Here is a 57,671-nt window from a genome sequence, read left to right on the forward strand (position 1 = left end):
GAAAACAAATGAAAAAAGCAGTGATTAGCCTTGGATTGATAGTGGCCTTGAGTCCAGTGGCAAGTGTATTCGCCCAAGATGATGCCAATTTTTACGTTGGTGGTCGTTTAGGTGCTTCAACGCTAGAAGACGCATGTGATTTCGGACAGTGCGATGATGATGATGTAGCTGGCGGTCTTATCTTAGGTTATGACTTTGAGAACGGTTTCGCGATTGAGTCAACCTATGACTACCTTGGCCGTTTTGGTGCAGCTTCAAACACAGGTCCAGTATCAGGAAATGGCGATCTAACCGCCCTTACCTTGGCGCCTAAGTTCAACATCGGCCTTACTGACGCTACCGACATTTACGGTAAAATTGGTGCCGCTTGGTGGAACTGGAACAGCGGCGCTGGCGACGCAGACGATGTTTCTCTATTGACCGCTGTCGGTATCGACCACCGTGCAAACGATTTGGTTAACGTTCGTCTTGAGTACCAATACCTCCCAGATATCAAAGATGCATATCTTGATGCAGAAAACCACCTGATTTCTGCTGGTGTTACTTTCCACTTCGGCCGCACTACTGCACCTGAGCCACAGCCAGTGGCTGTTGTCGAAGAAGTGGTTGTTGTTGAAGAAGTGATCGAAACGAAGAAATACGTGTTCTCTGAAGCAGATGACGTAGAGCTGTTCGCATTTGGTAAATCAACGCTTTCAGACCAAGCGACTCAACAACTGAATCCAATGCTTAAACGTCTTCAAGATTTTGAAGAGTCTACTGCTATCATCATCGGTCACACTGACAGTGTTGGTTCAGAAGCATTCAACCAAACGCTTTCTGAAGAGCGCGCTCAAACCGTCGCTAACTACTTTACCAATAACGGCATCAGCGCTGACCGCTTGAGTGTTGTTGGTATGGGTGAAGGCGAACCAGTAGCGTCTAACGATACTGAAGAAGGCCGTGCGAAGAACCGTCGCGTTGAGATTGAATCTCCTGAGTTTGTTTACGAAGAGTAATCAGATTTAGTCACTCGACACGCCAAATCAAAAAGCCACGTCTAAGACGTGGCTTTTTTAGTTTCTTTGAACAACGTTCGACGTTAAGTGCTAGACGTTAGACGTTAGACGTTAAGCATTGAGTCGTAGCCGTTTAGCAGCGCATCGATGACCGGACGGTCTTCTTCTCGCACACCCGCAACACGTTGATAAAGCGGATGCAAACGATCATTCAAACGGGCAGACTGCCAACCGTGAGTGGTTGTCACAAATGTCTCGGCAAAATCAGCCGAATACCTTAAGCAACCCGCCATCACGGTATCAACGTAACTCTGCGCCACGGGCTGAACCGCACACGGCGTAATGACCTCGTCTGTCACGTAGACATAAACAGGCCCATCGATAACAAACTCATCATCCAGCACCTCTACGCGTTCGCTGTCTAACAACACCCGCGTATAACCGGCTTCACGAATATCAAAAACATCGAGCGCAGAATCGTCGATGTGTATCAAAACTCCGTTGCAATACCCACTCCCTTCACGCACAACAAGTGGCGACATTTTGGCTGAACTGACTTTGCTCCAATGACGCTGCAAACCAGACACCAGCGCAGGAACCGCTTGCCCTGTTTCACCTGTCAATTGTCGAGATTCGCCGTTAATCAAACTGCCATAACCAAAAATGTACATAAGCCCACTTCTTCCTTGTATTTCCTACAGAATACTCGATAAACGCGTGTTAATGTCAAACAAATGGGCAATATTGTTCGACATTACACATGAGTGATAATCCGCGAAAAACCAATCAATTGGCGGTTTTTCAACCGGATAACGCGTGATTTCGTCATCATCATCGAAAATTTGAAGATCATTAATAACGACTGTTGATATACCCAAGTAACCTGAAGATGCAGGATTCAGCGAGCATCTACAGATCTCTGGGTATAACGGTATTATCATCGTCAATGTGAGCCTATACCCAAGCAACCTGAAGATGCAGGATTCAGCGAGCTTTACTGACGTTATGATCAAGGCGTCACTTTGCCGATGTAGTGAGCTCCATCAAAAAGGGACAACACCGAACATGGCGTCATTTACTGCTCATGTTTGAGATACGAGATGGAATAACAATATGAAAGCGATAGAAAAACTAGAAAAGCAATTTCAAAAACTCGCAAGCTATGAACACTTAGCCGCCATTTGTGGCTGGGATCAGCTTGTGATGATGCCAGACGGCGGCAACGATGCCCGCTCTAAAGCAATGAGCGACCTCGCCGTGCTTTGTCATGAAACACTCACCGACCCGAATATGGGCCAGTGGATTGAAGAAGCCGAACATGACTTAGCCGCACTGACTGATGAGCAAGTCATTAACCTTCACGAAATTAAACGCGTATGGACTCAAGCCACACAGCTGCCTTCTGAATTGGTCGAGAAAAAATCCCTGATTGGCTTTAAATGTGAGCATGAATGGCGCAGCCAACGCGGCAACAATGATTGGGATGGGTTTGCAGAGAACCTAAAGAAAGTCGTTGAAGCAGCAAGAGAAGAAGCCAGTGCCCGCGCTCAACTCACTGGCATGCGTCCATACGACACCATGTTGAATCTGCACGAGCCCGGCATGACCACTGAAAAACTTGATGTACTTTTTGGCGAGCTTAAAACATGGCTACCTTCGCTCATTCAACAAGTGCTAGAGAAGCAAAAAAGTGTCGTGATCAATGAACCAAAAGGCCCGTTTGAAACCGATAAGCAAACTGCTCTTGGCAAGCAGTTAATGCAGATCCTCGGTTTCGATTTCAACCACGGCCGCCTTGATGTCAGCATGCACCCATTTTGCGGTGGTGTACCATCAGATGTTCGCATTACCACACGCTATGACGAGCAAGACTTCACCTCTGCCCTCATGGGCGTTGTGCACGAAACTGGTCACGCTCGTTATGAACAAGGCTTACCAAAGGCTTATCACGGGTTCCCTGCTGGCGAAGCCCGCTCAATGGGTATTCACGAAAGCCAGAGCTTGTTCTTCGAAATGCAGCTAGGCAGAAACCCACTGTTTGTTGACCACCTAGCAAAACTTTCAGCAGACGCTTTCAACAAACAAGATGACGCGGCGTTCAGCCTTGAAAACATCAACGCGCTCTACCAGCGTGTTCAACCTGGTTATATCCGAGTAGATGCCGACGAAGTCACCTATCCTGCCCACGTCATTCTTCGCTTTGAAATTGAGCGTGACTTGATGGAAGGCAAAATCGAAGTCGACGACATTCCAACCCTGTGGAATGAAAAAATGCAGGAATACTTGGGTCTATCAACCGACGGCGAATACACCAACGGTTGTATGCAAGATATTCATTGGACCGACGGAAGTTTCGGCTATTTTCCAAGCTACACATTAGGCGCCATGTATGCCGCACAATTCATGGCAGCCATGCGCAAAACCGTTGATGTAGATGCCTGTTTAAAGAACCTAGACTTGGCGCCGATCAGCGCTTGGTTGGAAGAGAATGTTTGGTCGAAAGGCTCAACGCTCTCCACCGATGAATTGGTGATTCAAGCCACGGGTGAACCGCTCAACCCTGAATACTTCAAGCAGCACTTAATGGCGCGTTACTTAAACAATTAATGAAAGCCACCAGCGCAGCCAGAGGCTGCGCTGGATGGCTTTTGGACAAGAATGTCTTAGAGTTGGTGCTCTGAGCAGCTTGATTCAGATAGGATATTTTTGGGTAAACTCGCGCTAACCCCTCCCTGTAACGTCAGCTGTTGTTTCATTGCGATATCAACTGATAGCCTAGAATGAAAGCCACTAAATAGCTTACAACCAGAATTGCTGGTTTCGAATCACTCTCTTGCGATAACACCTTAAAGCGCGACGCACAGCCGTAAAGGCGTTCGAAAACCGAATCGAAAAAGCCCGCGAACGCTTTGTAAAAAGTGTTCGCGGGCTTTTTTCGGTTGAGCTCTTTTTTCGGCTTAGCTTTTTCAGCGAAAGAAATGCAATGGTGTCATCGAGAGCGCACTCACGACAACGCTTGCTCCCCGTCGGCGTGTCTTGCAACCTTTCGACCAAAGCAAAGCGTGTATAAGCATGGAACGACAACTAACACCACAGGAAGTGAAAACAGGAGTCCGTAGCCTAATGTCAGAGACATTGGGCCCATGTATACGTCAGTTCCACCAATGCCATACGCGAGCGGTAACAAACCCACGACGGTGGTGATGGAGGTTAACAATATCGGTCGAAGGCGACTTGCCGCGGCTTGAATAACAGCGTCAATAACGTCTAATCCATCTTCCCTGAACTCGTTAATCCGATTTATCAAGACCAAGGCATTGTTTACCACTACTCCCGCCATACCTAGCACCCCAATAAGTGCAAACAAGGACAAGGGTTGCATGTGGACGAACAACGCCATCAAGGCCGCGACAACCGCAAACGGAATTACAGCCATGATCAGCAAAGGTTGGAGTAACGAGCTAAACATAATCGCGAGTACAAAGTAGATCCCAATCATGGCCGTGGGGAAAGCGACAAGAAAGCCTGACATTGTGTCGCTTGTATTTTCAGCCTCTCCGCCAATGTCTAATTGCACACTTCTACCAACGCGTGGCGCCAATGCATCTGAAAGTTGTTGGCTTAATTCACCTGAATCCATCGCTTCATCGACAATTTGCGCGCTCACCAACACCTGACGATCCCCGTTGTAATGCAGTAGCTCACGCGGCGCTTGAACCTCTTGCACCCTCGCGAGGCGATTGAGCGGCACTTTAACCCCGCTTGGTGTTGCGATCTTCGTGGTTTTGAGACGTTCAATGTTGCGATATTCCTCGTCTAATATAACCCGTAAATTCACCTCTTGATCCCCAATCCACGTGGAAGACACACTTTCGCCATCAAAGGCAATACGCAAGGTTGTGGCAAGATCCTGAACGGTTAAGTTATAACGTGCTAACCACTCATACTGCGGCAAAATCTGCAGTTGTGGGTCGGTAAGCCGCTCATTATTGGTGATTTTATCTAAGCTTGGTTGCCCTTTCATCCAAGCCATGACGAGTTCAACGGCGTGGTTTCGCTCTGCATCGTTATTGCTGATCACACGAATCTCGACGGGTTCACCCGGTGGTGGACCACCTGCATCGACCGTAAATTTCACAAAACGAATAGCAGGATTATCCTTTAGTTGGGCGTTCAAACTGTCAGCGATTTGATCCGCCGTTCTGTCACGCAGCTCGGCGTTAGTGAGTGTCAGTAAGCCGTTACTTGCTGGGCTTCCATACGTCATACGATAAGAAACCCGCTCATTCTCACTGAGTTGTGCGATTGTCTCCTCAAGCGTTGAATGGGCCAGACGAACCTGTTTGAGTGACGCGCCAGGCGTGACCTCTGTGTATATTTCTATGTATTTTGCCGTTTCGCTGGGAAATATATCGAGCTTGAGCGTCGTCAACAGTGCACCACTGCTCACAAGCGCCAAGACAGCAACCAGCAGCACGGTCTTATTCCATACTAAGCAGCGCACCAATAGAGACCGATAGCGTTTGACCACGCCGTTGAAGCGGTCTTCTTGATGTTTTTTCTTCTCGTCTTTTTTTAATGCATTCACAAGGTGCGCGGGTAAAGTAAATGTGCACTCAGCCAACGAAAACAACAGTGCAGCAATAACCGTAATCGGGATCACCATGATGGCTTTCCCCATGGCACCGGGAATGAAAAACATGGGTAGGAACACGAGGGCTGTTGTGGTTAGGCTTGCAAAAATGGGACGAATAACATTTCGAACCCCTGATTTTGCGGCTTCTAGCGGTGTTTTCCCTTTCTCTCTCTCTTGATAGATGCTCTCGGCGACGATGACGGAGTCATCAACGATGATGCCGATGACCAGCAGCATTGCCGCTAGCGTGATGCTGTCTAAATTCATGCCGAGAGCCGGCAATACCGCCATGACGCCAAGAACACAAAATGGGATAGAAACAGAAACCCAAAACGCAACCGCACGCTTTAGAATGATACTGAGCACGATAAGAACAAGAATAAGACCCACGCCGCCGTTGGTGGTGACGATGGAGAACTTGTCACTCATATCATCAGCAAGGTTCAACGAGATGGGAAAAGAGAATTGATCATTTAAACGCACACTTTCTTTTTCAAGTAGTGCTTTTATCCTGTCGATTGTTGCAATGATATCGGCGTTGGCACTCTTAGCGACGGTAAACACAACCGCCCTATCACCATTCACCATGCCTAACTCGGTCGCTTTTTCGAAGGCATCGGACACGTGCGCAACATCCCCTAACCGCACTGTTTCGCCGGAAGGAAGGACTTTAATGATGGCGTTTGATAACTCTTCTATAGAGTGAATTTGAGTGAGCGTGACAATGCGTTGTTCACTGTTCCAAGATTCAACCACGCCGCCTGACAATGATAGATTCCGCGCATTGATTGCCGATGTAATATCGGAAAAAGACAATTGATAGCGAAACGTTTTTGACGGATCCACTTCAATCCAAAACTCACGCTCAGTGAACCCTGCCATTGAAACATTACCAACACCTGCAACACTTCGGACTTTCTTTTCTAAATCGCGCGCGTAATTTTGCAGTGCGTTGTTATCAAGCGTTGTTGTTACACCGAACGTCATGACTTCAAATGACGACGTGCTTTTTTGCGCCACTAACGGCGGGTTAGCAATGTCTTTCGGTAATCCTTGAACCCGATCAACCGCTTGTTGAATATCGCGGACGGTTTTCTGAATATCGTAACCTTCGTCGAGCTCAATGTTGATGTAAGATTGTCCATCAAACGACTGCGAATAATACGTTGTAAGCCCTTGAGCTGACTTTAACTCCTTTTCGATTCGGTTGGTAATGTTCAACTCAATATCTTTCGCCGATGCTCCGGGGTATTGCGTTGTGATTTCAACTTCAGCAAAAGCAACGTCAGGCAACTCTTGGAGCTTAAGCACACTCATTGAACCCAAACCAATCAGCAATACCATCATGGTGATAACACGGGCTAAAAATTGGCGTTCTGCGAAGTAACCTAGAAAGTTTTCCATGTTCAGCCCCTATTGCGCCGTCGTTGAAATAACGTCAACACGGGTCTCAAACTCGGTGGTGGCGTGAATAGACATACCTGGTTTGAAAAGGTGTTGCGCATTGTTGATTTCAACGTCGACAAAATAGGCAAACGTTGTGGGGTCAGGTTCGACACCAATACGGATAATTTGAGCCTGAATACGCTGTACTGGCTTAGCTTCAGACCAAAGTTGAATAGGCTGACCGACGTACAGGTCTTGAAGATCAAATTCGCTCGCAAGCAAACGCACGTTCAGTTGATCAATGTTTGTGAGTGTGTAAAGCATATCCCCTTGATTAACCCATGCACCATCGTCTACAAAGCGCGCGACGACGTAGCCATTTATCGCCACATTCACACGGGTATTCGCAAGATCCAACTGCGCTTTTTCTAACTCTATTTGGGCTAAGAGTAAATTGGCTTTGGCCGCCGCAAAATCTGCTGTCGCTATATCAACCTCGTTCTGAGACACATTCCTTTTCGCGTGCAACTCTTGATAGCGCGTGTAAACAGATTGCTTGATGTCCAAGTCCGCACTGACCAAAGCAACATTGGCATTTTGTTTACGCACCGCAAGTTTGAAATCTTGATCGTTAATCGTGGCGAGTCGAAGACCTTGGGTGACGATATCCCCGGTCTGCCAACTGACTTGTTCAATCACACCACTGACTTGAGATACGACTTTTAACGGTTCTTTGCTGATGGTTTTACCGATCAAATCCACCGCATGGCTATAAGATGAAAATGCCATTGCACAAAACACGCAGGGTAATAATCTTTGCTTCATCATCGCTCTCCCAAAATCTATTAGGTCTAGCGTAACGTCTTGAATGTAGAGTTTTTGTGAAATCAGATTTTGCCGGACACTGATGGCCGTGATTGAGGTTGCAGCAAACTTAGCAAATGCAAAAGATTTCACATAATTTCGACATTGGATTGATATGATAGAAGCCAAATGATTGAACACGCAGAGAACACGCCATGCTTGAACACAGTCGAATCCTTGTTGTGGAAGACAATGAAGAACTGCAAGGAATTCTCGCTGACTTCTTAGAGGTGAAAGGCGCAGAAACCGATTATGCAGACAATGGCGAGCTAGGACTAAAACTGGCTTTAGAGAATACATTTGATGCCATCATTCTTGATGTCATGATGCCCAAAAAAGACGGGATGCAAGTCGCTAAGGAGCTCAGAGAAAACGGGTGTACGACGCCTATCCTTATGCTGACAGCATTAAACGGGCAAGAAGATTTGATTAACGGTTTCGGCAATGGTGTTGATGACTTTGTAAGTAAGCCTTTTCAGTTCCCCGAGTTAGAAGTTCGTTTGAACGCCCTGATCAAACGATTTCGCGGTCAAGTTGCGCCTGCAACGCTGTCATTTGGCCCATTAGAGATCGACGAAAAAACAAAGATCATCAAGCGCGAAGGCCGCAGTTTGGCAGCCACGCCTATTATGTATCAAATATTGGTTGAGTTAGTTAAAGCACAAGGTGAACTTGTCTCTCGAGAAACCTTGATACAGAAACTCTGGGGCGAAGACGTACCCGATAAAGACGTCCTTAGAAGTCATATCTACTTACTGCGTAACATGCTTGATAAACCCTTTAAACGGGCGATGTTAATAACCGTACCTAAATTTGGTTTCCGTTTGGAGTATTGATGATATTCAAAAACCGAAAACCAAAGGTAAATAACGTCACTGCAGTAAAAAGGCGTTTAGTTCGTACATTCGCAATGGTTGCAATTACAACCTCCTTTATTGTTTTTGTCGCTTTTTCGTTAAAACTGGTAGCGGAAGAAGACAAGCAAATCGCCCTGCACTTAATGTCCTTTGAGAGCATGGCTAAAAAATATTATCAGCTAGAGCCCAACAAAATCATCAAAATAACTCCGAACATCACTGCATATTATGATCCAGCACAACTTCCAGATAGAGCGAAGGCAGAAATGCCTTACAAAAAGAATAAAGTCACACGAGTAAAATCATATTCTGAAGATGGTTTCATGGTCTTTCACAGTGAGTTTCTTTCCAACGGAAAAGTCATCCCATTGTATTTGGATGTTGATGCTCGAGCCATTGAATTTGGTGATGATAGTTGGGACATACTTTTAGTCGTATCAACATTACTCATGCTGTTTTTAGTGAGCGTTTTAAGCGTCTCGATCAAACGCATGTTCGATGAACTCATGTCGCCGATCGTCGAATTAAGTGAGCAACTGGCAGACAAAGACAGATCGGAGTTTTTCGTTTCAGAAAGCACGATTGACGAAATTAAACACCTCACTAACCACCTCAACAGCTATACACAGATGAAAGAAAGAGTGGTTAAGCAAGAAATGATGTTCGCAAAATACGCGAGCCATGAATTAAAGACGCCAATTGCGATCATTTCTGGCGCAGCAAGCTTGCAAGCGATGAAAGAGGAAGACGTTGTGTTTCAAGAAAAGCAACGTCAGAGAATTTTAGATGCTGCCAATAGGATGCACTCGACAGTAGAAATTCTTCTTAACATCGTAAAACAAGAAAACATCGCGTCAAACGATGAATGTTGGTCAATCACAGAGAAAGACATTCCAATTTCTGAGCTAAGTAAAAAAACAGAAACAAATGTGAATATTGATTTATCGCTCGATCCAAATACGACGATTAACCTCCCACCGTCTGTGCTCAAAATGATAATAAAGAACTTAGTAAATAATTCAGCCCGTTTTACTGACCAAGGTTCAATCACAATTTGTATTTCTACCGATAACATATCGGTTAAGGACACGGGTTCAGGGTTGTCGGATAAAAATGATACTGAACATGGTTTAGGCCTTTTAATCGTTAGGCGGTTATGCCGAGTGTACGGTTGGTCTTTCGAATTGAAAAATAACACTGACACCCAAGGTTGTATTGCTGTCATATCAAAGAACCCTTTATTCTAAGTATTTGCCTTGAATTTAACACTCTAATGGCTTCTGAAATTGAGCATCTTCAGGTTACTTGGGTATATATCCATAGACATTTATTCGACACGCCCGCCGATACAATGCAGTCTCTAATTAATCAGAGATGTTTATCATGAAAAAAAACCTTCTTTCACTGTCCATACTCTCTTGCTTCTCAAGCTTCTCTTCCGTTGCTGAGTTGGCGCCAGTAGCCGGATTTGGTGGTGAAATATCTCTAAACACTGGCTACATGTCTCAATCATCCAACTTCAATACGGATGATAAAGACGCGCTATCGAACCTGAGCGCTGAAGGACAATCCAACAGCGAAATGTTGGTGATCCCACTCGGTCAGATTAACTACACCTTCGGGGAAAACCTCGATAAACAGGCGTACATCGGTACTGCACGTGAAGATATTGCCGTGGGTGATTTCGCGTTTGAGATCGGCTACAAGCAGGCGTTCGAATCAGGAATGGTGATTGATGCTTCGTTTCTTCCTACCGTTGTTTCTGGTGAAACGTGGCGTGACCCTTACGTGTTGAACTCAACTCGCGAAGTGACTGATGAAACTGGCAATGCTTACCGCTTAAAACTTGAATCCATTGCGGGTAGCGATTTCACGCTGGATATGGCTTACGCAAACATTGATGTTAAGGATGAAGCATCAGGCTCTGCTTATAGCACGGTGGATCAAGCGAAGCTCCAACGAGATGGCAGCGTCATCTTCGTGAAAGCGGAATACAATTACATGCTAAACCAAACTTCTGGCCTTATACCCTCACTCAGCTACAAAGTCCGATCTGCTGATGGTGATGCCATGGCCTATAGCGCCTATGGAACAGACATTACTTATTTTAAAGTGTTAGATCGCCACCAGTTTGCACTTACCGCTGGCTATGAAACGCGCAGCTATGACGGAACAAACCCCATTTTCGACGAAACTCGCAGTGATAACGAAATAAGCCTATTTGCTGCCTATGAATACGACCAGTTTATGGACAGGGAAGATGTTTCGTTCATTTCCTTTGCAGGTTACGGCAGTAGTGCTTCAAATATTGATTTCTACAACGAGACCGGATACTTGGTTTCTGTGGGCGTAAATTACGCATTCTAATGCGACGGGTGGACCACTCAATCTGAGTGTTTCAAACAGCACTTTATCAATCGTTACCTGACTAATTGATGAAAGCCACCAGCGCAGCCTCTGACTGCGCTGGAAGTTTCTAAGCCGCAACAATAGAACACGTTTGTCTTCTCTAACAGACAAAAACCCGCTTCGGCCGCCGACTGCAACCGGAAAAAGCTGATCCAATCAAAAATTGTCTCCCATACGATACAGAAAAGTCTATTTAACCATACAGACGCTAAAGTGTAAGAAAAACGCAATACACCTTTTCTAGTTTACCCAGTGCACTGTCGTCTCAGGCAGGCAATAAGGTTCAATAAACTAGGGACAGAAAAGTATGGCATACGCAGAAGCCACCAATCAGCAGGCGGAAAAACCCGTCAGCTTTACGGTTTGGATAAAGATTGTCGCACTGATCTATCTACTACTGCTTGCGGTAGGAATGATCGGTACGGGCTTTAAATGGGCAACAGGCGGACAGGCACAAGAACTCTTTGAGTTTGCATCAAACCCTTTCACCGCACTGATCATTGGTACCGTTTGTACCGCCCTTATCCAAAGTTCAAGTACGGTAACATCCATCATTGTGGGGATGGTTGCTGGGGGCTTGCCCGTCGCTACCGCGATTCCAATGGTGATGGGCGCCAATATAGGAACAACCATCACCAACACCTTGGTCAGTCTTGGGCATGTTCGCAACAAAGAAGAGTTTAAGCGCGCCTTTGCTGCCGCAACCGTTCATGACTTCTTCAATGTCATATCAGTCGTTATCTTCTTGCCGCTCGAAATAGCCACGGGGTTCTTGCAGAAAGTCAGTGCATGGATGGTCGCGCCTCTATCCAATGCGGATGGCATGAGCATGGGTGATCTGAACGTTATGAAAGCCATCACCAAGCCGATTATCAAATCCGTGCAGGGTGCAATGGAGGTGTTGGGTGATCCTTGGGGCGGCATCGCAATGATACTGCTAGGTATCGGTCTGATTTTTGTCTCTATCACCTTTATCGGCAAGCTATTAAAAGTCGCCATGGTAGGTAAAGCGAAACAGATCCTGCACAACGCGATTGGACGAGGCCCGATGACGGGTATTTTCTCCGGCACGCTGATCACCATACTGGTTCAATCAAGCTCTACCACCACCAGCCTTGCCGTTCCCTTAGTGGGTTCAGGCGTATTTAAGGTCAGAGACATTTATCCCTTCACGCTTGGCGCCAACATAGGCACCTGTGTCACTGCCCTGCTCGCTGCCACAGCAGTGAGTGGTAATCTCGCCGACGCTGCTTTACAAATATCGCTCGTTCATCTGGTTTATAACGTGTTGGGCGTCGTGGTGATATTTGGCATTCCGATACTCAGAGAAATACCGTTAAGGGCATCCGCTTGGTTGGGTAACCTAGCTGCAGAGAATAAGCTCTATGCGGTGGGCTATATACTCTTTGTGTTCTTTATTATCCCACTGTTCTTGATCTTAGTGAGCTAGGAGGAAACTATGCCTGATTCAAAAATGTCATACGACGAACTGATTGAAGAAATTAACCGCGCTCGTCGTCTTCTGTCTCAGTTGGAGCTCGCAGCCAAAGAAGAGGAAGACCGCCAGAAACACCTGATGATCGACAATCTGGAATCCGTTATCGAAGATACCGAACACAATGGCGCCAATGTGAAGGAATTCTCTAAACTGGCCGCCAACGAACTGAAAGCACTGATAGAGAAGTTGCATAAGAAACTTCACGACTGATGATCGCGCCTCCTCCTGCACATGGGAGGGGGCGGCTACTTAGCGCGAATAAAAAAAGTTGGGTATATACCCAACTCGTAAAAATCGGTGTCAGCGGTATCGCAACACATTGTGGCGCCTTAATGCAAAGAGAGAGCCGCATTAGGTTGATGGTTATCCATCTTGTTACCCCCTGTTTTTCCTACAAAGCGCCAGATCCAGCTGACAAGAAAACTGATCGACGGTGTCCTCGAGTTTCCCACTGTTATCGAGATGAATCGCGTTGGCAGGACGCACCGCATCATAATGAATGGCACGCTCCAATCGCTGGGCGATATCGTCCATATTTTCTCTTCCCCTTGCTTCCAAGCGCTGCCGGAGCACGTCCGGGCTGACGGATATCCACACCACTTCAAGTTGCTCACCAAACATACCCTGAGCAAATGGCAAATAGGCGCGAGAACCATTCACCATCACATCCATGCCCGATGCCAACCAGTTTTCCACTTCGCTCCCCACACCGTAACGAAGTCCATTCGCCCGCCAATGCATGGAAAACAGTGCTTGCCTGATACGGAGTTCGAACTCAGCATCGGTCAGCGCAACATGATTTTCGCTGCCTGCCGATGCGGGTCGCGTAATGTAGCGATGAGCCACCATGAGCCTGTCACAAAATCGCTCCCTTGCAGCGTCAATCAGCGAGTCTTTTCCCGCACCAGAAGCCCCCAACACATAAAACAGCTTGGCCATTTTTTTATCCCGTTTTAGGGTTAGAACACGCGGCGTCCCTGACGCCAGACTTGCTGCACGTAAGGCTGATCATCATGTCGCTCAACCAGCAACAAATCTGCCCGCATTCCCTCTTTGATCGAGCCCCTGTCTGTAAGACTCAGTGCAGACGCTGGATTGCGGGTTGCCAGACAGGTTGCGGCAGCCAAATCCAATGCGTTGCGCTCGTCATCTGCGAGACGGAAAACGGCGTCAAGCAGGCTTCCGGGGAAGTAGTCAGACGATAAGGCATCTAACACGCCCAGCGATGCCAGTTCATGCGCTGCTACATTGCCTGAGTGCGAGCCGCCACGAACCACGTTCGGTGCACCCATCATGACTTTCAAATCAAGCTCATGGGAACGCTGCGCTGCTTCAACTGTGGTGGGGAATTCAGCCAGAACCAAGCCCAAAGCACGAGATTCTTCCACATGCGATCGTGTGGCATCATCATGGCTCGCCAATGGGATATTTCGTTCATGGCAAAGTTCAGCAATCGCACGTCGATTGGCATCAGACCACTGTGCAGACTTGACTCGCTGATCCATTTCGAACGCTGCCATTTCTTCGTCGTTGAGGTTGTATTTGCCCTGATAGTATTCGTAATACTTGGTGAGATTAACAAACTGACGCTGCCCCGGAGAATGGTCCATCAACGACACCATATGGGTTTGTTCCAAACCGAGGTAAAGCTTTGCCAGCTCAACGGTGGATTCATGGGGCAGTTCACAACGGATATGAACAAAGTGCTCGGCGCGGTTCAAGCCTCGTTCGCCGCTTTGGACAATGGTATTGATCATCTTATCGAGGTTGTCCTGACGATGACCACCATCGCGCACATCACCGACAGCAATCGCGTCCAAAACGGTTGTAATACCCGCACCGATAAGCTGTGCGTCATGCGCCGCCATGGCCGAGAAAGCAGGCCAACTGACTTTGGGACGCGGCGTAAAGTACTTTTCAAGATTGTCGGTGTGCAGTTCAATCAGCCCCGGCATCAACCATCCCTGATTGCCATCGATAGCCCCCGATTGCTGGCTCGGCGAGTCGGACATCGCGCGAATGATGCCGTTCTCAACTTCTAACGAGCCATTGACGACTTCGTCTTCCAACACCAGTTGAACATTGGTAATGATCATTGTCGCTTCCTTCCCTTAGGCCTTTTTCAAAGTTGCGGTTGAAATGTCGTAGTACTTATCTGCCACCTGCTGACGTACATATTCGTCATGGAATATGCCAACAATCGCAGCGCCGCCTTGCTTGGCTTCCAGAATGAGTTCAATCACCACATCTCGGTTCTTTTCATCCAATGACGCTGTTGGCTCATCCAGCAGCAAAATCGGTGAATCAACGATAAACCCGCGAGCGATATTTACACGTTGCTGCTCGCCACCAGAAAAGGTCGCTGGCGCTAAGTGCCAAAGATGCTCCGGCACATTGAGGCGCTTCAACAAAGCACCTGCTTTTTCGCGCGCAACATCCTTGCATTCCCCTTTTTCGACCAAGGGTTGCGCCACAACGTCTAGTGCACTGATACGCGGGATAACGCGGAGAAACTGGCTGACCCAGCCCAAGGTGTTCTTGCGCACATCCAGAATGTCGCGGGGCAGCGCATTGGCAATATTCACCCAATGCTCACCACATGCTGCATTGTGATGGCGCACATTGATTTCACCATCATCCACGAGATAGTTCGCATACAGCGCACGCAGTAAGGTACTTTTCCCAGCGCCGGAACGACCAAGCAATACCACGCACTCTCCTTTGTCGACAGCAAAGCTGGAATCCGCGAGCACCGAAAGCTTCACGCTGCCCTGATTGTGGAGGACGAAGGTTTTGCTGACGTTCGACACGGTTAGCATGGCTTTAGGTGCCATAGTGATGTTTGTCATGATCTTTCTTACCCCTGCAATACTGATGACACGAGCAATTGCGTGTAAGGATGTTGCGGATCATCAAGCACCTGATCCGTTAATCCCGTTTCCACAATCCGGCTCCCTTTCATCACCACCAGTCGGTGTGCAAGCAATCTTGCAACAGCCAAATCATGGGTGACGATAACCACAGAAAGCCCCAAATCCGTCACCAGGTTTCGAATCAAATCCAGCAGCCTTGCCTGCACAGAGACATCCAGCCCACCTGTTGGCTCATCCATAAAAATCAGCCTTGGATGCGTCACCAGATTCCTCGCAATTTGCAGTCTTTGCTGCATGCCGCCGGAAAAAGTGATCGGCATGTCATCAATACGATCCGTTGGAATTTCAACTTGAGAGAGCCAGTCCAGTGCCTGTTCGCGGATATCACCATAGTGCCGATTCCCGACCGCCATTAATCGCTCACCAATGTTGCCGCCTGCGGAAACTCTAGGGCGTAAACCATCCAGCGGGTGTTGGTGAACCACGCCCCAATCGGTACGCAACAGCCGACGTCGTTCACTTTCAGACAGCGCGTATAAACTGGCTTGCGAGCCATCACTGAACTGATAGTTCACGGCACCGGAATCGGGTGTTTCGCGTCCTGAAAGCACACGCAGTAAGGTACTTTTTCCTGAGCCAGATTCGCCCACAATGCCCAGCACCTCGCCAGGCCATAAGTCGAAAGAGATCGCCTGACAGCCCTTGCCCGGCTGATAAAGTTTGGTGAGGCTTTGCACTTCTAAGAGCGGTTGCATGTTTAGTGCTGGCCTCGTCGCGCTGTCGCGACCTAACTCTGTTACAGACATGTGCGTTCCTCCTCTTGCTCTTCTTTCAACGCATTCAATGCCTGCTGTTCATTGCAGTAATCCGTATCGGAACACACGAAAATCCGGTTACCTTTGTCATCCGTTACCACTTCATCGAGGAAGCTGGTTGTTGACCCACAGATGCAGCAAGGCTCATCCCATTGTTGGATTTCAAACGGATAGTCTTCAAAATCTAAACTCTTCACATCGGTGTAAGGAGGAATGGCGTAGATGCGCTTCTCGCGTCCAGCACCAAAGAGTTGCAGTGCAGGCATCTGATCCATTTTCGGATTGTCGAACTTCGGAATGGGCGATGGATCCATGATGTAACGGCCGTTCACACGCACTGGATAGGCGTAAGCGGTCGAGATATGACCATAGCGCGCAATATCTTCATATAGCTTTACATGCATCACGCCATATTCTTCAAGTCCGTGCATTTTTCGGGTTTCCGTTTCACGCGGCTCGATGAAGCGCAAAGGCTCAGGGATCGGCACCTGATACACCAGCACCTGACCTTCACTGAGTGATTTTTCAGGAATACGGTGTCGAGTCTGAATTAACGTGGCCTGCTCGGTGCGTTCAGTGGTTTCAACGCCAGCCACCTTTTCAAAGAACTGGCGGATGGAAACTGCGTTAGTGGTGTCGTCAGCGCCTTGATCGATAACCTTTAGCACATCTGGTTCGCCGACGATGGCCGCGGTGATTTGAATACCGCCGGTTCCCCAACCATAAGGCATGGGCATTTCGCGGCCACCAAATGGCACCTGATAGCCGGGAATCGCAATGCCCTTCAGCAATGCGCGTCGAATCATGCGCTTGGTTTGTTCGTCGAGATAGCCAAAGTTATAACCGCTTTGAACGGCTTGCGTATTCATTGCGCTTCTCCTTCGCCCGATGCTTCACGGGCATCAAATTCTTTTTGAAGCTTACGGATCAGTTCGAGCTCGGATTGGAAGTCCACGTAGTGCGGCAATTTCAGGTGACTGACAAAGCCCGCCGCTTCCACGTTGTCCCCATGGGAAAGCACAAACTCTTCGTCCTGTGCGGGGCCTTGTGGCACCTCATCGTATTCGCCGCATTGCAACGATCTGTCTACCAACGCCATCGACATGGCTTTACGTTCAGAAAAACCAAACGTGACGCCGTAACCTCTAGTAAATTTCGCTTTGTGCTTCTTGCTGCCTGTGAAGCCATTGATCATCTGGCATTCGGTCATTTCGATATCGCCAATTTCAATCGCAAAGCCTAATTCTTCAGGGACGACTTCAAGCGTGACTTTCCCAGAACGAATTTCACTGGCGAACGGGTGATTGCGCCCGTAACCTCGCTGGGTGGAATAGCCCAGTGCCAGTAAAAAACCTTCATCACTGCGGGCAAGTTGCTGCAGCCTCGCGCTGCGGTTTGCCGGGAAGGCTGGCGGCTCCATGGTGATGTCGTCGGGTGCTTTGCCGTTATCTTCCTCTTTCACCGTGAGGTCGAGGTTTTCCAGAATGCTCATCACCCTTGGGCAATGCGCCATGTCTTCGCTATCACTCGTTGTGTTGGCTTCATCGACTTCCCCGCCCTCTGCCAATAAAGCAAAATCAAGCAAGCGATGGGTGTAGTCATACGTTGGCCCGAGTACTTGCCCACCTGGCAAATCTTTGTAGGTGGCGGAAATGCGACGCTCGATTTTCATCGCTTCGGTGTTAGCGGGTTCAGTCACGGCCAAACGCGGCAAGGTGGTGCGATAAGCGCGAAGCAAAAAAATAGCTTCCACCAAATCTCCGCCCGCCTGCTTAATCGCCAAAGCCGCAAGCTCTTTGTCATAGATGCCGCCTTCGGTCATGACACGGTCAGTCGCGCCCGCCAGTTGCTCGGCAATTTGCTCAACATTCAGCGCCGCATGAGCGCGTGAGCCACGGCGTTTTTTATCCTGTAATTCATGTGCGGCGGCGATGGCTTTCTCCCCCCCTTTTACAGCGACATACATGTGGCCTCCTCATTTTCCAGCGCCACTTCTGTGGAGCGCGGCAATGCAACAACATCACTGCCAGACGTAAACAAAATGTCGATTCCGTGAGGAAATTGGCTGCGTTTTGTCACCAGCGCTGAAAGGAACAACGGGCTCAAGCCTTTCACTTTCGTTTGCGTCGTTGATTGGATGCCAGGCCCGCTAAGCGTCAACGCATCGCCTTCTGTCAGGCTTTCCACCTCTACTATCAAGGTGGTGCTTCTGTCGGGGTAATGCTCACTCCCGACATTGAAACCGTCAAAATTCTCCAGCTCACTGCATTTTGCCAGCGCAAAAACAGAGTCGGCCTTATGCTCTGTGAGTGGTGCCGAGCAGTGAAAACGAACATTCTCAACCAAAGCTTCATCACCTTTAAAGTGGCGCGAGAACCATAAGTTGGTCACGTTGTCTGCCAACGTCAGCAATACCTGCGTAGCAGCACGACTGGTAGTACCAAACTGGGCGGAATAATTCAGTGAAACGCGTTTTCCTGGGCGCGACATCGCCTCCATGAGTTCACGAAAAACCTGCTGCGCATCATGCACGGGGGATTCAAAACCCGCGGTTATCTTGCTCATTCGTCCTCTCCCCTCACCATGGTGAAAAAGTCGACTTTACTGGTGGCCACTTCCCTTGCACGCAACTGCTCTTGTTCTGCTTTTTCTACGGCGAGTGGCATTATCAACGTATCTTGTAGAACATCCTGTGCCGCGGTTTGCATCATTGCATCCACCACAGCAGCAAGCTCTGCATGCTGTTTATTTCTTCCCGTGACATAGCTATAACCCAGCTCGCCGCTTTCCAATCGAACCACAGCGCGGGTGATGGTGACGTCGCCCATATTAAAGGCACTGCCTGTGCCACCCATTTGGGCTCGAACCTGCGCTAAGCCAAGCTCAGGGGCGCGAACCAATTGGTATTGCGCCGTCAGAGCGAGATTTTCCCAACGCGTTATCAGTGCATTGGCATCAGTTCTGGCAAGGACTGACATCCAACGCTGGCGCGGTGTTTGTTGTTTCTGTTCCATTCAGTGCTCCAAAACAATTTCGACCAGATCAGATCGCGTATGGGATGATGAAAACTCCACGACCCGGTCGGTTCCTGTGATCACGTTAGTGGTTTTGAACACCATGATGGGTGTCTTGCCGGACAACTGAAGCAAACGGCAATCGGTCTTTTTCGGCATCATGGCTCTCAGTCTTGTACTTTTTCGAGTGAGGTGAATACCCAGTTTGTCTTTGAGAAAAGCGTGCAGCGAACCCACTTCGAAATGTTTCACTGCTGGCCACCATTCGAGTTCAGCAAGGTAGTGGTCGATAACACTCGCTGGCATGCCGTTGATCTTACGAAGCGTGCTCAGCTTGATGATCTGCGATTCCAACTCAACGCCAAACATCCCCGCCATTTTCTCATTCGCTGCCACCAGCCCGCGGCTTATCACTTGGCTTGTCGGCAAACTGCCTTGCTCCAATAAGTTGTCAGTAAAATGCGCGCCGGGATGCAGCGGGTAGTCATAGGGTTGACTGATCACCATGTTGCCGCGTCCCTGCTGGCGCTCGATGAGACCAGTAAAAACCAGTTCGTCGATAGCGCGTCTCACTGTGTGCCGATTAACGACATATTTCTTCGCCAGTTGGGATTCAGGCGGCAGGTAGTCCCCCGCTTGATAATGGCTGCGAACTTCCTGTTCGAGATCTTTGGCGATATCTAAATACACTCGCATGGTTAATCCCTCTGTATCCCTTTGTGCTTTCGGGTTATCTAGACAAGTTGAATCAAATAAAAAGCTGGTCTGTCAGATAAACATCTTGCGAATGTACTGGGATGCAAAGTCGATCAAACTCACTGTTACAATCACGATCAACATGATGGCGGCGGTCTGCTGAAACTGAAATCCGCGAATCGCTTCCCAAAGCATTACACCAATGCCACCTGCCCCCACCATGCCAACGACCGTGGCTGAGCGAACATTCGACTCGAATCGGTACAAGGTGAAAGAAATCCACAGTGGCAATACCTGAGGCAACACTCCGTACATCACTTCCTCAATTTTGTTAGCGCCCGTTGCCCTTACCCCTTCGACAGGCCCAAGATCAATGGCTTCGACGGCTTCCGAGAACAACTTTGCCAACACACCCGTGGTGTGAACAAACAGTGCCAATACCCCAGCAAAAGGGCCCAAACCTACTGCAACGACAAACAACATGGCGAACACCATTTCATTGATGGCGCGCGCGGCATCCATCAAACGGCGCGTCGGCTGGTAAACCCACCAAGGCACAATGTTTTCGGCACAAAGCAACCCCAGAGGAATCGAAAGAAAGACTGAAAGTACGGTGCCCCAAATCGCAATTTGAATTGTGATCAGGGTTTCTTCGACATAAAGCCCCCAGTGAGTGAAATCAGGCGGAAAGAAATCAGATCCCAGTTCAGCCATGTTTCCAGCATCTTTGATGAGTTGCGCAGGGTTCATCTCAGATCCCTGCCAAGACCAGGCAAGCACGACGGCGACAAGCAACATCCCGACAAAGCGTTTCCAATGGGATGTTTGTGGCTCAGTTATAACGGCGGTATCACTGCTCATTTTTATATTCCATCAAGCTAAATTCCCATGTTAGGGAGAAGAGCCGGAACATTGCTCCGGCTCGGGTAACGCTTTTATTCCATCGCATCCAGTGCGCTCATTTGGCGATTCAGGGCAGCCAACGTACTTTTGATGTTTACCAGCTCTGCCGCTTGTTCATCAGAAAGCTTGTCTTGGTTGCTCAGGCCATTGAGTTGCTTGTACAGCGCCAATTGGCGGATAGGCAGGAGTTGTAAGTCGCTTGATGGTTTGAACGGTGCCCAATCCAGCGCTTTCAGAATGGCCACTTCCTTCGCATCACCCGTTGTGCCGTAATTCATGAAGAAGCTGTAGATATCTCCTTTCACGTTTTCTGGCAGGTTCTTACGCCATACTATGGGGTCAGAAGGGATAAGCGGAGACTGCCAAATGATTTTGATATCTTTAAATTTTTCAGGATTAGTGCGTTCGAAACGACGCAGGTTTTCAGTGTTGTTAGTCGCAACATCCACTTGCTGGTTGAATACCGCAAACAGGTTCACTTCGTGGCTCGAGTTCAAGGTGCGCTTGAAGTCAGTCGGTTGAATGTTGTTTTTTGCAAACACGTAGTAAGAAGGCACGAGAAAGCCAGACGTTGAGTTTGGATCGCCATTGCCGAAAGCCAGTTCACTGCGGCTTGCAATCATGTCTTCAACACTGTTTATTGGGCTGTCTTTGTGCGCCACCAGCAGGCTCCAGTAACCTGGATTACCCTCTGAATCGACGGTTTGCGCAAAGATCTCACCACCTGAGCGGTCAACCGCTTCCATCGCTGACTTGTTACCAAACCATGCAACGTCGACTTTGTTGAAACGCATGGCTTGGATAATGCCTGCGTAATCAGGGGCAAAGTAAGCTTTCACTTCCAGACCCATTTTTTTGCTCATGTCGTCTAGGAACGGGTCCCACACTGATTTGAGGTTTTGCTGGGATTCAGTAGAGATAATACCGAAATTAAGGGTGTCCATTTTTTCATCTGCAGAAACGGGTGCAGCAACAGCTGCAGCCAGCATGCCTAGTCCACAGGTGATTTTGCGTAGTGTTCGTAACATCGTCATCGTCCTTTGTGTGTTAACGGTTTAGCTGATGATAGAAAGTGGCGCTTTTTTCAAAGAAGCTGATTGTTCTTCCATACCAACTTCCAGTGTCATTCCCAATTTACTGCCATAGAGTTCGGCCAGTGCCTGCTTGTCGATAGCGGCACTTTCGCCTTGGTAGAAGATTTTTCCGTCGCGCAATGCGACAACGTGTTGGCAATATTTGAGGGCGTGATCAACCTGATGCAGCGTGACGATCACAGGAATACCCTCGCGTTGGTTGATGTCGCTGAGTAGCTCCATCACGATGCGGGAAGATTCGGGGTCTAAAGAAGCAATGGGTTCGTCCGCAAAAATGATTTTGGCTTTTTGCGTTAATGCGCGGGCAATAGCCACGCGCTGTTGCTGACCACCGGAAAGTGTAGAAACGCGCTGATGAGCGAAATCCTGCATGCCGACACGCTCAAGTGCTGCCATCGCATCCGCTCTCTGTTGCTTGGTGAAGTTTCCGGTGATGGTTCGCCAGAAAGGCGTGTAGTTCAACGCACCAATCAGCACGTTGGTCATCACAGATAACCGATTGACCAAGTTGAACTGCTGGAAAATGTAACCGGCTTGGGCACGACAATCGCGAACCTGACCTGAAGCCCGTCCATGGCTTTGCACCGTTTTGCCAAGTACTTGAATCTGCCCATCCTGGGTTTTATCTGAAAATACCAAACCGCTGAGATGGCGAAGCAACGTCGATTTGCCTGAACCAGAAGGCCCCAGTAGCGCCGTCATTTCTTTGTGTTGGATTTTGAGGTTGATCTGGTCGAGCGCTTTGTTTTTTCCAAACGTCTTCGACAGACCATTCACTTCGATAATGCTATCCATGTTTTCAGGAACCTCGTTATGTGGTGTCCCTATCGTGTGGTCTGTATGTGTCGTTTATATAACAGTGCGGTGTCAAAACGGTGGCAAAGCGAGGGGGAATGAAACAGGTCTAAAGCCGAGGATCGCCAGCAGCAAAGAGTTTGTTCCTAAGACATCTAGATAAGTTCGAGCACTTGTCTAGATAACCGATTAACGAAATGTTCATGGAAGTATCACATGTTATGAGGCGCACTGGTCATGACCAGTGCCACCATGAAAAAACGACGTTAACGTCGACAGTTGAGTGAGGGAGGTTTGTATAGAAGCGCGATGCAGAAACGCTTTGTAGCGTTGGGTTTAGTTGCTTGATCTACAACTCACGACGAAGATGGCTGCCCGTTTGATCTTCAACTAACCGAACAACGGATAAATGCGGTGCATCGTTGCCATATTTCGACAACGCTTCCTCGTAGCTAGAATAGACTTTGTCGCCTAATTCTAATGGCACTGTCAGGTGAGCACCCAACTCGCTGATAAGACGCATATCTTTGGTGGCAAGCGCCAATGTGAACGACGGATCGTAGCTACCATCCAAGACTTTCGGCACATAGGATTCCACGACATAGCTGCTCGCACAGCTGTTTTTCAGTACATCCCACAAGGTATCAAGATCCAAATCCGCCTGCTTACCCAGCATCAGCGCTTCACCAATACCTTGTGCAACCAAATAATTAAGGTGAAGCTGACAGAGCTTTCCAACATACCCTGCGCCACTTGGCCCCATCTCGACCCGTTTCGCTGTGAAGGCACTCAGTACGTCTTCATATCTATCTAAAACGCAACGCTTGCCACCTACCAGCATGGTCAGTGTGCCTGCTTGTGCGCCCTCGGAACCGCCAGTGACAGGCGCATCGACCATCACCAATCCATGAGGTGCTTGCGCTTTCAGTGCCTCCCAATCAGACAGCGCGTTAGTGCTGGTTTCAAACCACACATCGAGCGTTTCGATATTGGCGAAAATCCCTTCTTCGCCCAAAGCAACGGCATTGATTTCCTTTGCGGTGGGTAATGAAGTGAACAAAATCGAACAACGCTGCACGAGATTTGCCACACTCTCGCCATCAATCGCACCTTCTGCCACCAAGCTATCAACAGCCTCTTGGTTGATGTCCAATACCCGGAGTTTGTAGCCGTGTGTCTTGCTCCATTGAAGAAGGTTAGACGCCATGCCGCTACCCATTTTACCTAGACCGATAAATCCGATATCCATTAAAAGCTTACTCCTCAGTCCATAAGGTTGTCGGCGCGTATAACGCTTTCGCGTTCAAAATGAATGGGTAACGCTTCGCCATACACCGTTTTGGAATGATGAGGACGGTTCACCGCATAAGGGTCTGTTACATAAGTCGGCAAGGCGATGATGCGCTCTGTTTTGCCCACAATGGGCGTCACGCTGTGCAAGGAATATCGCCCTTTAAAAAGCTGTAAATCACCGGGTTCAAGCGTCAGCACATGGACGGGTTGACGTCCACCAGACAACACATCTGCCACGCCATCGAAATTCTCGTCATGCGGGTTTCGAATGTTAGGGCAGTATTCAAAGTCGCCCCCGCCTTCGCTTTGCTGAACAAGAATGCTGACCGTGAATTCATTGCCATCAAAATGCCAAGGGAAATGATCGCCCTCTTGCATCACGCTATAAGGATTACGCGCCAAAGGATCCGCCCAGCGGTATATAGGCGCAACACCCAAACATTCCGACAGAAAGTGCACCACGACATCGCTGTCATAGAACTGACGCAGCAAAGACTGCGATTCGAGCCTGTCAGAATTGATGAATGAGCTTCTTCGGCTCATGAAATGACGTTTAGGGTGAGTCGCATCCAGTGACGCATCGTCTTCTGAAAAATAGGCGTTCACCGTGTCTTCTGAGCGTCGAATCTCTGTGCTGAGTCGTTCAACTTCCGCACGCATCGTATTGATCGCCACGGGTTGCATGAATTTGGGAATGTGAGCACAACCCGTTTCAGAAAGAGACTGACGACATCGGTCTATGAGCACTTTTCGCTTTGGATGGTGAATATCGTGGATGGGGTAAGTGTCTAAATCTATCAGTGCATCCAGTGCGATCTCCGCGGCAGAAAAAGCGCTGGGTACCTGGGCATAAAGATTTTGTAGCGTCATGTCTTCATCTCCAGATCGTCAGAGTTTATAGGAACCATCCAGCCGGTCACACAGCCGCAGTAACGCAGGCCATTCGTACATGCCCGGAGAGAATGCTTCATACTGCTTGGCGCTGAGTTTCCAGATATCCTCTGGACCAGGATCGATGTCAAAGCGTGCGCCATTAAGCTGAATCGCCACTTCGCAAAGTCTAACGAGGTAATACATATTCATGAAAGCCTCGCCCGCCGTTTTCCCGACCGCGAGAAAACCGTGGTTACGCATTACCAAACATTTGTTGTCGCCTAGATTTTCTGCAATGCGGAAACGTTCATCAGGATCGACCGAGAGCCCTTCCCAATCGTGGTAACCGACTTTCCCAAACAGCATCGATGAGTCTTGCACCCAGAAAGGAATTTCCTTCATCGCCGTCGCAGCGATGGCACTTTTCGGATGGGCATGGAAAACGAATTTGTTTTCGGCGTGATTGAGATGAATAGCGCTATGGATGATAAAGCCCGCCGTGTTGACATCTTTGGGCCCTTCGAGAACGTTGCCCTCTTCGTCGACTTTAATCAGGTTGGATGCGGTCACCTCGTCGTACATCAGGCCAAAACGGTGCATATAGAAGTGATGTTCTGAGCCCGGCACCCTTGCCGTAATATGATTCCAGATGGTGTCATCCCAACCAAAGTGCGCGGTAAGCCTGAACATGGCCGCCAAATCGACTCTGGCATTCCATTGCTGCTCTTCAAGTGATGGCGTTAGCTCTCTATCCATAATTGCTATCCTCTGTGCGCCTTTGTTGGGTAACTATCCGCCACGGATGGCGATGCGAATTACATTTTCGCGACTCGATCATGATTGAGATGCGACATCAATTTTCGTCATAAACTGTTGGCACGGTGGCAGGTGTTGGGGAAATGGCGCTTCTCCATTCCTGATCCGCGTAATGTTCTCAACGACGATTTTTGCAGCACTTTGCGCTTTCGTTGCACCCGCGATATGGGGCGTAATCCAAACGTTTGGATGCTGCCACAACGCAGAAGTCGAAGGCAGAGGCTCTATGCTGTGCGCATCAAGAACTGCCCCTTTAATCCGTTTTTGACGAATGAACTGGAGCACTGCCTTTTCATCAATCACATCACCGCGGCTGATATTCACGAGCACCGCATCAGTAGGAAGCAGCGACAGCGTATGTGTATTGAGAAAGTGGTGAGTTTGCATCGTCAACGGCAAACAGTTCACCACAACGCTGGCATGCTCAAACGCGTCACTCAGTGCGTCTGCACCGCTGAACGTCTCAACGCCGGACACCGATTTAGGCGCGGCATCCCAACCGTTAACACGAAATCCATTAGACGCAATAAACGCCGCGACCTTGGCACCGATTTGTCCCAAGCCAAGCACGGTGACACCGAATTCACTAGCGGTAGGCACCTGATGTCGATGCCAATACTGCGCCGCTTGTTGTGCCTGATAACTGTCGAAGCCTCGATGAAAATGCAGCACCCAATACAGTGCATACCGTGCCATCTCCATCACGACATCGGGATCGATCAGCCTGACAACGGGAACGGAAGGCAAATATGTTTCCCGATCAATGTGCTCAGTCCCCGCACCCAGCAATAGAATTGCCTTCAAATTGGGGTAGCGATTTAAATCCCCGAGCGGGTGATCCCATACCAAGGCAAATTCCACGTCATCCGGTGTTATCGCGTCTTCTGGCGTGAGCACGACATCATCGGGCAATAGCTCACCTAGCGCATTTCGCCAAGGTGCGTTTCCATAGCCGACGTTGTTTAGCAGAATCGCCATAGTGTCCCTGCCCTGATACATAACATCACTCAAGCCTGCTGAAATCTTGACTAAACCTATTCCATGTGTAAAACAAATATAATTGGTCTGTTAATTCGTGTTTTTCGATATCAGAAGCGGCTTGCGGTATTTCACACAGGAAGAGGTGTATACCCAAGCAACCTGAAGATGCTCGATGTCAGAGGCCATCAGGGTGTTCAATTCAAGGCAAAGTGACGCCTTGATCATAACGTCAGTAAAGCTCGCTGAATCCTGCATCTTCAGGTTACTTGGGGATATAAATGAACATTGAAACCATTCGCGCCTTTTTAGAAGTTGTCTCGACGGGCAGTTTTCAGCAGGCTGCAGAGAACCTCTACATCACGCAATCAACCATGAGTGCGCGGATTAAGGGGTTGGAAGAAAGATTGAATCGCCCGTTGTTTCAGCGCACACGTCACGGTGTGGTGCTCACCACGGGTGGACACAAATTTCTTCGCCATGCCAATACCATGGTGAAAGCGTGGGAGTATGCGAGATTAGAAATCACGCTACCGGATGACGCAGAATCAATTGTCACCATTGGGTTTCATCTCAATGTCTGGCCGCTTTGGGCCAATGATTGGTTTACGTGGATGGAAGAAAATCACCCTCAATTAGCAACCCAGGCGAGAGCCGATGCCTCTGTTCCTTTGATAAATCGCTTGAAAGAGGGACTCGTCGATTTAGCCGTTCTGCATGAACCGCAACAAAGCCCACAGCTAGCCGCTCAGTTTTTGCGTGAAGATGAATTGATATTGGTTTCCAGTGAAGCAAGAAGCGTGGAAGAGCGCCAAGTGGCAGGCTATATCTATGTCGATTGGGGAGAGAGTTTTCGTGCACAGCATAACCGACTCTACCCAGATGCGCCCTATCACCGAATTGAGATCAGCCAAGCTGTGGTTGCGTTGGCGCACATAGAACACCACGGCGGTTCAGGTTATTTCCCGAAAAACCTCGTCAACGAACATCTCAATGACGGGCGTTTAACAGAAGTCTCTGGCGCAGCGTCACTCAAACTGCCCATTTATCTCGCATACCTTCAATACCGAAAAAATGAACCCACGATTCAGGCCGCAATAGATGGCCTTAAGGCGATTGCATGAGCATAAAAATAACAGCGATTAAACGGCAGAAAGTGGCGCTTCCCTTCACGCATCCAATCAAAACAGCCATTCATGATATGCGCTCTGTCGGGTGTTTGTTAGTAACCATCGAGACAAACCAAGGCGTTGTTGGCGAGAGCTATCTATTCACGCTCAATGGCGCAAGGCTGAACGCATTTGATGAAATGGTGAAAGGCTTAGGCGAGTTTTTCGAGGGAGAAAATCCGCGATATATCGAGGGCATTTGGCAGCGAATTTGGTCGGAAATCAACCCGACGGGTCACAAAGGCGTAACCATTGCTGCCCTTTCGGCGCTAGATACCGCCTGTTGGGATTTGAACGGGAAGCTCGCTGAATTACCGCTTCACCATCTGTTTGGTGCATGTCGGGACGAAATCGACACCTATGCCAGCGGCGGCCTTTGGCTGACCGATGATGAAGACCAACTGAAACAAGACGCGAAGGATTTTCTCGCACAAGGTTTTCTCGCCATGAAAGTGCGCGTTGGAAGCACAGATATTCAACGGGACATCAAACGCGTGGGCATCGTCCGAGACTTGATTGGCGATGACATCCAATTAATGGCGGATTGCAATCAATCACTCTCCGCCAAACAGGCTATTCGACTGGGAAAAGCGTTGTCGCCATTTAACCTGACATGGCTAGAAGAACCCGTCTCTGCGGATGATTTAGACGGGCATGCTGACGTCAAAACGGCACTGGATATCGACATTGCCAGCGGCGAAACCGAATACACCCGATTCGGCATGCAAGCCATGCTACAAAAACGCGCTTGCGATATCTTAATGCCCGATCTTCAGCGCGTCGGTGGCCTCAGCGAAATGCGGAAAATAGCGGCACTTTCCTCTGCTTACCACGTTCCTATTTCGACCCACATTTTCACAGAGCACAGTCTTTCCATTGCCGGAAGCGCGCATAACTGCGTATCGGTCGAACACATGCCGTGGTTCGAAGCGTTGTTTAACGAAGAAATGGAATTACGGAACGGGAAGATCCAAATCCCACACCGACTAGGTTGCGGATTCACGTTTAACCACAGTGCTATCGCGAAGCTGAGAGTGTTGTAGGTAAGTTAGAGACAGTGTGTATATTCCTGCCTCACCGCAGAATTTGATGACCTCAAAGCAGGAAAATTAATGAGACATCCCATTGAATGTCATCCCCCATTACGTTGGCGTTTGAATACGGCGATGGTCACACCGAGTTAGGCAAGCGTTCGCATTTGGTTGGTGGCAAACAGCAGCCGGTGAGAGGTTCGGGCAAACGAAGTAGATGACTTTGTTGCTCGAGAGCATTGGCTGCTGGCGCAGCCAAAAGAATGCTATTGCCCATTGACCACAGAAGGCTCATATGTGTTATCTGCGATTCTATTGGTCCCAGAATTTCACTTGTTTTCGCATATTAGCTTCATCTAACAAAGGTTTGATCTTCATATATATTTCAGGGTCTATAGCCTTAATGGATTCCCAAACCTCTGTTTTCTTTTCGGCGATATACTTATTCCGGCGCAAACTACTATTCAGAGTGTTGTACATTAATCTAAGTTCATCCGCAGAGTCTTCATGTTCTTTGAGATAGTCTTTACAATCATCGGTCACGTCTTTCCACATTACTTGCCTATCAGCTTCTCTATCAAAATGCGCCGGAGTAAGCCTATGAGGAGCTTTATTTCCCATAATAGGTACGTTCGCTCTCTGATAAATTTCCCCAACCAACTCCGAGCAAAACGCTTTATGTTCACTGCCTAAGATTAGAAACTTGTGATTATACGACTAGTCTAAAAAATAAAATCCATATAGAACTAATGCGTTTTTTTACTTTGAGGTAAGTGCTTTAACCGAATGATGCGCCAGTTATCTTTTATTTCTTCCAATTCATTTAATACAAACATCAAATGCACCCCCACCAACGCCGGCCGAATGAATAAAGCAGCCATAACTTAAACAGAAAATCACATGACTAGAACGAGATTTTGAGTAAATTAATTTTTGTGCAGGACTGAGGCTAGCGGAAATCACTCCCATACCACGCACCAACATTATGTCACCTAGTTGCATCAATTCTCCATGATACCGATAGCGGCTAACGCCGAACATAAGATGCGCCACAATAAACTTACCAAGCGCACCGGAGTCAATCCCCAAACCACCGAGTGTAATGCGTCACCTTGATGTTTTTGTTAGCAATTCTGCTAAGTGGGGCTCGACTTCAGGTCTGAGCATGTGATGTTGCATCGAGTCAATGAAAGTGAGTGGGATTTGGGATACTTTAGCTTTTCTTTCATTTTTTCTCATTAATCTCATACCTTTGCATCTTTTAAAATACTGTTTAATGAGCCTTTTACGCTCATCACGTGAGATACTATCATTGAGAATAACAACGTGAAACACCAAAGCACCTATTACTATTTGCTTAACTGAAAACCCTGTAGGTGTTTGTGGAGCCCATGATATTCTTGGATAAAATGGATTTACATATCGATGTTCATCAGCATCCAAATCTTTTCCGCATTCATGATATTGGTCATTTGTTAACTTTAGAGGTTTAAGCAACCCGGCGGAAATAATGAATTGAGAGGGAACTGAACTTTCCCCAAGAATAAACCCTTTAAATTTTTCGAAGACCCCTTGGTGTTTGCCGCTAGCTCTGGACGAATTGTAAGCAACTTTTAGCAACCACCTAGAAAGCTCATTGTAATTATGCTCAAGATATAATTTATTTTCTTTGAAATTCGAGGTAAACACCCCAGCCTTTTCAAGTACCTGTTTTGCATGCCCATCAAGAGCTCCCAAAACGACATTGTTGCATTCTGCGCAGACATCTTTAATTACTGCTTCACCATCAACTATTTTTTGTGGCTTTTCTCTCCATCCAGATATTTTTCCTTTTTTGTTTCTCTCCTGGTACTTATACACAAAAGAAGGAAGGATATGTTCTCTAGTCAACGACCTATCTTTATTACAATATACACATAGACCCATTAAAACCCCCTTGATTTCTCGCGCCAAATTAAGATCATCTAAACAACGTAACCACTTTATCTAAACCATTGTGCCATTAAAACTAAGCTTGCTTGAAGTGACAGTGTCAATTATCCAGAATCACTCTTAAATTTCTCGTTATACAGATGGTTACCCTACTAAATCAATGACTGGGGGTAGTTTAATTAGACCAGATTGAATCGCTGAAAATATGGTAAGTAGTAGTGTTAGTAGCACTAACCTAGCCTGCAACGCTTGTGACTCTTCGAATTTTCGCTCGTCTTCCTCGTGTCTTTCTATTGTTTCGAGAGCCTGAGGGCTAGCGTGATATCTTTCCTCGATATTTACAACGTCGTTTGAGTTAACCAATGATGACAAGTAAAAGGTTACCTTCTTCTGTTGTCCTCTTTGGGCTGGGTGAAATACCCATTTCGGACCGTACATTTTTTTCATAAGATCCTGTTGAGATAACGGCTCTCCCGAGTTCATGTGATGCTCTGCCAGTAAATAGAGCAGCTCCATACGGGTCTTCGTAACAAACTTTTTCTTGTAGAATCTACTCTGTTTGTTCTCATGATAAAAACGTTGAATCCGTAATAAAACGTAAACAAACCCAAACATTCTATGAAAAGCAAAGTCATAGATATTCGAGTAAGACACTGAAGACAAACCATAGTAGTGTGTTATATCCAAACGATACTTATCTAAGTCCGATAATTCTATTTCCCCTGAACCTGTATATTCTTGGCCATTCCAATGTGAACCCTCAAGTACTGATCTTTCTTTATCAAATGACGTAGCTAAAAAATATGGTTGATCTTTGATATCAAGAGCAACTACGAAGCAGTTAACAGTTTTAGCTCTCTCACCAGAACGAGGAATTCTTTTTGTAGCAGACTCATCAACTATTTTATCGAAATAGTAGCTGTATAGTTTATTTTTTATCACACAAAAAACCCATTAATTTGTCTTACAATTTATTAGATCCCCAAATGGGAAATTAAACACCCCTTTTTGGGATTTTATCTGCATATGGCTTATGCAAACCTCTGGCATAAGCCCATGTTTTTATGAAGGTAACATAGAGAACACCAAAACCGAGAGCGAGAAAAAACGACAAAATGGGGTATTTCCACACACTTCACGTTTGGCATAAGGAAATCTATCGAACAGTCTTAATTTGAGAGTGATGGGGTTGGCTTTATCCAGCACGAAAAAGGGCATTTTCATACCAGAACGGATTAGCCTGACTCAGCCTGAGACAAAAATGAAGATGACACCCCCTGCACTACGCAGGGGGTAGTTTTTGTTACAAGACGCGTTTCATTTCTGCATATTCACCATTGGTTCTGAGTATCACCATGACGGTTTCATCGTTTCGGTTCCGGAAAAACCACCCATGGTTGCCAGTGAATGCAGCGATTAGCTCACCTTTGTCATCTGGTACACCTCGGCCTTTTTCATAGCTGATTGAACGTCCATTGCCGTCACCGTGTGTGTCGTAATTGACAGGTCCACCCTTTGACTTCCAACTAAACGTTGCTGTCTGTCCTTTTTCCATCACAAGTTTGACTTCCGCACCTTGTCCCGGCTTGAGCGATAGCAAGATAGTGTCTTTCCACTCAGGGGCTGTTGCCTCCACAACGGCAGAGGTAACAGGTTGGGCAGGTTCAGCAATGGCCTGAACGACAGCTGCTGGTTCAGGCGTAGATTCAATAGCCGTTACGGGTTCGGTAGTTTCAACAATGACGACGGTTTGTTCTGCGGCATTGTCCTCGGCTGCTTCTTGTGCCAATTGATTTTTTATTTCCCCCATCTTTGTTAGCCCAAGCGCCTTACCGGCACCTGTAGGGTCAATTGCGTATTCAGCAGGCAGGATCACTGCAACGAGAATGACGATGGCCGAAACCAATGCGATAAGCGTGGAACGAACAAGCTGTTTGGTAGAAGGCAACTCTGCACGTGTAGGCATCTCTGAGTTATACATAATTCAATCCTTTAGATTATTGGGAAACAACATAGCCCGTTAACTGATAACCGATGAGCATGAAACCGAAGCTCATCATAACGACATTGGCGGTATACGCATGGCGATAGAAATGTGTATGTCGTCGCCAAAATCCCATCACAATCAGGATGACGCAAAGTGCCAGTATCTGACCGATCTCTACGCCAATATTGAACGCAATGAGATTGGGAATTAACCCGTCAGGAGAGATGTTGTACTCGATAATTTTCGAGGAAAGGCCGAACCCATGGCAGAAGCCAAACAACAGCGTCGCCAGTTTGGTATTGGGTTGAAACCCAAACCAACGCTGGAAAGCACCCAAGTTGTCCATGGCTTTGTAGACCACAGAAAGCCCGATAATGGCATCAATGATGTAGCTGTTGATCCCTATGTTGAAATATACGCCCAACAGCATGGTTGTTGAATGCCCAAGAGCAAACAAGCTGACATACAAGGCGACATGATTTAGTCGATAGAGAAAGAAAATGACTCCAAACAGAAACAGGATATGGTCATAACCCGTTACCATGTGCTTTGCACCTAAGTAGATAAACGCGGTGAGGTTAATACCTGTAATTTCCTGAATATACCCTTTGTCACCTTGAGCGACGGCATGTGCTAGCGCATCAGTGCTCATCACCGTTAATAGGACAAGAGATAACAGAAAGAGCACTTGTTTAACGTGGTTTCCCAACCCAATAGGTAGCAGGCTTTCTTCCCGTGAAGAAAGTAACATCATAAAAACTCCGAAATATTGATTGAATGATTGTATCGCTACGTTTTCAGCGTAGCGGATATTAAGCAAACAATGGCAACTTCGGAGGGCGCTCTATTTGGAAAGGGGTACGGATAGGCAAGCCAATAGCGGAAATAACTATTTGGGTATCTAACGAAGCGCAAAGCACAAAGACGCGACTTCCATTGAAGTGGGCATTGTCGTGCGAGTGGTTGCTGGCATCATGATGAAATGGATGCTCTGCATCTTCCCCGTGACGGTGAGAATAGACATGAGAATGCCCATGTTCTGCCTCGATTGCCGCAACAGGATTGTGGGACTGAAACTCACCAATAGCAAAAGACGTCGTGCTTATCGAGACGACAAGCAACATCACATAACACACAGATTGTAAAACCAGCCGGGAAAACATCGTTGTTATCGTCTTATGAAGTGCGGGGGAATGGAGTGGAGTTTGTCACGCTAAACCACTCAATGGATACTCGTTCAAGCGTACTAAAATAACGGGGTGCCGAATACCTTGAGTAGCGACATGGCGATCACAAAACGTACAATTGATATCAATGCGCCTCTATCCGCCTATCCCTAGCGACATCCATTTACGACAATTCAAATGAGTAAACTTATCGCCCTAATTCAAGCACAATATGAACGTGCCAGAACTGTTCGGTCTGATACGAATATGGACAAAAACGGCTTGGACTGGCGTTCAAAACCCTTGGGCATGAATATGGAGAAGTATCTTTAATTGCATGTGGAAATTTACTGAATATAACGACGCGGAATCAAAGCCAAATTACCGCTAACCATCTAAACATAATATTAACTGTAGATAGTTTTCACTTTTGGAAAGATTACCCCTGCTTGATGATCGCTTGAAATACAAATTCCAAACGGGTTAAGTGACCTATCCTACGATGACAAAAAAATTAATTACATTTACTTTCCACCATGAACAACTCACATCACGCATATATACTTAAAATCAATGAATATATTCTGAAGCGAAATAAAAAAACCTCCCCTCGTTTCCTTTTTACTAAGCACACCAACACACTAAAAAGGAAAACAATATGATCAAGAAAATCTGTCTGTCTGCTGCTTTAATGACTCTTCCATCACTCTCTGTGGCTGAGGAGTCAACCATTATCAACGGATTGGATTTTGGGCCTTTGGCTGGTTTGGTTGGAACATGGAAGAGTGTCGACACAGGTGGTGTTGATGTCGCCCCAGGACAAGAAGGTACTAAGCTGGGTAAAGGCGGCCCGTCAGTGAAGCCTTTTTATGAAATCATTACCTTCACTGCCGCAGCAGATGCAACAAATGCGAGCGACCAGTACCTTGTTTCGCTCTACTACGAGCAAGAGGTGTTCAAGAAAGAAGATAATGCCAAGTTCCATGACCAACGTGGCTACTTGATTTATGACAAGGTCAATCAGGTTGTTTATAACTCGTTTTGTGTACCACGCGCTGTTTGCATTGTGACCCAAGGCGAGGCTGGAGATAATATTCAATTTTCCACAGCAAAAGAGGGAATGGCGCAAAGCCAGTATATGTTAGAGAACGCAACAACATCTGATTTTAAGATGGTGTTAGATTTTTCTGAAAAAGATATTCTTCGATATACACAAACCACCAGCCTTAATATTTATGATAAGCCTTTTTCGCATACCGACTCTAGTACGTTAATGAAGATCTCCGAACCAAATAGCCCGAAGGTATACTAGTGGGTTCAAGCTGAGGGAATGCTAACCACTCATAGAAATTTAATTAAATAGTGAACGACATTGCCTTTTATCACCCTAAACGGTGAAGATCCTACAATATCCAGTCCGAAAATAGGCTGATACTTGTTATGAAGCCAGTAGGCATTCCCTGCTGGCTTTTTTATCCCCATCAAACACACGGCGAACACAATGTGAAACGCAGTGTTAGCAAGGCAGAGAATCAACTGATTACAGATGTGTGACTGGAGCTTTTGCCATTGGCTTCAGCATGGTCGAATGTTGGGTGATGCAAAAACAGTCTCGCCCAAATGCCAACCTTTCATCCAACACTTTAGAGCCTAAACCCTCATACCTGCGCAAAGAGTCAGTTCATCAACAATACCGGCGGAAAGTATTGAAAATTGGAATGACGAGAATACATCAAAGCAGTGCAAGCAAATACAAACCTAGGCACATAAAAACCAGTAAATAACGCCTATAATCAAAATTATTATTAAGAGTGAAATTTTGGTTAATGCCCATTTATATTTACTCAATGCACGTATACCCAAGCAACCTGTAGATACTCGATTTCAGAGACCAACAGGTTGTTTGGGGATATAACTAGTAAGCAATGGAATTGTTGATGACTTCTTTTAAAACCGTATTCGGTATCGACTTACGTACTCTGGCTTTGTTCCGTATCGGTCTCGCCTTGATGATTTTGGTGGATTTAGTTAGCAGAGCTCGTGACATTGCTGCGTTCTACACGGATGACGGGCTGCTGAGTCGCACGGCCTCCATGGCACTTTCCTCAGATTTTCGACTTTCACTGTATTGGATGAATGGCAGTGAATGGTTCGTCACCTTACTCTTTGTGATTGCTGCGCTGGTTGCTCTCCTGCTCCTCTTTGGCTACAAATCCCGAACCATGGCGTTTATTAGTTGGATTTTTCTTTTCTCCATCGTTAACCGAAACAGCGTGATTGTAAGCGGCGGTGACGTATTGTTGGTGATTATGTGTTTTTGGGCAATCCTTCTGCCCATTGGCGCAAGATTCTCAATAGATAGTTCGTTGAATCGTCGATACAAAGCAGACGAAAACGCAATACCTCAGGACCACAGATACTTTTCAGTTGTCTCGGTCGCCGTTCTTCTTCAGGTCATGTATCTGTATTTTTTCACCGCATTATTAAAAACGTCTGATGACTGGCAAGTCACCATGGATGCCGCATACTACGCCGTCCATATCGAACAACTCGCCACCGTGTTTGCCATTTGGATGAGAGATTTTCCTGCGCTTCTGACCTTTGGTACTTACTTTGTCTGGTATCTAGAAATCATTGCGATATTTCTGGTTTTCTCTCCTATCTTCCACGTTCAATTGCGATTGTTCACACTTGCATTGTTGATCGTCATGCACAGCGCCTTCTTCTTTTCTCTTCACATCGTGCTTTTCCCGTTTATCGACTTTATGTCACTGAGCTTACTCATTCCGAGCGTGTGTTGGGACTGGTTAGCCAAATTCAATACCAAACCTAAACGGAAAGACATCGTCATTTACTATGATGAAGGCTGTGGGTTCTGCAAGAAAACCTGCTTAATACTCCGAAATTTTCTTCTTCCCGACAGCGTGAAGATACACCCTGCACAGCAGTATCCAGACATTTACCCAATCATGGAAAAGGAAAACAGCTGGGTGCTTTGTGACCATCAAGGCGGCTTGCATACTCACTGGAATGGCGTTCAATACCTGTTTAGGGTGTCGCTACTTTTTAGACCCATCGGCGTTGTCATGGGATGGAAGCCCCTATTAGGAGTTGGAAATAAACTCTATCGTTGGATCGCAGATAACCGAGACATGATGGGGCGAATAACTGAACGTTTTCTGCCTTATAACGACCAAAAAGATCGTGCTGGTTACGTAGAAAATTGCGTGGCCTTGGGTGCACTTTATATTGTGACGTACTACAACGTTAGCGGTGTTCAACAGTTTCATGTGAAGCGGCCGCAACACGTCTCGATACCCGCTAAAGTACTTCGCATTGATCAACACTGGGGGATGTTTGCTCCATCACCCCTAAAATTATCTTTGATGCCGGTCATCGAAGGTAAAACCCGAGGTAACGAGGTGGTTGATGTTTGGAATATGAGCTTTGCCCCACCTAGCCGAGTGATACCTGAACTTCTATCGGCTGAGTTCAAAAATTATCGCTGGCGCAAATACTTTGGAAGGTTACATTCAAATCGAGACAAGAAAGTACTCGCAGGTTATGGCGGCTATTTATGCCAACAATGGAACAACCAAGTGTTACCCAAAGACAAACAGTTGGCTTCTTTCACAATCGAGTTTGAACGACTGAGAACCATGCCAAACTATAAGCCACGTAGACCCTCAAAAGTCAGAGTGTGGACGCATTGGTGCTTCAAAGAATACGCAAAAAAATAAGTTAGTCCGATACGACAATGTATCACTGTTAACTGTGCGTGCCGATGCAATGCCTTGGTCACCCCATTGCATCGATAGCAATAAAAGCACTGTTATAGTAAGAGCCGATTACTTGCATCCAATTTAAAAAAGCAGCCAAGAAACTGGCCAGATTCGACTAAACAAAACAACTTAGCGATGTTGTGATGAACCTGAACGCCTTCATAGAGAAGCTCTTTGTTCAGCGGATTATCGATAGGTACCCCAGCATCCCGTAAAAGAAACATATGACCAAAGCGATCCCTGATCGTTACACCGTTCCATTTTTCTCGTAAAACGCTCAGGTTGTCACTCAGACCTATGCCCAAGTAACCTGAAGATGCTCGATTTCAGAGGCCATCAAAACGTTAAAGATAAGCCAAACACCATAACAACAAATGATGAATGAATGGGACGCCAATGAGAAATTAATGAACAATGATGCAGAGGTTAATTAAGAACGAATGATAAAAATTATTTAACCTCTTCTTAAATAAAAGACAAAGCAATCATTTTATCAAATTTATTAGCACACCCTAACCCTACAACTGGTTAAGGTTTGACTTTCAAAAAAACCCCCACAACAATAGTGTGGTATATTATTTAGTTACTAAATATATACATAGATTAATTACGTCAATAATTGGCTTTGTCACGAAAAGGAAAAGATGATGAAAAAAATAAAATTTGTTGCGAAAAAGGGACCTGTTTTAGCCACGAAGAAAAAAGATCCTACTCATCCCCCTACGCCACCTAATCCAGGCCCTTGTTGTGGAACACCATAGTACGCCTTAAAAAAACTAGTAGGCGTTTAAAACATTAAATTAGGGGATGATGTACCATCCCCATTTTATATCACTATTTGGGGAAATGGACTTTCCTCTGCACCCGGATCGGACTGTGACCCGAAATTATTACTTATATAACCTCATCTACAAAAAAAGAAAATATCATTCTTTATCTTTTCTACTGTTAGCTTTATTGCTAACAGCGTTTCAAGCGCCACTGCCCTACCTGTCTGGGCATCTCATCGACCAAGTACTCCCTAGCGCAGACTCTGAGTTACTTCTGAAGACCGTTTTATTGCTCGCAACTCTTTATAGCGGTTACTTAGTGCTTAGTTATGTTAACGCACGATTTCGCTTGAAAGTACGCGAAGAGATCATGATTGATTTTAACCAGGATGTGATTAAAAGCATACTGGGTTTGAATTATAACCAGCGGTTAAAAATCAACAACGGTGACCTACTCTCTAGAGTTACAAGGGATATAGACCAGTTCGAAGTCATTATGCCTTATGGGTTATCAAGCGCGATCCATCATTTCGTCTTGTCGCTCGTTTTATTAGTGATCGTTTTTTTCATGAATTGGCAATTAAGTGCCATTCTTCTTGTCCTGCTGCCTGCTGCCATCCTTGTTTACATGAAATTTGATGGCGCTCTATGGTCATCGTCTAAAGAAGAAACGGATGCATCCGCAAAAAAGTTTACTGTCGTACAAGAAACCATTGAAGCTGACGCAGAAATAAAAACATACGATGCAGAAAATTTCTTTTTGATTCATTGCCGAAAATCCGTTGAAAACTTAGAACGCAAACGCTTCACTCGACAGTTATATGATACCAAAGTGAGCATGATCATTATGGGAATTCCCATGATAGCTATGGTCATTATTTGGTATCTTGGTGGTGCCATGGTCATTGAAGAACAACTGACTGTTGGCTTGATCATCACCTACACAGCTACACTCAACTTGATGGTGCCCTCACTGATTAGGATCATTGAGTTTGCATCAAGCATCCCCAATGAATTGACCGCGTTAATGCGTGTCAAAGAATTGTCTGATTTAGCGCAGAAACAATCTCAGCAACGTATTACCGATAGCGTTGAGCCCAACATAGAACGATCAACCGCCATTGAGTCGATGACGTTAGTGGGCATGAGTTTTTCCTACCAACGCGACTACCCTTTATTCACCAACCTAGACTTGGCTTTCAAAAAAGGTCAGGCACATTTGATTAACGGCGGCAACGGTGCGGGAAAATCAACGTTGCTGACCATTCTAAGTGGAGAGCTCAAACCTCAATCAGGGCACATCGCACTCGACACTATTCACTTAAACACCCTACCTAGTCGATCTCAGTGGATTTCCATGGTGCCGCAAAAAATCCATATTATTTCAGACTCTATTCGTAACAACGTGACGTTTGGCATGGACGTTGAGCCAAAACAGATTCAAGCAGCGTTATCTCTAGTAGGTCTGGATAAGTGGGTTGAGCGCCTGGACCAAGGCATTGATCATGTCATTAAAGACGCGCATTCAGAGCTATCAGGAGGCCAAGTTCAGAAATTAGGCCTCGCTCGTGCCTTGCTACGCGATACACCTATTTTGCTAATGGACGAGCCCACGAACAACTTAGACAGTGAAGCGGTAACCTTGCTCATTGATGTTATTCGTTCTCAAAAGCAGTCAAAGATTGTGGTGATTGTAAGCCATGATGATCGCCTATTTGATGCGGTCGATCGCGTCGTTTATCTCGAGAATGACAGCTTAAGTAACGCGACTCGCGTGACTGAAACGGTGACCAAAGAAGGTTAGCCAAGCGAAGGTTCGTTTATTTGGGTAACGTCATCAGTTTTTACGCGCCGATACATACTGAATGTTTAAGCGAAACTGAGACTTATCTTCAACACTCGAAGGGATATACTCCCAGAGCGATCTCTTAAATATATAAGAGTGAAATGAGCTGACGTCTTCATGATTTTTGAAAGATTAGGGATAGAGAATTGAGAGCACCTCTTATGACATTGAAGCAGTCTGGTAGGCAATCCATTAGAGGCTATTTTAAGAGCATATTCGCTATCGTTGTTTTGGTTTTCGCAGCGACTGCTGGCTACTTTTTCTATGAAAAACCACCGCTCAGTGTTTCAGGTGTGCAATTACAACGCAACGATATGGCCTATATCATTCGCGTAACGGGTGAGGTTATCAATGATCGCACCGTATCTCTAACGGCGTTGGTTAATGGGCGCGTTGAGGAGGTCAATGTTGCTCGCGGCGATCTGGTGAAAAAGGATGACACTCTGGCTTCCATGGATAGCCGCGCATCCATTACCCGACTCCAACGCGCAAAAGCCGTCGTTCAGCAAGAAACGGTGCGTTTGAAAGAGCAGCAGCAGCGCTACAACAGAATTTCAGAGCTATCGGGTAGAAAGCTCGTCTCCGTGGAAGCGCTAGATCAGGTTAGATTTGAAGTAGAAACAGCGCGTGCAGCCGTTGCTATTGCCCAAGCAGACGCCCAAATGAGTGCGCTTGAACAAGATTGGCAGAAGCTCAATGCCCCCTTTGATGCCGTCATCATTGATAAATGGACGGAATCTGGACAATGGGTTGAAGCAGGAACGGAACTCTTCGAACTCGTTGCGATTGAGGGATGGGAAATTGAAGCCAATTTAGATGCCGTAGACAGTGGACGGATTAATGTTGGTCAGACGGTTAACGTCTCGTCTGATGCCTTTCCCGACCTAGAATGGCAAACCCAAATTCACTGGATTGGCCCCGCAATCGAACGGACCGCTCAACGGTATCTCAATACATTTCCCGTGCGCATGGGATTGGGATCTGATGCCCCCGAACTGCTGCTGGGACAGCAACTCGATATTGAAATAGTCATAGAAGAACGTGGCAATGTCCTCAGCCTGCCTTATAGCGCATTGCGTGAGCGCGAACCTGGCGTCTTTGAAGTCGCGCTGATAGAGCAAGGCGTCATTCGCTTGCAACCTGTCGAATCAGGATTAGAGACAGACACACATGTTGAGATAATTAGTGGCATTCAAGAGGGGCAACGGGTTGTCTTGTTTGATGGCGGATATCTTGAAAATGGGCGTGCAGCAAGGTTTATAGTCAAAGATGATCACCATTAAATCGTTGCAAAAATCCTATTTCCGCGGCGACAACACACTACCCGTCATACAGGATGTCGACCTGACGATAGAACAGGGAGAGTTTGTTGCGATCATGGGCGCGTCCGGCTCAGGAAAAAGCACCCTACTCAACATTATTGGCTGTTTAGATAACGCGGATTCAGGTACCTACCACTTAGACGGCACCGCTGTGCATCAGGCAGACGACGATGGACTTGCCACGCTTCGCTCTTCGTTGATTGGCACCATATTTCAATCTTTTAATTTGCTATCACGCCGTGATGCATTAGCAAATGTCATGCTGCCATTGGTGTATCAGAGCACCCCACCCTCGAAGCGGCAAGCGCTTGCTTTGGCTGCTCTTGAACGAGTCGGTCTGGCCGATCGTGCCACGCATTTACCCAATCAACTTTCAGGTGGTCAGCAACAACGCGTAGCCATTGCTCGCGCGCTGGTTAACAAACCCAAATTGCTGATTGCAGATGAACCCACAGGCGCTTTAGACAGCAACACAGGATTGCAGGTTATGGCGTTATTTAAAGAACTGCATGCTGAAGGTCACACCATTGTCATGGTCACTCACGATGCCCATTTGGCCGAGAATGCCGACAGAATCGTGCATATGCGAGACGGCAGGATAGTGATATGAAGAGATTGCGCGTTCTCGTTGATTTGTTCCGAGAAGCCCGATTCGCCATGGTTGAGAACTGGGGAAGATCGATGCTCAGTATGATCGGTATTGCCGTAGGTATTGCAGCAGTCATGACGGTAGATGCAGTCAGCACGGGCGGTAAAGCATTCGTCATGCAGGAATTAGAGACATTTGGTCTCAAGTCAGTTTGGGTATATCGCACACAGAGCAACAAAGATCCGCACAAACGAACGCGAACCGGTACTGGCATCAATAATAATGATTTGATCGCGCTTCAAGGAGACTGTTGCCCCTCTGTCAGCCTCATCAGCCCAATTGTTACGCCGAGAGAACGAGCACCTATCGTTCAGGCGGGTAACCGTTACAGCAACTCACAAGTTATTGGCGTAAATCGAGATTTCCTAACCATTAACAATGACCAACTACGCATAGGTCGAGGCATTCGAGAAGTAGAAATCCGAAATCGTAGACCTGTCGCGATCATTGGCGAAACGGTTATATCAAGCTTGTTCCCCGGCATCACTAACCCCATAGGCCGCACTTTTCGAATATCCGGTCGTGAATATCAGATCATTGGCGTGCTTCGCTCTAAAAGTCGGGATTTACTCGCCAGCATCGGCTCTGCCGGTGGCGATGTGAACAATCGAATTCTAGTGAGCTACCCTCTTGTGCAAGCCATGAACGGTAACGATGACATTAGCTATATTCAAGCTGAAGCCTCAACCGTGGACACCGCCGAAGCAGCTGCGGCGCAACTAAAAGGCGTGCTTTCGCGGCGCTATCACGGCGTGTTTGAATACGAAAGCGAGACCCTCGCCTCTTACATAAAAACCACGGATAACATTCTCGGTGGCGTGACAATCATTGGCATTATTGCCGCCTCTAGCGCGTTAATCGTAGGTGCGATTGGCGTTGCAGGGATCATGAGTACCGCCGTTGCTGAACGCACGAGAGAAATCGGTATTCGCGCTGCCATTGGTGCCCATCGCAGTCATATAATGATTCAGTTTATTGTCGAATCCGTGCTGATTTGTCTGATTGGCGGTTCGTTTGGTTTAGCCGTTGGGCTGCTAATCGGATTTGTGTTGGACTTTTTTACTGGCTTTCCACTCTTTCCGGGAATTGGAGGGATCAGCATTGCCCTCTGTGTGTCTATTCTGGTTGGATTTGTCGCCGGGTATTTACCCGCTCGAAGAGCCGCACAAATGAAGCCAGTGGATGCACTGAGAGATTCATGACGCCTGATGCGCCTCATAATATGAGGCGGACAGGATAAGGACATTTCTGGTTAGATGAACCATCCATACGAACAGCAATGAACCCGTCAGAATGTAAGCAACACCTAGTACCGTCGCGAAGATAAAAAACTCAAGTGAATGCCATCCCATCGGCCTGTTTTCTTCGTGCACCGTCCAGAACAAAACCGAAGAGAGACATACAGCCGCCCAAGCGGGAAGCATGGTCAATAATGCACTGATTAAAAACACTCGCCATATAAGTTCTTCGTAACAGGTTATCCCGACCTGAAATAAAAGATAGTCGCGATTATTCTTTAGAAATCCAAGCCCAAGCCTAAGCCCACGGGCACTATTGATAAAGAAATCTTTTGGTTTAGGCGCGCTTATTGGCAGTCCGGCAAACAGTAAAGCGACACCAACGCACACACCACCAGAAATAATCACACCAAGTTGAAACAAAGAAACAAACTGCCATTCTATATAGAAATACACCGTATAGATGATGACAGGCAGCATGAATATAAAGCCAAGACGATCACTAATGAAACGCGGATATAAAAAAGACAAACCGACCACTAAGCCAAGTAATATAGCAAGCAGGCTCACTTCTAGAAGAGTCCTTTTTTGAAATGACGACGTAAAACGCCATCTTTGTGTTTTTGCAGAAAAGCGCGGAAGTCATCTGAAAACATGGCGTAAAGATGGTAATCATTCCATCCATCGCCAACACGAACGTAATTTTTTAACACGCCTTCTTTTATTCCGCCAAACTCAGCCAGACGAATTGAATCCTCATTACCGGATAACACATAGCCGTAGATTTTATGTAAATTCATCACTTGAAAAGCCATTTGCAGGCTTAAAAGTGCAATCTCAGGCCCAAATACGCTGTTACGGTACTCTTCTTCCCCCACGAGATATCGAAGATCTGCTGTACGGCTTTTCCAATCAATGTTGTTAAACCAGACCATCCCTATTGGCTTGCCCGTCTTGACCGAACACACCAGCCCTAAAAGGTTATCTCCCCCATACACCGCGGCGTTCTGCTCAAGCCACGCCATGGCGTGTTCCTTAGCACCATTGGCAAAGGTTGAGCTATCAAAGACTGTCGAATTCAAGTAAGGATCATCTAGCCAGCGGGCTATTGTATCGAGATCTTCAAGGTTCGGGCGGCGCAAAGCGCAATAGATTCCACGTACACTATCAAACACGTTTATCCTCACTTCCCATCATTAATAAATCGTGATACGCCCCTTCAACAAACAACTGTTCTTTCAATCGCGCTTCTTCAGAAAACCCTAACCGTGTTAAGCACTCTATTTCTCGCAACTCGCTGGGGAGTAACTGAATGTAATATTTACCCAGCTCGTAATGTTCACCAAGCCAGTTCATTACCGCCTGAATGTCATCACCGGCAGAATCAGATAATAGATGGATATCAAGATAGGCAATGCCTTCGAACATGGCTTTTATTCTAATAAATCCCACTTTTCGATCTTCATTAAACACAACAAAATCCCCCTCACCCAATGCCGCATCAAGTTCTGACATTGAACAACCAAGAGGATAAGCGAGGTTTTTATACGTCGAGCCCTTAAAGTTCGATGATTCCACATTCAGAAAATCATCCACTGTTGCCAATCTAAACAACGCTAAATTCTCCACTCATATTTTCAGACCAAACGTTCGCATAACTTTCGAACTTTTATGTTGCAGTAATACTTGGAATAAATGGTTGATCTGATATAGGGCATTTAATACCCACGCAACCTCAACGTGTGACGTGTTGAGCAATGTGCTCAATAAGGTTTTTTCGCTTTATAAACGTAAGGTCAAACGTCGCCGACAACACTTCGCGCCCATTGACGTATGAATTGCCTGTTAACCTCGCCCCAAGACTGTTGATTGCCTTAATGCTGACATGTGCTTCTAGGGTATCCCCAGGCAGAGCAGGAGACTTAAATCGCATTTGATTCACAGTACTGGCAATCACATCCGTTTCTTCTTCAAACTCACTCCGGTAATGCAGTAAAACAATACCGGCCTGCGCTAATGCTTCCCCCATTAAAACGCCCGGCATCATGCTCACATGTTTGAAATGCGCATTAATCAGATCAGACGATACGGGTATGTTGTATTGCGCAATGACCTTCGACTCAGTTAAATAACTGACTGAATCTACGAATAAAAATTCGTCGCCATAAGGTAAAATCTCGCGAATGGCCTCTTTACCGAGTTCGTTTTGCGAATCCCTCAACGCATCAATCACGTTTCTATTCATATGCCCTATCCACAGACGCCATCGTATCAGTCCATTTTTCGAAGGACAGTCGCCGCATTCGTGCCACCAAAACCAAAGTTTAACGAGAGAATCGTTTTCAAATCAGCCTGGGTGGCTTCGCATACGATGGGTAAATCAGCAAACTCAGGGTCAATATTATCAATGTTGATAGAGGGCGCGATGAAGCCATCTTTTAGCATGGCGATGCAAGCAATCAACTCGATGGCCCCTACTGCGCCAATCGCATGTCCCGTCATTGATTTCGTCGATGAAAACCTCGGAACATTTTCTCCGAAAGCTCGACGTAGACCATTGGCTTCGGCCACATCACCGGCAACGGTGCCTGTCCCGTGCGTATTAATGGCATCAATATCGTCAGAGGAAATGCCCGCGTCGTCTAATGAACTGGCAATGCAATCGACAAATGTCCCACCGTCGGCTTGAGGCAGCACTAAGTCATAAGGGTCAGAATTCGCGGCATAACCCACGATTTCAGCATAAATCGGCGCGTTACGTTCCAATGCGGAATCCAGCGACTCCAACACTAGAACACCTGCCCCGCCGCTAATCACAAAGCCATCTCTGTCACGATCATATGGGCGAGATGCGCCTTCAGGTGTGTCATTAAAACCGGTAGAGAGCGCCATTCTCAAGGCTTGAAACGAAGCAACGATCAGCTCGTTCACTTCCTCACACCCGCCTGTTACGGCTCTGTCTATCACGCCATCGCGTATCAGTTCGTAAGCATGTCCAATATTGTGCGCGCCAGTGGCACAAGCAGACGAGATTGAATAGCTTCGCCCAGTTATACCAAAGAGTTTCGTGAGAATGGCACTCACCGTGCTGCTCATGGATTTGAGTACTGTATAGGGTTCGGTTCTGCGAACCTGTCCACTGTAATACCTTTCCCCTTCTCGGTGTATCACACTGACATCCGCCACACCGCTGCCAACAAGGCAAGCAGTTCGCGGATCGGCGAGTTCTTCAGGGCTCAAGCGAGAGGCCGCAATTGCATCGCTGGCGGCAACACTGCAATAAAGCGTTGAGGTCGGCATCGCTCTTCGGAGTTTCAGCGGAATGTTCGCCGACTGTATTTTTGATTCATCTAAATCAACCAAACCAGCAATGCGGCTCGTTAACCCATACTCAGACCACGCTTCAACCGCGCGAATGCCGCTGCGACCCAGCTTCAAAGATTCCGTTAACGTATCAAAATCATTGCCTATTGAAGAAACGACACCCACACCGGTGATCACTACACGTCTACGACTATCCATTCTTTTGACTTAGCTTGGATTCAATGATGTTCAAAAGGTCACTGACAGTATCGAGCTTTATTAAGTCTTCATCATCGATAGATATAGACAGAGAATCTTCTAAATCGAGGGTCAGTGACACAGCCTGCATGGAGTCCATTCCAAGATCACCACGCAAGGACATAGAGGGAAGAATATCTTTCGCTGCAATGGCACTTTCTGACTCAGATTCTAGCCGACTCATGATTTCAGATATTAGCGAGTCCGTTAAATATTTTGAATTTCCTATAGAATTGCTCATATTATTACCATCAAGCTCATGAATTATTTACACAAGAAAGGCTGCACTTGTGTGTGTTTTTCCTTTTCGAAAAGGTTAACAAGGGCTTTTAAAAGCGTCAAACAGCTTAGAAACTTATACACCGAGATAAATGCCGAATAACGGCCTAAACACCCCGCTAACGTTGTTGGTGGCGCTGATATTATATGGAATTCAGGCCAACAATTAAAATCACACAAGATATTGATTTTAAACAATTAAAAACAAAGCTATTCAAGTAAGAATAAGCGCGTGGATCGCATCATAGAACTTAATAAGTCATTCATAAACTCCATAATTAAATTATCAAAATATCTCACCAATGAAACAATAAATACAATCCAAATACTGATTTCATTAAAAAGAGATACGTGTGATTTCAATAATCTATTAGTAATTAAACGGCCTCATGCGAATTTAGGAAAAAATACTGATTTATACTTTAATTAACAATGGGAAGTTGGGCGCGTTTTACTGAAATTGAGATAAGTGCGATTTTTATTGATAACAGCCGTTCTGTGGTCTTAACCAATTCTATGCCCAAGTAACCTCTGTTGTCGACAACCTCTTTTGTCGTCAACCTATGTTCAGTCAAACTCATAACCGCAAAAACCTCGCTCCCGCTGGCCTGCTACATCTCTTTAGACCAACTCATCCAAAATTAATGACCACTTAGTGACTAACGCTGTGCTAAAACAGTGGGTGGATCATATTGTTTGCATACGCATTAAGGACATTAGATGGCTTCAACTCCCCGTCTATTCATTGTTGAAGACGACATTAAGCTTCGTCAGCTCCTATCCTCCTATTTCAGAGAACAAGACTTCGAAGTCACCGCGTTTGAATTGGGAGAGACTGCGATTGAAGCGATTGTATCGGAGCAGCCGGACATCGTGATGTTAGACCTGATGCTACCCGACATCGATGGCCTGACAATATGTCGACAGATCCGCCCGCAATTTTCTGGCAAAGTACTTATGCTGACAGCCAGTGATGATGATTTCGACCACGTGGCTGCACTAGAAATCGGGGCTGATGACTTTGTTACCAAACCGATAAAGCCAAGGGTGTTACTCGCACGACTGCGCGCATTGATCCGCCGAGCTGAAAGCCAGCCCGTGAAAACGGAACAACCGCCACCAGCAACGCTTAACACTCTGGTTTATGGCAAGTTATCACTGAATAAATCTCGGAAATGGTGTGCATTGGCAGACAAAAATATTCCATTATCCGACAGTGAATTTGATCTTTTATGGTTACTTGCTGAATCGGCAGACGAAGTGTTATCCCGAGACACTCTGACCCTTGCGGTGAGAGGCATCGAGTACGATGGATTGGATCGTACCGTCGACAACAAAGTGGTCAGTTTGCGTAAAAAGCTGGGGGATAACCCCTCCTCACCATGTCGCATACTTACTGTCAGGGGACAGGGCTACCTTTTTGTGCCTGATGCGTGGAATGACCTTCAACATAAAGTGTGACTATGTGGCGAATTTATATCGAATCATTTGCCGGACTGTTTGTTCTCTTTATTGTCAGTCTGTTTGCCTTTGAGTTCTTTGTCTACCGACTCAACACAGACTATGACTATGTACTGGAAGACATGCAGGCTGCAGCTCTTCACAGCGTCATTGTCAGTATCTCTGAGTCACAGGGCAGCGAGTTTACGACGCAATTGCTTACTCATTATGCCGAGTCCACCGCCAGCAAATTAAACATTGTGTCAGCGAATCTTGCCCCTAAAGAGGTTCAAAGCTACTTCGCACAGAGTCTGCCTCCCCATCTTTACTCCTTTCATGACGATGATCGAGCGCTTTGGCTGACCTTTCCTGACTCAGACACTTTCTATCATATCGCCCCTGACGAGACCTCTCTGGTTAGGCAGAATATTGACATTAGTGATGCACTGTTTTTCGTTTTCATTACCGTTGGTTTCTTAATTTATTCAAGCTGGCTTATCTGGTTTATCGGTCGCAGAATGCGCGCCTTGCAACACGTAACGGCGGAATTTGCCAAAGGTAATTTGAACGTTCGTGCGCCGACTAACAGTGGCAACAAAGTGGGTAAAATGAACGAAAGCTTCAATGAAATGGCTGACAAAATATCCCAACTCATTACCAGTAACCGCTCTTTAACCCAAGCCGTCGCTCATGACCTTCGGACCCCCATCTTTCGCATTCAGTGGCAAGCAGAAATTCTTCATGAAGAGGCTGACTCGCCGACGCTAAAGCAAAAGCTCGCAAGCATTATCGAAGACACGGAGGAAATGGAGCAGCTGGTCGATGCACTGCTCTATTTCGCAAAAGTTGGCCGTCAGGACATACCACTCAACAAGGAAGATATTGCTGTTCTTCCCTATATAGCAAGCATGGTTGAACGCCTTCCGAATCCTCATCACCGCCATATCGACGTAGCGATAGACCCTGACATCTCGTTTCTGGCTGACAAAACCTTGCTAAAGCGTGCCATTGAAAACGTGTTATCTAATGCCATGCGATATTCAGTATCAACGATCACTGTGCGTTGTTACCGACACGCGCAAGCCATTAATATCGTTGTTGAAGACGATGGTCCCGGTGTGCCAGCGCAATTTCGTGAACGGATTTTTGAACCCTTTTTTAGCGTTGATCCATCGAGGAACAAAGCAAACATGGGGCACGGATTAGGATTGGCCATCGTTAAGCTGATCATTGAGAAACACGACGGTCACGCCACCTTTGAGGAAAGTCCCTCGGGCGGTGCCAGACTTGTCCTTACCCTTCCTGACACTGATGCTGACAAACAGTGACAAAGTCACCACAAAGCTATCACCAACCGATGACACACTGATCCTTTTGTCAGTCTGAGTGATTTTGTACTGTGTTCACAAGACGAACAACTAAGGACAGCATCATGAAAAACATCGCAGTTTTATTGTCAACGTTTGCCGTAACCTCCGCCGTTCATGCTGCAGGTGACACTTATATATTGAACGGTGGCATCTACACCAAACAAAACACATGGATATCAGAAGCGGGCGTTGCTGGCGTCAGCGATCTCTACAAGGATCAAAAGGATTCGGTCGTTCCAATTGTGAATGTTGGCTACCAAGGTGATGACTTCAACATCGATTTTAGCGGTGCGAACTATCGCGTTTACGGTACTGACAGTGATCGAGTAAACATCGGGGTTCTTCTGACCAGCCCGGGGTTGGCATATGACGATGACACTTCAGATTTTCTAAAAGGCATGGATGACAGGGACTTGAGTGTCGACCTCGGTTTGAACGCAGATTTCAGACTTGGCAACGGCGTGATTTCCACCTATTTCCAACACGATGTTTCGGGTGCCTACAAAGGGTACCTCGCCGGTGCTAGATACTTCGACCTTTACACCATTGGTAAAGCTGATTTGCTCTCCTTCGCTGGCGTCATGCTGCAAAGCAAAGACTTTGTCGATTACTATTTTGGTGTCAATCCGAACGAAGCGAGAGTCAACCGCCCTGCCTACACTGGCGATAGCAGTGTTGCTTATGAATTGGGTTACAAGTTGATCTATCCGCTCAGCGAAAACTGGAACCTAACACAGTCAACCCAATACACGCGTTTAGGCAGCGAAGTTGCCGACTCTCCTATTGTCGACAGCGCTAACCAGTGGGTGGTTGGCGCTGCCGTCGCCTATTACTTCTAAACAAGCAAAAGCCTGAGTACTTTGAACGGTTCTTGATCGGCTCTGCTTGAAGGAACGACGCTTGAAGGAGCGCTGCTTTAATGGGCCTGAGCTTAATAGATTACGCCTAATTAATTGCTTTCACCGCCAGCGCAGCCGAATGGTCGCGCTGGTTAACGCTAAGAGAAACAACCACGCAGCTGTACAACTTACATGCGCTTTTCAAAGCGGTCACTCCATTTACCGTTGTTTTCAACGTTGCAGTTCTCTTGTGTATCGAAGGTGACGTGCCGCGTAATGTCTTTCAGTTTGATATCGATATCTACCAGTTTTTCTTTGATAAGTCCGCATAGCGCATCTGTGTCTGCATTGGCTAGATGCGCATTGGAATCAAAGATGCACACGATGCGAAGCGAACTCGGGAAACTGCCATAGTTAGCAAAATGCGTAAGCCATTCGAAGCCCTCGTGTTGCTCTAGGGCGATGTCGCATACCTCGGTCAGCGCTTCCCTTAGCGAGTTCTCTATTTTCTTGTCGGTTTTTCTCACTCTAAAACACTCCTTTAAGAGTCTGAAATCATGTGGCGTTGTTGGGTATTTCCGATCCCTTCGGATAAGCCCACCAAAACCTTGGGGGGCATGGTAGACGCCATGTACCACAAAAACCAGCCTCACCAGAGACATCGAGTGACAACAATGCCCTGCACCTTCAGTTAATTGACGAAAGTTGATTGGCGAAGTTGATTGACAAAAAAGCCATGACTCGTTTGTGAAACCTTCAATATTGGCAGGGTTGGATATACTTGCTTGATAGTGATGATATAAAGGAAATTAAATGACGAGTTCCAAGGAACCTAATCACACTGCGAATCTTCCACCAGCCGATGCAGACGAGCGCCGTGCAGCAAAGCCAGTTGTCTGTTACGCCACCGATTCCCTGCCGTCATATGATGCCAATTTTTATCAAACAGCAAGAGCATCAGCCGCGCGCACGGTATTACTTGAAATCGCCCCCAGAGAGGCCCGCTGCTTTGTCGTTCCTGCTGGGTGTTTTTTCCGTATTTCCTGTCAGCATGGCTCACAAGTTGGAGATTTGAACCTCTGGCAACGAGACGATCTTAGCGAGCGCTTTTTCAGTGGGAAAACCCGCCAACTCCATGCCACCCATTTAACCACTGGCGACAGACTATGGAGCAACATGCCGTATTTACGGCCAATAGCAACGATCACAGATGATTCCTTGCGTTGGTATGGATGGGATGATGATGGCGCGGGTGTTCATGATGTCATTGGAACGCGTTGCGACCCCTATACGCACCACCGACTCCATGATGAGCACTACCATCATTGCTGCCACTCTAACCTCACCCGCGCCCTAGCAGATAAGCTCGGCGTTCGGCAAAAAGAGGCAGAACCCCACGTTCATGATGTGTTGAATGTGTTTATGTGCACGGGCTTTACCAAAGACACACACCAGTACTTTATGAAAGCCAGCCCTGCCCGCCAAGGCGACTACATTGAGTTCTTTGCAGAAACCGATTTACTGGGCGCGCTCTCCGCATGTCCTGGGGGAGATTGCAGCAGCACTCATTCCTGCGATGACGCGCAGTGCTACCCGCTGACTGTAGAAGTGTTCACCCCTGAAAAACACACGCTGGAAGCATGGCAACTGTTCACGCGCAGTGAGTTCGTGGCGAAGTAGATTAGGTTAAAGCAGCCCTTTGCTGAAGCCCTGCCACAATCGCTACCCGCCATTCGCATTCGCCACTCGTTGGGGTGAGAACCTCAACGGGAATTCCGATGATAAAACAAGATTAGCGACTTAGATGGAATGAAGTCGCTGTCACCTTTTCAAGCATCCCCAAAATACCACTGTCATTCGAATGTCACTTTACATATGGAAAAACATATATATAGTATCGAATCATACAAACATATGAAATTTCATATATTCAATAACACATCAGGGCAAAGTTATGGGCATGTTTGAACGTTACCTGTCAGTTTGGGTGGCAGTGTGTATCGCAGCGGGGGTTCTTCTGGGTAATCTGATCCCTTCAGCATTTGAAGTGGTTGCAGGTTTAGAGTTCGCTCATGTCAATCTGGTTGTCGCCGTTCTGATCTGGGTGATGATTTTCCCGATGATGGTGCAGATAGACTTTTCTGCCATCAAAGATGTGGGCAAAAAACCGAAAGGATTGGCGCTAACGCTAGTGATCAATTGGTTGGTCAAACCCTTTACGATGGCTGCGCTGGGCTGGCTATTTTTCAAAGGTTTTTTTGCAGATTGGGTCGACCCGCAAAGTGCCAACGAATACATCGCGGGAATGATTCTATTAGGTGTCGCCCCTTGTACGGCAATGGTGTTTGTGTGGAGCCAACTAACCAAAGGTGATGCGAATTACACGCTGGTTCAGGTTTCCGTCAACGACCTTATCATGGTCTTTGCTTTTGCACCGATCACCGCATTTTTGTTAGACGTGACTGATATTCAGGTCCCTTGGGAAACGCTGATCCTGTCTGTGGCTCTGTATGTAATATTGCCACTTGTGGCGGGAGCATGGGCACGCAGGCAATTGCTGAAACAGGGCGAGCAAAAGCTTGATGGCTTTCTCAGCGCGGTAAAACCGTGGTCAATTGTCGGGTTGCTCGGCACTGTTGTGCTTCTATTTGGTTTTCAAGCGCAGACCATTGTCAGTCAGCCACAAACTATCTTACTCATAGCAATTCCGTTGCTAATTCAAACCTATGGCATATTTGCGATTGCTTACGGTGCGGCGAAGTGGCTCAAGTTGCCTCACAACGTCGCTGCACCAGCGGGGATGATTGGAACATCTAACTTCTTTGAACTGGCCGTTGCGGTTGCTATTTCTCTGTTTGGCCTTCACTCCGGTGCGGCATTGGCCACGGTGGTGGGTGTGCTTGTTGAAGTGCCGGTTATGCTCTCTCTGGTGTGGTTCGCCAACCGAACAACACATTGGTTTGAACCTAGTCAGCCATAATCCACGTTTTGTTTGAAAGCCCTGTCTCTCAGGGCTTTTTTGATCATGGCAATCTTCTCATCCATTATCCACACTAATCCCTAACATAGATCCTCGATAAAAGACCAAAAGCAATCCAACTCGTCTATAAAAACACCATTCAAACGCCTATTCGACATGGATTGATAAAAACCCATACGCAAACGATTGCCTTAGTTCAAAAAGCGAGTAAGATGCGCGCCAATTTCAAGGCGTTACTGACGTTGGTTGCTCACCAAAGGGCCAAGTGGTCGCCTGCTGATTTCAAGACTCACTTTGGTACTAAAACCTATGAAAACTGCTGTTCCTTTGAATATCGATGAAAAGATTTCTTTGCCGAAATCTTTGTCTCTTGGCGCACAACATGTGCTGGCGATGGACCTCTATATCGTCCCAATCATCCTTGCGGGTTTGCTTTCTCTTTCTGTTGGGGATACGTCTTCGCTCATCCAAATGACGTTTATCGTCGCGGGTCTGTGTACCATCATTCAATCTGGCTTCCTGCTTAAACTGCCTGTCATGCAAGGCCCCTCTTACATTCCTATCGGCGCTATCGCGGCAATTGGAAAAACCATGGGTATGGGTGCGGTGTATGGCGCAATGATCCCCGTTGCGATTTGTGTCGCTTTGCTCGGTCGTCCTCTGAACCTGTTCAGCCGTTTGGTTAAAACCTTCGTGCCGCCAATCGTCGGTGGCACAGTGATCATCGTAGTGGGCATTTCTTTGCTGCCAGTGGCATTCAATGGTATTTACACCGCTGACCGCCCTGCTGAGAATATTCTTATTGCCATGGCGAGTATGTTCTCTCTGAGTGCCTTCATTCTTCTTGGCTGTTTTATTAAGCAACTTCATTGGCTGCGTTTGGCTTCCGTTCTGGGTGCCATTGTCGTCGGTACTCTAGTCGCGGAATCAATGGGAATGGCAGACTTCTCTGCAGTATCCCAAGCAGCATGGATAGAGCTTCCAAGCTTGTTACCGTTTGGCGAACTGGTGTTCGATCCGCTCGCCATCCTGACGCTATTATTCGTCACCATGATTGTGTTAGTTGAAACCACGGGCACTTGGTGTGCTGTCACTGCGGTAACGGGCACAGATTTGGATGACAACCGCTTAAACCGCGGTGCGACAGGTGAAGCGGCTGGCCAATTTATTTGTTCTCTACTGGGCGGAAGCCCTGTGACGGGTTATTCCACCAATGCGGGGATCATTGCGGTAACAGGCGTGGCTTCTCGTCGTGCGATTATCGCTGGCGGTTTTATTCTTCTCGTTCTTGGCCTTGTTCCGAAGCTGACTAGCCTGATTGCTTCTGTGCCACACGCGGTGATTGCTGGCATCTTTGCAGTGATTTGTGTGGTGATTGCAATGAACGGCTTCCGCGTCGTCCAAAACATACACCTGACCGAACGCAATATGTTAGTGATTGGTTTGCCGATCATGCTGGCGCTTGGTGCAGTCTTGATGCCTCGTGAAATCATTTACGCGCTGCCAGAATTAGTGGGCTATTTGGCGAATTCTGGCATTGCGATCGGTGCGCTCGCCGCTGTTATCTTAAATTTTGTTCTCCCTAACGAAGCGCCGCTGGAGGCTGAAGCATGATTGACATGGCTCGTATTCAATTTGGTATTCTTGCCGACACGTTCCACGCGCCTGTAAAGGGAGAACTGGCATTCATACCGGACTTCTTGATCTTGGTGGACGACCGTGGCGACATCATGGCCACCAGCCGTGTTGGAGAACCTGAGTACAGCGTTCATCTGAACGCATTGCGCGATTCATTAAAGCTGATTACGGTAGAGAAAGGTCAGTACCTGATGCCAGGGCTGGTTGACCTCCATTGTCACGCTCCACAGTGGCCACAAGCAGGTAAAGGCTTAGACCTGCCCCTATATGATTGGCTGCAAAACTATACCTTCCCATTGGAAAACCGTTACAGCGACTTGGCATTTGCAGACACGGTATACCAAGACGTGACACGCACGCTTCTGGCCAACGGAACGACCAGCGCGGTGTACTTTGCGTCTATCCATCGTGAAGCCTCAGAACTGTTGGCGAGCATTAGCCTTGAGCAAGGCCAACGAGCGTTCGTCGGCAGAATCAACATGGATAACGCAGAACAATGCCCTACGTTCTATCGCGAGTCATCCATTGAGCAATCACTCGCTGACACAGAAGCATTCATTCACAACGTGCGTGGCCTGAAAGGCAATGAACACGGCTTGGTGAAGCCTGTGATCACCCCTCGCTTCGTACCAAGTTGCACCGAAACATTGCTGCGCGAATTGGGGAAATTGGTTCAGCACCACGACGTTCACATGCAAACCCATTGCTCTGAAAGCGACTGGGCACGCGATTATGCACTGCAGCACTATGGCAAGTCAGACATTGAGATTTATGCAGACGCTGGGTTGTTGAACAACAAAACCGTGCTGGCCCACTCTATTTTTCTGACCGACAACGACGTTGCAGTGATGAAAGAGTTTGATGCAGGCATCGGCCATTGCCCGTTGTCGAATATGTACTTTGCCAACGCCGCCATGCACACACGCGAGTTACTAGACAGCGGTGTGAGTATTGGCCTCGGCAGTGATATTGCCGGCGCACCATCGCCTTCGATATTCCGCGCCAGTTTTGACGCAGTGACCCATTCTCGCGTTCGTGAAGATGGCGTTGATACACGTTTAGCCGCTGCCGAGCGCGGCGTGACGGGTTCGCGTGTTAGCTTTGTTGAAGCATTCTGGATGGCAACCGCTGGCGGTGGACGTGTGTTGAATGAAAAAGTCGGTGTGTTCGAAAAGGATTTCCATTTTGATGCGCTCGTGATCAAACCGAGTGCCTTAGGTAACCTGCGAATTTGGCAAGATATGGACACCCCTCGCGACATTTTGGAGAAAATCGTGTCTCTAGGCCAAAGCTGCGATATCGACAAAGTCTGGGTACAAGGCAAACAAGTTCGATAGCGTCTATACCCAAGTAACCTGTATTGATACCAAAATAAAAACCTCCCCTGCTGGTGCATCGGGAGGTTTTAATTTTTCAGAATCGCTAGGGTCTGTTGACCTTTGGTGGTTTAAGAGTTGGTGGTTTAAGATTGGATGCCAAGCTTGCCAAGGACCTCGTCCATTGCCATCACCAAGGCTTCATTCTTGCTTGAATCTAGCGCGTCAGAATGCGGCTGTGTAAATGCACCAATGTCATTATCAAAGTAACGACCAGAAGCATCAGCAAACTTATCACTCAGGGCTGCATCAACTAACACATCAGCACCAATGCTTAAATCCTTGCCTTCTGAACCGTAAGCTTCTTTGACCATTTTGCTACCCAAAAATGATGCCGGATTGACAGCAACTATAACGGGTGCATCCGACCCTAGCGTTTGCGCCATCAAAAAGCTCCACATTGTTATCGCCAGCTTGCTTTGCGCATACGCAGCACCATCAGGCAAGGCTTGCTCGCCTTTTAGCGCTGACAAGCTAACAGGCGCTTGCGCCGCAGAA

At 47.0% G+C, this 57,671-nt stretch carries 55 protein-coding genes (1 of these 55 cut by a window edge); 22 read left to right on the plus strand and 33 right to left on the minus strand.

All coding sequences use genetic code 11. From position 1 onward, the window contains the following. Positions 1 to 8: 8 nt before the first annotated feature. Positions 9 to 998, plus strand: a complete 990-nt coding sequence (locus tag Q365_RS0123570; RefSeq protein ID WP_028025673.1) for an OmpA family protein — start codon at positions 9 to 11, stop codon at positions 996 to 998. A 104-nt stretch (positions 999 to 1,102) separates the two neighbouring features. Here Q365_RS0123570 and Q365_RS0123575 read toward each other — a convergent pair whose 3' ends face one another. Next, a complete protein-coding gene (locus tag Q365_RS0123575; protein WP_028025674.1) occupies positions 1,103 to 1,669 on the minus strand; it encodes a gamma-glutamylcyclotransferase family protein in 567 nt (188 codons plus the stop codon). Between the two features lie 442 nt (positions 1,670 to 2,111). Here Q365_RS0123575 and Q365_RS0123580 point away from each other — a divergent pair, with 442 nt between their 5' ends. Then, on the plus strand, positions 2,112 to 3,605 hold the full coding sequence (locus tag Q365_RS0123580; RefSeq protein WP_028025675.1) for a carboxypeptidase M32: 1,494 nt from the start codon (positions 2,112 to 2,114) through the stop codon (positions 3,603 to 3,605). 397 nt (positions 3,606 to 4,002) lie between these two features. Here the strand turns inward: Q365_RS0123580 and Q365_RS0123585 are convergent, their stop codons facing one another. Beyond that, the gene (locus tag Q365_RS0123585) at positions 4,003 to 7,038 is read right to left on the minus strand and encodes an efflux RND transporter permease subunit (RefSeq protein ID WP_028025676.1); all 3,036 of its coding nucleotides are present in this window, start codon (positions 7,036 to 7,038) and stop codon (positions 4,003 to 4,005) included. 9 nt (positions 7,039 to 7,047) lie between these two features. Beyond that, positions 7,048 to 7,845, minus strand: coding sequence for an efflux RND transporter periplasmic adaptor subunit (locus Q365_RS0123590; protein ID WP_051563865.1), 798 nt, complete (start codon positions 7,843 to 7,845; stop codon positions 7,048 to 7,050). Positions 7,846 to 8,039: 194 nt separating this feature from the next. On the opposite strand from Q365_RS0123590, the gene Q365_RS0123595 reads away from it, so the two are divergent. The 5 genes from Q365_RS0123595 to Q365_RS0123615 all read left to right on the plus strand — a co-directional run bounded on the left by Q365_RS0123595 (position 8,040) and on the right by Q365_RS0123615 (position 12,858). Further along, a complete protein-coding gene (locus tag Q365_RS0123595) occupies positions 8,040 to 8,720 on the plus strand; it encodes a response regulator transcription factor (RefSeq protein WP_028025678.1) in 681 nt (226 codons plus the stop codon). After that, a complete protein-coding gene (locus Q365_RS0123600; protein ID WP_028025679.1) occupies positions 8,720 to 9,988 on the plus strand; it encodes an ATP-binding protein in 1,269 nt (422 codons plus the stop codon). Before Q365_RS0123595 ends, Q365_RS0123600 begins: the two co-directional genes overlap by 1 nt. A gap of 136 nt (positions 9,989 to 10,124) precedes the next feature. Beyond that, positions 10,125 to 11,108, plus strand: coding sequence for a DUF2860 domain-containing protein (locus Q365_RS0123605; RefSeq protein WP_245621604.1), 984 nt, complete (start codon positions 10,125 to 10,127; stop codon positions 11,106 to 11,108). A 349-nt stretch (positions 11,109 to 11,457) separates the two neighbouring features. Then, positions 11,458 to 12,600 carry a Na/Pi symporter gene (locus Q365_RS0123610; RefSeq protein ID WP_028025681.1) on the plus strand — a complete coding sequence of 381 codons (1,143 nt, stop codon included), beginning with the start codon at positions 11,458 to 11,460 and terminating at the stop codon, positions 12,598 to 12,600. A 9-nt stretch (positions 12,601 to 12,609) separates the two neighbouring features. Beyond that, the gene (locus tag Q365_RS0123615; protein WP_028025682.1) at positions 12,610 to 12,858 is read left to right on the plus strand and encodes a hypothetical protein; all 249 of its coding nucleotides are present in this window, start codon (positions 12,610 to 12,612) and stop codon (positions 12,856 to 12,858) included. A gap of 165 nt (positions 12,859 to 13,023) precedes the next feature. Here Q365_RS0123615 and phnN read toward each other — a convergent pair whose 3' ends face one another. From phnN to Q365_RS26015, 16 genes are all read right to left on the minus strand, one after another. Then, a complete protein-coding gene (gene phnN, locus Q365_RS0123620; RefSeq protein WP_028025683.1) occupies positions 13,024 to 13,587 on the minus strand; it encodes a ribose 1,5-bisphosphokinase in 564 nt (187 codons plus the stop codon). A gap of 20 nt (positions 13,588 to 13,607) precedes the next feature. Then, complete coding sequence (gene phnM, locus Q365_RS0123625) at positions 13,608 to 14,744, minus strand: alpha-D-ribose 1-methylphosphonate 5-triphosphate diphosphatase (protein ID WP_028025684.1); 1,137 nt, start codon at positions 14,742 to 14,744, stop codon at positions 13,608 to 13,610. Between the two features lie 15 nt (positions 14,745 to 14,759). Continuing rightward, positions 14,760 to 15,497 (minus strand): phosphonate C-P lyase system protein PhnL, encoded by a 738-nt coding sequence (phnL, locus tag Q365_RS0123630; RefSeq protein WP_245621605.1) that lies wholly within the window; start codon positions 15,495 to 15,497, stop codon positions 14,760 to 14,762. An 8-nt stretch (positions 15,498 to 15,505) separates the two neighbouring features. Then, a complete protein-coding gene (gene phnK, locus Q365_RS0123635) occupies positions 15,506 to 16,327 on the minus strand; it encodes a phosphonate C-P lyase system protein PhnK (RefSeq protein WP_028025686.1) in 822 nt (273 codons plus the stop codon). After that, positions 16,318 to 17,205: an alpha-D-ribose 1-methylphosphonate 5-phosphate C-P-lyase PhnJ gene (locus tag Q365_RS0123640; RefSeq protein ID WP_028025687.1), complete on the minus strand. Its 888-nt coding sequence runs from the start codon at positions 17,203 to 17,205 to the stop codon at positions 16,318 to 16,320. Before Q365_RS0123640 ends, phnK begins: the two co-directional genes overlap by 10 nt. Continuing rightward, positions 17,202 to 18,302 (minus strand): carbon-phosphorus lyase complex subunit PhnI, encoded by a 1,101-nt coding sequence (locus Q365_RS0123645; RefSeq protein WP_028025688.1) that lies wholly within the window; start codon positions 18,300 to 18,302, stop codon positions 17,202 to 17,204. The genes Q365_RS0123640 and Q365_RS0123645 overlap by 4 nt, the downstream gene beginning before the upstream one ends. Beyond that, entirely contained in the window at positions 18,287 to 18,901 is a 615-nt protein-coding gene (gene phnH, locus Q365_RS0123650) for a phosphonate C-P lyase system protein PhnH (RefSeq protein WP_028025689.1), read from the minus strand. The genes Q365_RS0123645 and phnH overlap by 16 nt, the downstream gene beginning before the upstream one ends. Then, a complete protein-coding gene (phnG, locus tag Q365_RS0123655; RefSeq protein WP_028025690.1) occupies positions 18,898 to 19,350 on the minus strand; it encodes a phosphonate C-P lyase system protein PhnG in 453 nt (150 codons plus the stop codon). Before phnG ends, phnH begins: the two co-directional genes overlap by 4 nt. Further along, positions 19,351 to 20,046 carry a phosphonate metabolism transcriptional regulator PhnF gene (phnF, locus tag Q365_RS0123660; RefSeq protein ID WP_028025691.1) on the minus strand — a complete coding sequence of 232 codons (696 nt, stop codon included), beginning with the start codon at positions 20,044 to 20,046 and terminating at the stop codon, positions 19,351 to 19,353. Positions 20,047 to 20,118: 72 nt separating this feature from the next. Beyond that, complete coding sequence (gene phnE, locus Q365_RS0123665) at positions 20,119 to 20,907, minus strand: phosphonate ABC transporter, permease protein PhnE (RefSeq protein WP_028025692.1); 789 nt, start codon at positions 20,905 to 20,907, stop codon at positions 20,119 to 20,121. Positions 20,908 to 20,981: 74 nt separating this feature from the next. Beyond that, complete coding sequence (gene phnD, locus Q365_RS0123670) at positions 20,982 to 21,977, minus strand: phosphonate ABC transporter substrate-binding protein (RefSeq protein ID WP_028025693.1); 996 nt, start codon at positions 21,975 to 21,977, stop codon at positions 20,982 to 20,984. Between the two features lie 27 nt (positions 21,978 to 22,004). Beyond that, a complete protein-coding gene (gene phnC, locus Q365_RS0123675; RefSeq protein WP_028025694.1) occupies positions 22,005 to 22,838 on the minus strand; it encodes a phosphonate ABC transporter ATP-binding protein in 834 nt (277 codons plus the stop codon). A 349-nt stretch (positions 22,839 to 23,187) separates the two neighbouring features. Then, positions 23,188 to 24,087, minus strand: coding sequence for an NAD(P)-dependent oxidoreductase (locus Q365_RS0123680; protein ID WP_028025695.1), 900 nt, complete (start codon positions 24,085 to 24,087; stop codon positions 23,188 to 23,190). A 14-nt stretch (positions 24,088 to 24,101) separates the two neighbouring features. Further along, positions 24,102 to 25,001 (minus strand): HalD/BesD family halogenase, encoded by a 900-nt coding sequence (locus Q365_RS0123685; RefSeq protein ID WP_051563857.1) that lies wholly within the window; start codon positions 24,999 to 25,001, stop codon positions 24,102 to 24,104. Positions 25,002 to 25,019: 18 nt separating this feature from the next. Continuing rightward, positions 25,020 to 25,760, minus strand: a complete 741-nt coding sequence (locus Q365_RS0123690; RefSeq protein ID WP_028025697.1) for a class II aldolase/adducin family protein — start codon at positions 25,758 to 25,760, stop codon at positions 25,020 to 25,022. A gap of 78 nt (positions 25,761 to 25,838) precedes the next feature. Next, positions 25,839 to 26,798, minus strand: coding sequence for a 2-hydroxyacid dehydrogenase (locus Q365_RS26015; RefSeq protein ID WP_051563858.1), 960 nt, complete (start codon positions 26,796 to 26,798; stop codon positions 25,839 to 25,841). Positions 26,799 to 27,079: 281 nt separating this feature from the next. Here Q365_RS26015 and Q365_RS0123700 point away from each other — a divergent pair, with 281 nt between their 5' ends. Both Q365_RS0123700 and Q365_RS0123705 read left to right on the plus strand, forming a co-directional pair. Beyond that, positions 27,080 to 27,922 (plus strand): LysR family transcriptional regulator, encoded by an 843-nt coding sequence (locus Q365_RS0123700; RefSeq protein ID WP_028025698.1) that lies wholly within the window; start codon positions 27,080 to 27,082, stop codon positions 27,920 to 27,922. Continuing rightward, the gene (locus tag Q365_RS0123705) at positions 27,919 to 29,010 is read left to right on the plus strand and encodes a mandelate racemase/muconate lactonizing enzyme family protein (RefSeq protein ID WP_211254274.1); all 1,092 of its coding nucleotides are present in this window, start codon (positions 27,919 to 27,921) and stop codon (positions 29,008 to 29,010) included. The genes Q365_RS0123700 and Q365_RS0123705 overlap by 4 nt, the downstream gene beginning before the upstream one ends. Before the next feature lie 300 nt (positions 29,011 to 29,310). Here the strand turns inward: Q365_RS0123705 and Q365_RS27290 are convergent, their stop codons facing one another. From Q365_RS27290 to Q365_RS26845, 6 genes are all read right to left on the minus strand, one after another. Continuing rightward, a complete protein-coding gene (locus tag Q365_RS27290) occupies positions 29,311 to 29,619 on the minus strand; it encodes a hypothetical protein (protein WP_245621606.1) in 309 nt (102 codons plus the stop codon). 486 nt (positions 29,620 to 30,105) lie between these two features. After that, a complete protein-coding gene (locus Q365_RS0123720; RefSeq protein ID WP_155859047.1) occupies positions 30,106 to 30,888 on the minus strand; it encodes a hypothetical protein in 783 nt (260 codons plus the stop codon). Positions 30,889 to 31,074: 186 nt separating this feature from the next. Then, positions 31,075 to 31,872, minus strand: a complete 798-nt coding sequence (locus Q365_RS0123725; RefSeq protein ID WP_028025701.1) for a hypothetical protein — start codon at positions 31,870 to 31,872, stop codon at positions 31,075 to 31,077. A 361-nt stretch (positions 31,873 to 32,233) separates the two neighbouring features. Beyond that, positions 32,234 to 32,911 carry a hypothetical protein gene (locus tag Q365_RS0123730; RefSeq protein WP_028025702.1) on the minus strand — a complete coding sequence of 226 codons (678 nt, stop codon included), beginning with the start codon at positions 32,909 to 32,911 and terminating at the stop codon, positions 32,234 to 32,236. A 16-nt stretch (positions 32,912 to 32,927) separates the two neighbouring features. Beyond that, positions 32,928 to 33,671, minus strand: coding sequence for a HupE/UreJ family protein (locus tag Q365_RS0123735; RefSeq protein WP_028025703.1), 744 nt, complete (start codon positions 33,669 to 33,671; stop codon positions 32,928 to 32,930). Positions 33,672 to 33,729: 58 nt separating this feature from the next. Continuing rightward, a complete protein-coding gene (locus tag Q365_RS26845; RefSeq protein WP_155859048.1) occupies positions 33,730 to 34,041 on the minus strand; it encodes a hypothetical protein in 312 nt (103 codons plus the stop codon). 703 nt (positions 34,042 to 34,744) lie between these two features. On the opposite strand from Q365_RS26845, the gene Q365_RS0123745 reads away from it, so the two are divergent. The 6 genes from Q365_RS0123745 to Q365_RS0123775 all read left to right on the plus strand — a co-directional run bounded on the left by Q365_RS0123745 (position 34,745) and on the right by Q365_RS0123775 (position 43,654). After that, complete coding sequence (locus tag Q365_RS0123745) at positions 34,745 to 35,395, plus strand: heme-binding beta-barrel domain-containing protein (protein WP_028025704.1); 651 nt, start codon at positions 34,745 to 34,747, stop codon at positions 35,393 to 35,395. Between the two features lie 625 nt (positions 35,396 to 36,020). Beyond that, positions 36,021 to 37,823 (plus strand): DCC1-like thiol-disulfide oxidoreductase family protein, encoded by a 1,803-nt coding sequence (locus Q365_RS0123750; RefSeq protein WP_028025705.1) that lies wholly within the window; start codon positions 36,021 to 36,023, stop codon positions 37,821 to 37,823. Between the two features lie 888 nt (positions 37,824 to 38,711). Further along, positions 38,712 to 40,439, plus strand: a complete 1,728-nt coding sequence (locus tag Q365_RS0123760) for an ABC transporter transmembrane domain-containing protein (RefSeq protein ID WP_081796379.1) — start codon at positions 38,712 to 38,714, stop codon at positions 40,437 to 40,439. Positions 40,440 to 40,642: 203 nt separating this feature from the next. Then, positions 40,643 to 41,764, plus strand: a complete 1,122-nt coding sequence (locus Q365_RS0123765; RefSeq protein ID WP_028025707.1) for an efflux RND transporter periplasmic adaptor subunit — start codon at positions 40,643 to 40,645, stop codon at positions 41,762 to 41,764. Beyond that, entirely contained in the window at positions 41,751 to 42,413 is a 663-nt protein-coding gene (locus Q365_RS0123770) for an ABC transporter ATP-binding protein (protein ID WP_028025708.1), read from the plus strand. The genes Q365_RS0123765 and Q365_RS0123770 overlap by 14 nt, the downstream gene beginning before the upstream one ends. Then, positions 42,410 to 43,654: an ABC transporter permease gene (locus Q365_RS0123775; RefSeq protein ID WP_028025709.1), complete on the plus strand. Its 1,245-nt coding sequence runs from the start codon at positions 42,410 to 42,412 to the stop codon at positions 43,652 to 43,654. The genes Q365_RS0123770 and Q365_RS0123775 overlap by 4 nt, the downstream gene beginning before the upstream one ends. Here Q365_RS0123775 and Q365_RS0123780 read toward each other — a convergent pair. The 6 genes from Q365_RS0123780 to Q365_RS0123805 form a co-directional block, all read right to left on the minus strand. Next, complete coding sequence (locus Q365_RS0123780; RefSeq protein ID WP_028025710.1) at positions 43,649 to 44,260, minus strand: CPBP family intramembrane glutamic endopeptidase; 612 nt, start codon at positions 44,258 to 44,260, stop codon at positions 43,649 to 43,651. The two genes, Q365_RS0123775 and Q365_RS0123780, sit on opposite strands and share 6 nt — an antisense overlap. Before the next feature lie 2 nt (positions 44,261 to 44,262). Next, complete coding sequence (locus Q365_RS0123785; protein ID WP_028025711.1) at positions 44,263 to 44,865, minus strand: GNAT family N-acetyltransferase; 603 nt, start codon at positions 44,863 to 44,865, stop codon at positions 44,263 to 44,265. Next, entirely contained in the window at positions 44,858 to 45,205 is a 348-nt protein-coding gene (locus Q365_RS0123790; protein ID WP_028025712.1) for a GNAT family N-acetyltransferase, read from the minus strand. Before Q365_RS0123790 ends, Q365_RS0123785 begins: the two co-directional genes overlap by 8 nt. A 220-nt stretch (positions 45,206 to 45,425) precedes the next feature. Beyond that, the gene (locus tag Q365_RS0123795) at positions 45,426 to 45,935 is read right to left on the minus strand and encodes a 3-hydroxyacyl-ACP dehydratase FabZ family protein (protein ID WP_028025713.1); all 510 of its coding nucleotides are present in this window, start codon (positions 45,933 to 45,935) and stop codon (positions 45,426 to 45,428) included. A gap of 26 nt (positions 45,936 to 45,961) precedes the next feature. Next, a complete protein-coding gene (locus tag Q365_RS0123800; protein WP_028025714.1) occupies positions 45,962 to 47,212 on the minus strand; it encodes a beta-ketoacyl-[acyl-carrier-protein] synthase family protein in 1,251 nt (416 codons plus the stop codon). After that, positions 47,205 to 47,492, minus strand: coding sequence for an acyl carrier protein (locus Q365_RS0123805; protein ID WP_245621607.1), 288 nt, complete (start codon positions 47,490 to 47,492; stop codon positions 47,205 to 47,207). The genes Q365_RS0123800 and Q365_RS0123805 overlap by 8 nt, the downstream gene beginning before the upstream one ends. Before the next feature lie 758 nt (positions 47,493 to 48,250). On the opposite strand from Q365_RS0123805, the gene Q365_RS0123810 reads away from it, so the two are divergent. From Q365_RS0123810 to ompV, 3 genes are all read left to right on the plus strand, one after another. Continuing rightward, complete coding sequence (locus Q365_RS0123810; RefSeq protein ID WP_028025716.1) at positions 48,251 to 48,991, plus strand: response regulator; 741 nt, start codon at positions 48,251 to 48,253, stop codon at positions 48,989 to 48,991. A gap of 2 nt (positions 48,992 to 48,993) precedes the next feature. Next, positions 48,994 to 50,298 carry an ATP-binding protein gene (locus tag Q365_RS0123815; protein WP_028025717.1) on the plus strand — a complete coding sequence of 435 codons (1,305 nt, stop codon included), beginning with the start codon at positions 48,994 to 48,996 and terminating at the stop codon, positions 50,296 to 50,298. Between the two features lie 104 nt (positions 50,299 to 50,402). Next, positions 50,403 to 51,179, plus strand: coding sequence for an outer membrane protein OmpV (gene ompV, locus Q365_RS0123820; protein ID WP_035025648.1), 777 nt, complete (start codon positions 50,403 to 50,405; stop codon positions 51,177 to 51,179). Between the two features lie 188 nt (positions 51,180 to 51,367). Here ompV and Q365_RS0123825 read toward each other — a convergent pair whose 3' ends face one another. Further along, on the minus strand, positions 51,368 to 51,706 hold the full coding sequence (locus tag Q365_RS0123825; RefSeq protein ID WP_028025719.1) for a hypothetical protein: 339 nt from the start codon (positions 51,704 to 51,706) through the stop codon (positions 51,368 to 51,370). Positions 51,707 to 51,992: 286 nt separating this feature from the next. Between Q365_RS0123825 and Q365_RS0123830 the strand changes: the two genes are divergently transcribed. The 4 genes from Q365_RS0123830 to guaD all read left to right on the plus strand — a co-directional run bounded on the left by Q365_RS0123830 (position 51,993) and on the right by guaD (position 57,134). Next, the gene (locus tag Q365_RS0123830) at positions 51,993 to 52,859 is read left to right on the plus strand and encodes an urea carboxylase-associated family protein (RefSeq protein ID WP_028025720.1); all 867 of its coding nucleotides are present in this window, start codon (positions 51,993 to 51,995) and stop codon (positions 52,857 to 52,859) included. A 274-nt stretch (positions 52,860 to 53,133) separates the two neighbouring features. After that, the gene (arsB, locus tag Q365_RS0123835) at positions 53,134 to 54,159 is read left to right on the plus strand and encodes an ACR3 family arsenite efflux transporter (RefSeq protein WP_028025721.1); all 1,026 of its coding nucleotides are present in this window, start codon (positions 53,134 to 53,136) and stop codon (positions 54,157 to 54,159) included. Positions 54,160 to 54,468: 309 nt separating this feature from the next. Further along, positions 54,469 to 55,773, plus strand: a complete 1,305-nt coding sequence (locus Q365_RS0123840; protein ID WP_028025722.1) for a solute carrier family 23 protein — start codon at positions 54,469 to 54,471, stop codon at positions 55,771 to 55,773. Then, entirely contained in the window at positions 55,770 to 57,134 is a 1,365-nt protein-coding gene (gene guaD, locus Q365_RS0123845) for a guanine deaminase (protein WP_028025723.1), read from the plus strand. The genes Q365_RS0123840 and guaD overlap by 4 nt, the downstream gene beginning before the upstream one ends. A 125-nt stretch (positions 57,135 to 57,259) precedes the next feature. Here the strand turns inward: guaD and Q365_RS0123850 are convergent, their stop codons facing one another. Further along, positions 57,260 to 57,671 carry the 3' portion of an SDR family NAD(P)-dependent oxidoreductase gene (locus tag Q365_RS0123850; RefSeq protein ID WP_028025724.1) on the minus strand. The gene runs 404 nt beyond the window's last position, so the window shows 412 of its 816 coding nt (coding positions 405-816); its start codon lies beyond the right edge, outside the window; the stop codon is at positions 57,260 to 57,262.

This window comes from Enterovibrio calviensis DSM 14347 (genome assembly GCF_000621165.1).
In the GTDB taxonomy this organism is placed as follows: domain Bacteria; phylum Pseudomonadota; class Gammaproteobacteria; order Enterobacterales; family Vibrionaceae; genus Enterovibrio; species Enterovibrio calviensis.

Bases quoted from the DNA above. Each gene is read 5' to 3' on its own strand.
- Q365_RS0123570 (WP_028025673.1), top strand. From the start codon at position 9: ATGAAAAAAGCAGTGATTAGCCTTGGATTGATAGTGGCCTTGAGTCCA.
- Q365_RS0123575 (WP_028025674.1), bottom strand. From the start codon at position 1,669: ATGTACATTTTTGGTTATGGCAGTTTGATTAACGGCGAATCTCGACAA.
- Q365_RS0123580 (WP_028025675.1), top strand. From the start codon at position 2,112: ATGAAAGCGATAGAAAAACTAGAAAAGCAATTTCAAAAACTCGCAAGC.
- Q365_RS0123585 (WP_028025676.1), bottom strand. From the start codon at position 7,038: ATGGAAAACTTTCTAGGTTACTTCGCAGAACGCCAATTTTTAGCCCGT.
- Q365_RS0123590 (WP_051563865.1), bottom strand. From the start codon at position 7,845: ATGAAGCAAAGATTATTACCCTGCGTGTTTTGTGCAATGGCATTTTCA.
- Q365_RS0123595 (WP_028025678.1), top strand. From the start codon at position 8,040: ATGCTTGAACACAGTCGAATCCTTGTTGTGGAAGACAATGAAGAACTG.
- Q365_RS0123600 (WP_028025679.1), top strand. From the start codon at position 8,720: ATGATATTCAAAAACCGAAAACCAAAGGTAAATAACGTCACTGCAGTA.
- Q365_RS0123605 (WP_245621604.1), top strand. From the start codon at position 10,125: ATGAAAAAAAACCTTCTTTCACTGTCCATACTCTCTTGCTTCTCAAGC.
- Q365_RS0123610 (WP_028025681.1), top strand. From the start codon at position 11,458: ATGGCATACGCAGAAGCCACCAATCAGCAGGCGGAAAAACCCGTCAGC.
- Q365_RS0123615 (WP_028025682.1), top strand. From the start codon at position 12,610: ATGCCTGATTCAAAAATGTCATACGACGAACTGATTGAAGAAATTAAC.
- phnN (WP_028025683.1), bottom strand. From the start codon at position 13,587: ATGGCCAAGCTGTTTTATGTGTTGGGGGCTTCTGGTGCGGGAAAAGAC.
- phnM (WP_028025684.1), bottom strand. From the start codon at position 14,744: ATGATCATTACCAATGTTCAACTGGTGTTGGAAGACGAAGTCGTCAAT.
- phnL (WP_245621605.1), bottom strand. From the start codon at position 15,497: ATGACAAACATCACTATGGCACCTAAAGCCATGCTAACCGTGTCGAAC.
- phnK (WP_028025686.1), bottom strand. From the start codon at position 16,327: ATGTCTGTAACAGAGTTAGGTCGCGACAGCGCGACGAGGCCAGCACTA.
- Q365_RS0123640 (WP_028025687.1), bottom strand. From the start codon at position 17,205: ATGAATACGCAAGCCGTTCAAAGCGGTTATAACTTTGGCTATCTCGAC.
- Q365_RS0123645 (WP_028025688.1), bottom strand. From the start codon at position 18,302: ATGTATGTCGCTGTAAAAGGGGGGGAGAAAGCCATCGCCGCCGCACAT.
- phnH (WP_028025689.1), bottom strand. From the start codon at position 18,901: ATGAGCAAGATAACCGCGGGTTTTGAATCCCCCGTGCATGATGCGCAG.
- phnG (WP_028025690.1), bottom strand. From the start codon at position 19,350: ATGGAACAGAAACAACAAACACCGCGCCAGCGTTGGATGTCAGTCCTT.
- phnF (WP_028025691.1), bottom strand. From the start codon at position 20,046: ATGCGAGTGTATTTAGATATCGCCAAAGATCTCGAACAGGAAGTTCGC.
- phnE (WP_028025692.1), bottom strand. From the start codon at position 20,907: ATGAGCAGTGATACCGCCGTTATAACTGAGCCACAAACATCCCATTGG.
- phnD (WP_028025693.1), bottom strand. From the start codon at position 21,977: ATGTTACGAACACTACGCAAAATCACCTGTGGACTAGGCATGCTGGCT.
- phnC (WP_028025694.1), bottom strand. From the start codon at position 22,838: ATGGATAGCATTATCGAAGTGAATGGTCTGTCGAAGACGTTTGGAAAA.
- Q365_RS0123680 (WP_028025695.1), bottom strand. From the start codon at position 24,087: ATGGATATCGGATTTATCGGTCTAGGTAAAATGGGTAGCGGCATGGCG.
- Q365_RS0123685 (WP_051563857.1), bottom strand. From the start codon at position 25,001: ATGACGCTACAAAATCTTTATGCCCAGGTACCCAGCGCTTTTTCTGCC.
- Q365_RS0123690 (WP_028025697.1), bottom strand. From the start codon at position 25,760: ATGGATAGAGAGCTAACGCCATCACTTGAAGAGCAGCAATGGAATGCC.
- Q365_RS26015 (WP_051563858.1), bottom strand. From the start codon at position 26,798: ATGGCGATTCTGCTAAACAACGTCGGCTATGGAAACGCACCTTGGCGA.
- Q365_RS0123700 (WP_028025698.1), top strand. From the start codon at position 27,080: ATGAACATTGAAACCATTCGCGCCTTTTTAGAAGTTGTCTCGACGGGC.
- Q365_RS0123705 (WP_211254274.1), top strand. From the start codon at position 27,919: ATGAGCATAAAAATAACAGCGATTAAACGGCAGAAAGTGGCGCTTCCC.
- Q365_RS27290 (WP_245621606.1), bottom strand. From the start codon at position 29,619: ATGGGAAATAAAGCTCCTCATAGGCTTACTCCGGCGCATTTTGATAGA.
- Q365_RS0123730 (WP_028025702.1), bottom strand. From the start codon at position 32,911: ATGTATAACTCAGAGATGCCTACACGTGCAGAGTTGCCTTCTACCAAA.
- Q365_RS0123735 (WP_028025703.1), bottom strand. From the start codon at position 33,671: ATGATGTTACTTTCTTCACGGGAAGAAAGCCTGCTACCTATTGGGTTG.
- Q365_RS26845 (WP_155859048.1), bottom strand. From the start codon at position 34,041: ATGTTGCTTGTCGTCTCGATAAGCACGACGTCTTTTGCTATTGGTGAG.
- Q365_RS0123750 (WP_028025705.1), top strand. From the start codon at position 36,021: ATGACTTCTTTTAAAACCGTATTCGGTATCGACTTACGTACTCTGGCT.
- Q365_RS0123760 (WP_081796379.1), top strand. From the start codon at position 38,712: ATGGACTTTCCTCTGCACCCGGATCGGACTGTGACCCGAAATTATTAC.
- Q365_RS0123765 (WP_028025707.1), top strand. From the start codon at position 40,643: ATGACATTGAAGCAGTCTGGTAGGCAATCCATTAGAGGCTATTTTAAG.
- Q365_RS0123770 (WP_028025708.1), top strand. From the start codon at position 41,751: ATGATCACCATTAAATCGTTGCAAAAATCCTATTTCCGCGGCGACAAC.
- Q365_RS0123775 (WP_028025709.1), top strand. From the start codon at position 42,410: ATGAAGAGATTGCGCGTTCTCGTTGATTTGTTCCGAGAAGCCCGATTC.
- Q365_RS0123790 (WP_028025712.1), bottom strand. From the start codon at position 45,205: ATGTCAGAACTTGATGCGGCATTGGGTGAGGGGGATTTTGTTGTGTTT.
- Q365_RS0123795 (WP_028025713.1), bottom strand. From the start codon at position 45,935: ATGAATAGAAACGTGATTGATGCGTTGAGGGATTCGCAAAACGAACTC.
- Q365_RS0123800 (WP_028025714.1), bottom strand. From the start codon at position 47,212: ATGGATAGTCGTAGACGTGTAGTGATCACCGGTGTGGGTGTCGTTTCT.
- Q365_RS0123805 (WP_245621607.1), bottom strand. From the start codon at position 47,492: ATGAGCAATTCTATAGGAAATTCAAAATATTTAACGGACTCGCTAATA.
- Q365_RS0123810 (WP_028025716.1), top strand. From the start codon at position 48,251: ATGGCTTCAACTCCCCGTCTATTCATTGTTGAAGACGACATTAAGCTT.
- Q365_RS0123815 (WP_028025717.1), top strand. From the start codon at position 48,994: ATGTGGCGAATTTATATCGAATCATTTGCCGGACTGTTTGTTCTCTTT.
- ompV (WP_035025648.1), top strand. From the start codon at position 50,403: ATGAAAAACATCGCAGTTTTATTGTCAACGTTTGCCGTAACCTCCGCC.
- Q365_RS0123830 (WP_028025720.1), top strand. From the start codon at position 51,993: ATGACGAGTTCCAAGGAACCTAATCACACTGCGAATCTTCCACCAGCC.
- arsB (WP_028025721.1), top strand. From the start codon at position 53,134: ATGGGCATGTTTGAACGTTACCTGTCAGTTTGGGTGGCAGTGTGTATC.
- Q365_RS0123840 (WP_028025722.1), top strand. From the start codon at position 54,469: ATGAAAACTGCTGTTCCTTTGAATATCGATGAAAAGATTTCTTTGCCG.
- guaD (WP_028025723.1), top strand. From the start codon at position 55,770: ATGATTGACATGGCTCGTATTCAATTTGGTATTCTTGCCGACACGTTC.